Source organism: Rhodopirellula europaea 6C (assembly GCF_000338295.1).
In the GTDB taxonomy this organism is placed as follows: Bacteria; Planctomycetota; Planctomycetia; order Pirellulales; family Pirellulaceae; genus Rhodopirellula; species Rhodopirellula europaea.
Window position 1 is genome coordinate 32,501 of sequence record NZ_ANMO01000269.1, and the last position, 57,671, is coordinate 90,171.

General features: G+C 55.6%; 43 protein-coding genes (2 of these 43 running past the window's edge). 30 read left to right on the top strand and 13 right to left on the bottom strand.

Going from position 1 to position 57,671, the window contains the following annotated elements:
* From RE6C_RS28350 to RE6C_RS28380, 7 genes are all read left to right on the top strand, one after another.
* A protein-coding gene (locus RE6C_RS28350; RefSeq protein WP_236618590.1) for a DUF8689 domain-containing protein crosses the window boundary here: on the top strand, nt 1-141 show its 3' end. 1,524 nt of this gene lie to the left of the window's left edge; only the last 141 of its 1,665 coding nucleotides appear in the window; its start codon lies off the left edge, out of view; it ends in the stop codon at nt 139-141.
* A 558-nt stretch (nt 142-699) separates the two neighbouring features.
* Nucleotides 700-1,902, top strand: a complete 1,203-nt coding sequence (locus RE6C_RS28355; RefSeq protein WP_008662328.1) for a c-type cytochrome domain-containing protein — start codon at nt 700-702, stop codon at nt 1,900-1,902.
* A 2-nt stretch (nt 1,903-1,904) separates the two neighbouring features.
* A complete protein-coding gene (gene ppk1 / locus RE6C_RS28360) occupies nt 1,905-4,292 on the top strand; it encodes a polyphosphate kinase 1 (RefSeq protein ID WP_236618591.1) in 2,388 nt (795 codons plus the stop codon).
* 12 nt (nt 4,293-4,304) lie between these two features.
* Nucleotides 4,305-4,667 carry a hypothetical protein gene (locus RE6C_RS28365; protein WP_008662332.1) on the top strand — a complete coding sequence of 121 codons (363 nt, stop codon included), beginning with the start codon at nt 4,305-4,307 and terminating at the stop codon, nt 4,665-4,667.
* The gene (locus RE6C_RS28370; protein WP_008662334.1) at nt 4,664-6,997 is read left to right on the top strand and encodes a hypothetical protein; all 2,334 of its coding nucleotides are present in this window, start codon (nt 4,664-4,666) and stop codon (nt 6,995-6,997) included. The genes RE6C_RS28365 and RE6C_RS28370 overlap by 4 nt, the downstream gene beginning before the upstream one ends.
* Nucleotides 6,994-8,094: an ABC transporter ATP-binding protein gene (locus RE6C_RS28375; RefSeq protein WP_008662335.1), complete on the top strand. Its 1,101-nt coding sequence runs from the start codon at nt 6,994-6,996 to the stop codon at nt 8,092-8,094. Before RE6C_RS28370 ends, RE6C_RS28375 begins: the two co-directional genes overlap by 4 nt.
* Nucleotides 8,091-9,095: a class I SAM-dependent methyltransferase gene (locus tag RE6C_RS28380; RefSeq protein WP_008662337.1), complete on the top strand. Its 1,005-nt coding sequence runs from the start codon at nt 8,091-8,093 to the stop codon at nt 9,093-9,095. The genes RE6C_RS28375 and RE6C_RS28380 overlap by 4 nt, the downstream gene beginning before the upstream one ends.
* Nucleotides 9,096-9,104: 9 nt before the next feature.
* Here RE6C_RS28380 and RE6C_RS28385 read toward each other — a convergent pair whose 3' ends face one another.
* Nucleotides 9,105-9,905, bottom strand: coding sequence for a DUF1559 domain-containing protein (locus RE6C_RS28385; RefSeq protein WP_008662339.1), 801 nt, complete (start codon nt 9,903-9,905; stop codon nt 9,105-9,107).
* 175 nt (nt 9,906-10,080) lie between these two features.
* On the opposite strand from RE6C_RS28385, the gene RE6C_RS28390 reads away from it, so the two are divergent.
* The 3 genes from RE6C_RS28390 to RE6C_RS28400 all read left to right on the top strand — a co-directional run bounded on the left by RE6C_RS28390 (nt 10,081) and on the right by RE6C_RS28400 (nt 13,904).
* On the top strand, nt 10,081-11,670 hold the full coding sequence (locus RE6C_RS28390) for an ABC transporter permease (protein WP_008662341.1): 1,590 nt from the start codon (nt 10,081-10,083) through the stop codon (nt 11,668-11,670).
* 333 nt (nt 11,671-12,003) lie between these two features.
* On the top strand, nt 12,004-13,653 hold the full coding sequence (locus RE6C_RS28395; RefSeq protein ID WP_008662343.1) for a YeiH family protein: 1,650 nt from the start codon (nt 12,004-12,006) through the stop codon (nt 13,651-13,653).
* A gap of 65 nt (nt 13,654-13,718) precedes the next feature.
* Nucleotides 13,719-13,904 carry a hypothetical protein gene (locus RE6C_RS28400; protein WP_008662345.1) on the top strand — a complete coding sequence of 62 codons (186 nt, stop codon included), beginning with the start codon at nt 13,719-13,721 and terminating at the stop codon, nt 13,902-13,904.
* A gap of 133 nt (nt 13,905-14,037) precedes the next feature.
* Here RE6C_RS28400 and RE6C_RS28405 read toward each other — a convergent pair whose 3' ends face one another.
* Complete coding sequence (locus RE6C_RS28405) at nt 14,038-14,895, bottom strand: pirin family protein (protein ID WP_008662348.1); 858 nt, start codon at nt 14,893-14,895, stop codon at nt 14,038-14,040.
* 79 nt (nt 14,896-14,974) lie between these two features.
* Nucleotides 14,975-15,166 carry a hypothetical protein gene (locus RE6C_RS28410; protein ID WP_039963739.1) on the bottom strand — a complete coding sequence of 64 codons (192 nt, stop codon included), beginning with the start codon at nt 15,164-15,166 and terminating at the stop codon, nt 14,975-14,977.
* 691 nt (nt 15,167-15,857) lie between these two features.
* On the opposite strand from RE6C_RS28410, the gene RE6C_RS28425 reads away from it, so the two are divergent.
* The 8 genes from RE6C_RS28425 to RE6C_RS28460 all read left to right on the top strand — a co-directional run bounded on the left by RE6C_RS28425 (nt 15,858) and on the right by RE6C_RS28460 (nt 23,953).
* Nucleotides 15,858-17,393, top strand: coding sequence for an arylsulfatase (locus RE6C_RS28425; protein WP_008662358.1), 1,536 nt, complete (start codon nt 15,858-15,860; stop codon nt 17,391-17,393).
* Between the two features lie 180 nt (nt 17,394-17,573).
* Nucleotides 17,574-18,533, top strand: coding sequence for an AAA family ATPase (locus tag RE6C_RS28430; protein ID WP_008662362.1), 960 nt, complete (start codon nt 17,574-17,576; stop codon nt 18,531-18,533).
* Between the two features lie 43 nt (nt 18,534-18,576).
* A complete protein-coding gene (locus RE6C_RS28435) occupies nt 18,577-19,506 on the top strand; it encodes a DUF58 domain-containing protein (RefSeq protein ID WP_008662364.1) in 930 nt (309 codons plus the stop codon).
* Nucleotides 19,506-20,015: a DUF4381 domain-containing protein gene (locus RE6C_RS28440; protein ID WP_008662366.1), complete on the top strand. Its 510-nt coding sequence runs from the start codon at nt 19,506-19,508 to the stop codon at nt 20,013-20,015. The genes RE6C_RS28435 and RE6C_RS28440 overlap by 1 nt, the downstream gene beginning before the upstream one ends.
* A complete protein-coding gene (locus tag RE6C_RS28445) occupies nt 20,009-21,046 on the top strand; it encodes a vWA domain-containing protein (RefSeq protein WP_008662368.1) in 1,038 nt (345 codons plus the stop codon). The genes RE6C_RS28440 and RE6C_RS28445 overlap by 7 nt, the downstream gene beginning before the upstream one ends.
* Entirely contained in the window at nt 21,043-21,999 is a 957-nt protein-coding gene (locus RE6C_RS28450; protein ID WP_008662369.1) for a vWA domain-containing protein, read from the top strand. Before RE6C_RS28445 ends, RE6C_RS28450 begins: the two co-directional genes overlap by 4 nt.
* On the top strand, nt 21,996-22,625 hold the full coding sequence (locus RE6C_RS28455) for a tetratricopeptide repeat protein (RefSeq protein ID WP_008662370.1): 630 nt from the start codon (nt 21,996-21,998) through the stop codon (nt 22,623-22,625). The genes RE6C_RS28450 and RE6C_RS28455 overlap by 4 nt, the downstream gene beginning before the upstream one ends.
* Nucleotides 22,622-23,953 carry a BatD family protein gene (locus RE6C_RS28460; RefSeq protein WP_039963743.1) on the top strand — a complete coding sequence of 444 codons (1,332 nt, stop codon included), beginning with the start codon at nt 22,622-22,624 and terminating at the stop codon, nt 23,951-23,953. Before RE6C_RS28455 ends, RE6C_RS28460 begins: the two co-directional genes overlap by 4 nt.
* A gap of 24 nt (nt 23,954-23,977) precedes the next feature.
* Here RE6C_RS28460 and RE6C_RS28465 read toward each other — a convergent pair whose 3' ends face one another.
* Nucleotides 23,978-25,414 carry a carbohydrate porin gene (locus tag RE6C_RS28465; protein WP_039963745.1) on the bottom strand — a complete coding sequence of 479 codons (1,437 nt, stop codon included), beginning with the start codon at nt 25,412-25,414 and terminating at the stop codon, nt 23,978-23,980.
* 178 nt (nt 25,415-25,592) lie between these two features.
* Here RE6C_RS28465 and RE6C_RS28470 point away from each other — a divergent pair, with 178 nt between their 5' ends.
* The 3 genes from RE6C_RS28470 to RE6C_RS28480 are packed head-to-tail and all read left to right on the top strand — an operon-like array spanning nt 25,593 to nt 29,453.
* A complete protein-coding gene (locus tag RE6C_RS28470; protein ID WP_008662373.1) occupies nt 25,593-26,564 on the top strand; it encodes a nuclear transport factor 2 family protein in 972 nt (323 codons plus the stop codon).
* Nucleotides 26,561-28,486: a mu-protocadherin-cell-suface protein gene (locus RE6C_RS28475; RefSeq protein ID WP_008662374.1), complete on the top strand. Its 1,926-nt coding sequence runs from the start codon at nt 26,561-26,563 to the stop codon at nt 28,484-28,486. The genes RE6C_RS28470 and RE6C_RS28475 overlap by 4 nt, the downstream gene beginning before the upstream one ends.
* A gap of 31 nt (nt 28,487-28,517) precedes the next feature.
* Nucleotides 28,518-29,453, top strand: coding sequence for an SHD1 domain-containing protein (locus tag RE6C_RS28480; protein WP_008662375.1), 936 nt, complete (start codon nt 28,518-28,520; stop codon nt 29,451-29,453).
* Between the two features lie 129 nt (nt 29,454-29,582).
* Here RE6C_RS28480 and RE6C_RS28485 read toward each other — a convergent pair whose 3' ends face one another.
* Entirely contained in the window at nt 29,583-30,902 is a 1,320-nt protein-coding gene (locus tag RE6C_RS28485; protein WP_008662376.1) for a DcaP family trimeric outer membrane transporter, read from the bottom strand.
* Nucleotides 30,903-31,207: 305 nt separating this feature from the next.
* Between RE6C_RS28485 and RE6C_RS32000 the strand changes: the two genes are divergently transcribed.
* Complete coding sequence (locus RE6C_RS32000; RefSeq protein WP_008662380.1) at nt 31,208-31,417, top strand: hypothetical protein; 210 nt, start codon at nt 31,208-31,210, stop codon at nt 31,415-31,417.
* A gap of 200 nt (nt 31,418-31,617) precedes the next feature.
* Nucleotides 31,618-33,036 carry a hypothetical protein gene (locus RE6C_RS28490; protein ID WP_008662381.1) on the top strand — a complete coding sequence of 473 codons (1,419 nt, stop codon included), beginning with the start codon at nt 31,618-31,620 and terminating at the stop codon, nt 33,034-33,036.
* 212 nt (nt 33,037-33,248) lie between these two features.
* On the opposite strand, the gene RE6C_RS28495 is transcribed toward RE6C_RS28490, so the two are convergent.
* The gene (locus tag RE6C_RS28495; RefSeq protein WP_008662384.1) at nt 33,249-34,841 is read right to left on the bottom strand and encodes an arylsulfatase; all 1,593 of its coding nucleotides are present in this window, start codon (nt 34,839-34,841) and stop codon (nt 33,249-33,251) included.
* 278 nt (nt 34,842-35,119) lie between these two features.
* Between RE6C_RS28495 and cls the strand changes: the two genes are divergently transcribed.
* Both cls and RE6C_RS28505 read left to right on the top strand, forming a co-directional pair.
* The gene (gene cls, locus RE6C_RS28500; protein WP_008662388.1) at nt 35,120-36,595 is read left to right on the top strand and encodes a cardiolipin synthase; all 1,476 of its coding nucleotides are present in this window, start codon (nt 35,120-35,122) and stop codon (nt 36,593-36,595) included.
* Nucleotides 36,596-36,629: 34 nt separating this feature from the next.
* Nucleotides 36,630-38,084: an APC family permease gene (locus RE6C_RS28505; RefSeq protein WP_008662390.1), complete on the top strand. Its 1,455-nt coding sequence runs from the start codon at nt 36,630-36,632 to the stop codon at nt 38,082-38,084.
* Between the two features lie 54 nt (nt 38,085-38,138).
* Here RE6C_RS28505 and RE6C_RS28510 read toward each other — a convergent pair whose 3' ends face one another.
* Nucleotides 38,139-38,843, bottom strand: a complete 705-nt coding sequence (locus RE6C_RS28510) for a potassium channel family protein (protein WP_039963746.1) — start codon at nt 38,841-38,843, stop codon at nt 38,139-38,141.
* A gap of 322 nt (nt 38,844-39,165) precedes the next feature.
* Here RE6C_RS28510 and RE6C_RS28520 point away from each other — a divergent pair, with 322 nt between their 5' ends.
* A complete protein-coding gene (locus RE6C_RS28520) occupies nt 39,166-40,503 on the top strand; it encodes an efflux RND transporter periplasmic adaptor subunit (protein ID WP_008662394.1) in 1,338 nt (445 codons plus the stop codon).
* Nucleotides 40,504-40,506: 3 nt separating this feature from the next.
* Nucleotides 40,507-43,620: an efflux RND transporter permease subunit gene (locus tag RE6C_RS28525; RefSeq protein WP_008662395.1), complete on the top strand. Its 3,114-nt coding sequence runs from the start codon at nt 40,507-40,509 to the stop codon at nt 43,618-43,620.
* A gap of 142 nt (nt 43,621-43,762) precedes the next feature.
* Here RE6C_RS28525 and RE6C_RS28530 read toward each other — a convergent pair whose 3' ends face one another.
* Together RE6C_RS28530 and RE6C_RS28540 are read right to left on the bottom strand one after the other, a co-directional pair.
* Nucleotides 43,763-44,917 (bottom strand): AI-2E family transporter, encoded by a 1,155-nt coding sequence (locus tag RE6C_RS28530; RefSeq protein ID WP_081605786.1) that lies wholly within the window; start codon nt 44,915-44,917, stop codon nt 43,763-43,765.
* Nucleotides 44,918-45,127: 210 nt separating this feature from the next.
* The gene (locus RE6C_RS28540) at nt 45,128-45,958 is read right to left on the bottom strand and encodes a carboxylesterase family protein (protein ID WP_008662399.1); all 831 of its coding nucleotides are present in this window, start codon (nt 45,956-45,958) and stop codon (nt 45,128-45,130) included.
* Between the two features lie 314 nt (nt 45,959-46,272).
* On the opposite strand from RE6C_RS28540, the gene RE6C_RS28550 reads away from it, so the two are divergent.
* A complete protein-coding gene (locus tag RE6C_RS28550; RefSeq protein WP_081605787.1) occupies nt 46,273-49,410 on the top strand; it encodes a sulfatase-like hydrolase/transferase in 3,138 nt (1,045 codons plus the stop codon).
* Between the two features lie 177 nt (nt 49,411-49,587).
* On the opposite strand, the gene RE6C_RS28555 is transcribed toward RE6C_RS28550, so the two are convergent.
* The 4 genes from RE6C_RS28555 to RE6C_RS28575 form a co-directional block, all read right to left on the bottom strand.
* Nucleotides 49,588-50,319 carry a phytanoyl-CoA dioxygenase family protein gene (locus tag RE6C_RS28555; RefSeq protein WP_008662403.1) on the bottom strand — a complete coding sequence of 244 codons (732 nt, stop codon included), beginning with the start codon at nt 50,317-50,319 and terminating at the stop codon, nt 49,588-49,590.
* A 59-nt stretch (nt 50,320-50,378) separates the two neighbouring features.
* Nucleotides 50,379-52,160, bottom strand: a complete 1,782-nt coding sequence (gene arsA / locus RE6C_RS28560) for an arsenical pump-driving ATPase (protein WP_008662404.1) — start codon at nt 52,158-52,160, stop codon at nt 50,379-50,381.
* A gap of 62 nt (nt 52,161-52,222) precedes the next feature.
* Nucleotides 52,223-52,591 (bottom strand): arsenite efflux transporter metallochaperone ArsD, encoded by a 369-nt coding sequence (gene arsD, locus RE6C_RS28565; RefSeq protein WP_039963752.1) that lies wholly within the window; start codon nt 52,589-52,591, stop codon nt 52,223-52,225.
* A 212-nt stretch (nt 52,592-52,803) separates the two neighbouring features.
* Entirely contained in the window at nt 52,804-55,644 is a 2,841-nt protein-coding gene (locus tag RE6C_RS28575) for a hypothetical protein (RefSeq protein ID WP_039963764.1), read from the bottom strand.
* Between the two features lie 194 nt (nt 55,645-55,838).
* Here RE6C_RS28575 and RE6C_RS28580 point away from each other — a divergent pair, with 194 nt between their 5' ends.
* Nucleotides 55,839-56,450, top strand: a complete 612-nt coding sequence (locus RE6C_RS28580; RefSeq protein ID WP_008662407.1) for a sigma-70 family RNA polymerase sigma factor — start codon at nt 55,839-55,841, stop codon at nt 56,448-56,450.
* Nucleotides 56,447-57,671, top strand: the 5' portion of a protein-coding gene (locus tag RE6C_RS28585; protein ID WP_008662408.1) for a FecR domain-containing protein. Its footprint extends 152 nt past the window's final position; 1,225 of the gene's 1,377 nt are visible here — the first part of the coding sequence; it begins with the start codon at nt 56,447-56,449; its stop codon lies beyond the right edge, outside the window. The genes RE6C_RS28580 and RE6C_RS28585 overlap by 4 nt, the downstream gene beginning before the upstream one ends.

Below are 57,671 nucleotides of genomic sequence, written 5' to 3' on the forward strand. Positions count from 1 at the left end.
GTCGATCGTCCCTTCCGCAACTGCCAACCACGAGATTTGCTGCTCCAGGTTCGCAACTACTGCCTCTACAACAACCTCGAAGTGGAGCTCAAAAAGGAGTACTTTGACTTCGCCTGCGACAACTACTTCTCGGTGATGTAACCACCGAATCGGCGGCAAGCTTAACGACGATGCAAGCGGCCTGAACGCCGCGAAGGGACAGGGAAAGCAGCGATACGGTTCTCCGACGGGCCACGCCAGACCGGGGTGCGGGACAAATCGCGATCGAGCCTCCGGCAGCTCGCCCCCAAACCGTTGACCGGCACGATGACTCGCTGGACTCGACCTTGTTGGGCGAAAGCTCGCTGGGCCCCGAAAAGGAGGCATCGCACTGAAACACGGCACCACACAGTGAACTCAACTCCCGGGTGCTCAACCACCGCCTCGATCTACCATGGCGTTTCTCTATACGCTTGTCTGTCCACGTCACCCGAGGGCGAGAAACCGGGCCCAGGACAGCAATCCACCGCCGATCAGCTCGTTCGTGCGAACCGGCGCATTTCCCGAAGGAGACTGCTCGCACCCGATAAATGGGTTTCGATCCTGGTTTGGCGGGCACTCGTTCGCCGGTACAATGGGCATCCCTCCTTCGCTCATTTCAAATGAGTCCCGCCCCTCAGTCTGCTTCCGATCATGCCTATCTATTCTCCCTTGCCGCCGATGCCCGAATCTCATTCTCGCTGGAACACAGCCCAAACCAGACGGCAGTTTGCCTTTTGCGGCGTGTTTCTACTGACCTTGCTGTGCTCGCTGCTGCACCCCGGCAGCTCCAACGCCGCAGATGATGCTGAAACAAACGTGATTCGGATGCCGGTCGACGAAGAAGGCTTGGTCGTCGATTTTGAACGGGACATTGCCCCGATCTTCCGAGAACACTGCTTGGAATGCCACGGAGCCGAAGAGGCGAAGGCTGATTTTCGCGTCGACGATCGCGACACCGTGTTCAGCTACGTTTACGGAGAGGATCTCGAATCGAGCTCGATGTACATCGACTACTTGATCAGCGAAGACGACGACATGTTGATGCCACCTCGCAGTCATGGCGGACCACTTGCGCCGGCGGAACTGGCATTGATTCGAATCTGGATCGAAGAAGGTGCCAATTGGCCGGATGAAGCGAACGTCGTTCAGCCCGATCTGGATGGCTCGGGCCAACCGATTGAGTTGGCCGATGGCATCCGCAAAGGTATCGACCCAACCGACGCGGGACTGCTGGCTCGGGTCTGGTCGTTCCAAGGATTCCTTCACCCGGCAACCGTCCACTTCCCCATCGCCCTGTTCTTGGTCGGCGGGTTGTTCGTCGTGCTGGGTTGGAAGTGGCCCGCACTCGGTACACAAGTCCCATTGGTTTGTCTGCTGCTCGGTGCAGCCACGGCGATCGTTGCAACGATGATGGGTTGGTCCTTCTCAGTCGAAAAAGGCTACGGCTCTTGGACAAAGGTCAACTTCGATTCCGAACTGTTTTGGCATCGCTGGTCGGCCATCATCGTGACGGTCCTATCAACCATCTTCGCAATCATTGCTTTGAAATCGCTTCAAAGTGACGATGAAGCGGGACGCCAACGTCTGACAAACGTCTGGAAAATCGGATTGCTGGTTGTCGCCGGCATGGTCGGTGCAGTGGGTCACCAAGGCGGTGAGTTGACCTACGGAAAAGACTTTTACCCCAAGGCGATCAATATTCTTCTGGGCAAGCCTTGGCCACCGGAGTCAGCTCCCGAGACCGCTCTTGAAAGCGTTACCGAAGAAGAACAGTCGCCCGAGCTGACTTCTGACGCGGTCCCGACCGACTCGACAGTCCGCTTGAACACGTTCGCTATCCCCATCGCCATTCAGTCTCCTCCAGTTCCTTCGCGAGTTTGACGTTGTCCCACGATCCTGCCCCCTCTCAGTCCGTCGGCAAACGCCCTCAGAAAAGCACCAAAACCGTGTCGCGACGCCAAGTGGAATCCGCGGCTGCTGACGCACCTCGGTTCATCAACCGCGAGTTGGCATGGCTGGAATTCAACGCTCGCGTATTGGATCAGGGGGATGATCCGTCGGTAAGACTTCTGGAACGAGCCAAATTCCTGGCGATCACCAGTTCGAATCTCGACGAGTTCATGATGGTCCGCGTTGGCAGTTTAAAACTGCAGGCGGTGAGCGGAGGTGGACGACGCGACCCGTCCGGTCGAACCGCGACAGAGCAATTGCAGGCGATTTCGAAACGCTGCCAAGGACACGTCGACCGGCAATACCAATTGCTGCGAAACGAGTTGCTACCGTTGCTGGGCGAACACAAAATCAATCAAATCGATCCGGCCGAATGCAGCGATCGATTGCTCGCCGCCGCCGAACGCCATTTTCGCGGCGACGTGCTGGCGGTGCTTTCACCACAAGCACTTCACGACCGACGCTTCCCCATGCTGCCTGGTTTGGGAATCCACTTATGCGTGCAATTGCGTCCGGGCGATGAGATCGGTCCGCAACAGACCCCACCACCGACCGACTCATTGGACGATCGAGTCCCGTCGAATCTCAAGCGGCCCACCAACTCGGCCAACCACCAGTCCAATTCTGAAACCTCTTCGGCTTTGGAAGACGGTGCAGATCAAACCGAACCCGATACCCAATTCGCGGTGATCCCACTCGGCCGCACGCTTGGGCGTGTGATTCCGCTTCCGATCGAAAAGCCGCCGATTGAGAAGGGCGCGGCTCCCAAAGAAAGCGATGATGCGTCGCCCATCGAGTCGGGCTACTCCTACGCGTTGCTGGAAGACCTGGTCTCACACTTCGTTGACGAGTTCTTCCCCGGTCGCGAAGTGATTCAGTGCAAACCGTTCCGCATCACTCGCAATGCCGACATTGAACTTCGCGAAGACGGCGCGGGCGACTTGCTCGGCGGCATGGAAGAAGTCCTCGAGAGCCGACGTCTGTCCGATGTTGTTCGGTTGGAGATCGACGCGAACGCGAATTCAGAGATTCGCGACTACCTGATCAACAGCTTCAACGTCGATCCTCAATTCGTTTTTGACATCGACGGTCCTCTGGACCTGACGTACTTGTTTGCGCTTCACGGCCTGAAGGGAATGAACACCCTTCGCGACGATGAATGGCCTCCGCAACGCAGCCCAAGAATCGATCCCGCCGAATCCATGTTCACATCGATCTCGGACGGAGACATCATGCTGATGCATCCGTACGAGTCCTTTGATCCGGTGGTCCGATTGTTGGAAGAAGCCTCGGTGGACCCGGATGTTCTGGCCGTCAAGCAGATCCTGTATCGGACCAGCCGCAACAGCCCAATCGTTGCTGCACTGATGCGAGCTGCCGAGCGAGGAAAATATGTCACCGCGATTGTGGAGCTGAAAGCCCGATTCGACGAAGCCCGCAACATTGAATGGGCTCGCGAAATGGAACAGGCCGGCGTGCAGGTCATCTACGGCATTCGTGGATTAAAAACGCACGCGAAAGTTTGCATCATCGTTCGTCGCGAACCTCAGGGTTTGGTGCGATACGTCCACTTCGGAACCGGCAACTACAACGAGGTCACCGCCAACTTGTACGGTGACATCTCGGTGCTGACCTGCGATGAGATCCTTGGAACCGACGCGACGATGTTCTTCAACGCCGTCACGGGAGCCAGCCAACCGCAACCACTTCAACAACTCGGCATGGCGCCGCTGACGCTGCGTCGCCAAATCCTGGATTTGATCCAAGGTGAGACCGAACGTTGCCGGCAGGGCCAGAAGGGCGAGATCATCGCCAAGATGAACGCGTTGGTGGACACCGAGGTCATCGACGCGTTGTACTTGGCCAGCCAAGCGGGCGTGAAGATTCGCTTGAACGTCCGTGGCGTTTGCTGTTTGCGACCGGGCGTCCCGGGAATGAGCGAAACGATTGAGGTCGTTTCGATCGTCGACCGGTTCTTGGAACACGCACGAACGTTCTATTTCCGCCACGGTGGCGATCACGAGATGTTCATCAGCAGTGCGGACTGGATGCCTCGCAACTTGGACCGCCGAGTCGAATTGCTTGTGCCCGTGATCGATCCCGCTGCCCGCAAACGCCTTCGGGAAACACTGCAGCTGTATTTCCGCGACAATCAAAACGCGTGGCGGATGCAACCGGACGGGAGTTACCAGCGTTTGAAGCCACGAAAGAACGAAGCCCCCATGCGGGTTCAAGAGACACTGTATCATCAGGTGGTCGAGAATCGAAAAGCGGGCAAGCACGACCCGCAATCGACTTTCGAAACTCATCGTCCTGATTGATCTTGTCTCTGTTTGATCGAACGCATGCCTGCCCCTGAACCGATCATCACGCCCACGCCGTCCATTCAACCGGTCATTCGCAGCCGTGTGCTGCCTCGTGTCTCGTTCCGAATGATGATGGCAATCACGGCGTTGGCCGCCATCCTTGCCGCGATCACGCGAGCGGCGGGCAACGGGGCCGTCTTTGCAAAGGCCACTCTCGCCTTCGTAGGTGTCTTTGTTCTTTTTTTCGCGATGGCCGCCGGCGCTTTTCTGGTTTCGTGGTTGGTCGCTCGATTGACGATCGGGCGCGTCGACCAATCTCGCCAAGGCAGCCCGTTCGCCAAAGACGAATTGCCGCCGCAGTTGCTCAAGCCTCGGGAGAGAGAACTATGAACCGCTCGAAGCTTGCTTTCTGTTTCACAATCGCGGTGTTGCTGGTCGGAACTGCCTCAACACGCTCCTCTGCACAAAGCGACGCTGGTTCGCAAAGTTTTTGGCAGTTTGACGGATCCAACCTCGCAACTTTCCCCCGCGGTCGAGTCAATCGACTGGGGTACCAAATCATGGTTCGTGTTTCCGCCCCGGACATCCCGGAAACCCAGCGAGTTGAAATTGAGTTCGCATCGACAGGGGGGCCGACGACGGCAGATCACAACTTCACTTTGCTGCTGAGTCCCCGCGCAGACGGGCACAGCCCACCGCAATCTGCACTGGAAGTGGAGCTTCCATTCCAAATCCCCGAACAAACCACCCAACAAACAATCGTCCGGCACGTCCCCAAAACTTCTTACGGAGACGCCTACGAAGTTTGGATTCTGGAAAATGGACAATCCATCAGCCAAGTCCCCAACGAAATCGGCAGTCCGGTCCGGGATTACCGGGCGGTCGCCGACGGTCTCCGAGACGAACTTCGATGGCGGCTGATCTGGATCGACTCTGACAAAGACCCGAATGCACGCGAACCATCCCTGCAATCTCTCGTTGAATCAACCTTCGACATGCAGTGGGACGCCGACGTTTTTCAACCCGAACAGCTCCGGGTCAATGAAGACGGGCGAGTCAACGAACCGTTTGTTGCTGTCCAAGCACACACTCCTAATGAACTGCCTCTCGATTGGCGATCGTGGCTGCCGTTTGACGCAGTGGTGATTCACCGGCAGGACTACTTGAGATTCCAGTCTGAACAACCAGCGTGGTGGAAATCATTCACACGGTGGGTTCGTGGCGGCGGCGTGGTGCTGATCCGTGGAACTGAGCCTGGCGAAATGAACGACACTCAAGAGATTAGCGTTTCCACGTCGACCATGAATGCGGCCACCATCGACGCTTTCGCCAACTCCGCTTTGCAAATGCTTCGCACCAGTGCAGCAGAAATGTCGAACAACTGGAATCGGATGTATGCGGCCAACCGACAAGCCAACGCAGTCGACGAGTCGCCTATGCAAGGCATAGATGCCATCGAAAAATTTCGCCGCTCATTCGCCGATGCCTTTGGAGGCAATGCCAAAGCCACTCGGCTGGGCACAGAGAAAGGCATGAGGGTGTTCCCATTCGAGGCAGGACTTCTCGTCCAATTGCCCGCTCACGAAGACAATGCCCCCCTCAGCACCTTGGATTGGCGAACCACAAAAAACATCCTTGGTTTCCATGCCTACCGTACACTCCGCCGCGGCGTCGATCCCATGGTTGGTACCCAGCGGTTCTTCGAATGGATGATCCCGGGCGTCTCCCAACCTCCGGTTTACACCTTCATGGGATTCCTGGGACTATTTGTTGTCTTGGTCGGACCGGTGGCTTACCGCAAAACAACCAAGAGCGGACGCAGTTACCTGATGTTCTTGATCGCCCCCGTGCTCGCCGTCGCCACGACCGTCGCAATGATGGGATACGGAATCATCGCCGACGGTTTTGGCACTCGATTGCGAGCCCGACAAATCACTTGGGTCAACGCCGACGGCGACGCAATGTCCCGGACGCGCTCGACCTACTTCGCTGGCATCCGACCTTCCAACGGCTTGCGGTTCCCAGGCGACGCATCGGTAACGCTGCTTTTGGACAATGAGGAAACCAGCTGGGAAGACCGAATCCAGCAGCGATTCGATCCACGCGGGAAAGTCAACGTCACCGAGGACGAAATTCGTTTGTCGAGTCGCTTGCTTCCCAGTCGTCAACAACGCCAGTTCGTGGTCGAACAACCCCGCGACCAATTTGGCACGGTCCGCATCATGGAATCTGAACCAGAAGCCGTTAAGCGAGTCAGCGTGGAAGTGAAAAACGATTGCGAGCTGAACTTGCAGGGGGTCTTGGTCCGCGATCAAGACGGACTCTTTTTTGTGGCCGAAAACGTTGGTTCAGGCGAAACTGCGCGTGCCAAGTTGCTGACCAAACTCGAAGCTTCGAAGTTGATGGGGGACTGGTACAAACGCCAATGGTTGGTGAGCTCAAAAACGAACCGTCGATCCGAGACGGCGGATCGACAAATGCGACGTCGCATGATGGACGAAACCTTCGATGTCATCAACAAAGTTCGATCGACGCTCGCGATGACGTCCGCGCCTTCCGACGGCGTTTTTGAGCATGAGCTTCAACAACGCATGCAGCTAGGTAAGTCGTTGCCCAATCGCTCCTACATCGCCCTGGCTGATTTGTCCGACGACGTCCCCGCCATCGATGGCGTCTCCATTGAAAACAGCATCCACTTCGTGATGGGAGACCTGCCATGAGCACGACTTCGCAAGAATCCCAATCGGCGGCTCAACCGACCGGCACGGCGAGCAGCAACCAGGTCTCAGCCGGAGTCCACGCGGGCACAGCGGATTGCATCGAACTCCGCCGATTGCATCGCTATTTTGGCAAAACCCATGCGGTCCATGACATCTCGTTCTCGGTTCGCCGAGGACATGTGTTTGGCTACATCGGCCCCAACGGTGCCGGCAAAACAACATCGATGCGAATCCTCGCGACGTTGGATTTGCCCAGTTTTGGCGATGCGTTTGTCGACGGATTTTCGGTCGTCAATGATCCCGAATTGGTCCGCAGCCGGCTCGGTTTCATGCCCGACAGCTTTGGCACTTATCGCGACGTCAACTGTGAAGAGTACCTGGACTTCTTCGCTCGAGCCTACGGTTTGACCGGCCGTGATCGCACACGACGTTTGCGTGAAGTGCTGGAATTCACCGGCACGATGGGCATGAAAGACAAACCAATTCGTGGCTTGAGCAAAGGCATGAAGCAACGCCTGTGTCTCGGACGAGCCCTGGTCCACGACCCCGCCGTTTTGATTTTGGATGAGCCCGCGGCCGGATTGGATCCGCGAGCCCGGATTCAGCTGCGACAAATGATTCGCCAATTGGCCAATCGCGGCAAAACCGTTTTGATCAGCAGCCACATCCTGACGGAACTCGCAGAGATGTGTGACAGTGTCGGCATCATCGAACAAGGTCAACTGCTGGCGACGGGCAGCGTTGAAGACATCCAACGTCAACGAGCGCAACACCGCGAACTCACACTGCGAGTGCTCGAACGTGCAAACGACGCCGCCGATCTGATTCGCAACCACCTGGCCGAACACTCTTCCAAATCAAACGGCGTTCCCGTCGAAAATCAGTCTTCCGAAACCGACGAACAATCCTTGCCGCCCGCATCCCAAGTCGTCGTTGATGGCGAACTAGTACGCTTTGAATTCGAAGGCGACGTTCGCGATCAAGCCAATTTGGTCGCTTGGTTGATCGGACAAGGTTTCCTGATCGCCGAAGTTGCCGCTCACAAGAAAAGCCTCGAGGATGTCTTCCTGCAGGTCACCGAGGGATTGGTTCAATGAGCGACTTCTTTACCCCGCCCAAACCTGTCACTCCCCTGCCCTCGCCCGAGGTCACCGCTCGACAGAGCGAGGAGTTCGCCGCGAGACTTCGCAAACGTGCCAAACACCTTCGTCGTTGGCCCACGAAACAAGACATCACGTGCTTCCGGCTTTACGAACGCGATGTCCCCGAGGTGCCTTTGGTTGTCGATCGATACGAAGACCATTTGCACATTGGTGAATTCGAACGTCCCCACGATCGCAGCGACGATGAACACACCGTGTGGCTGGAACACATGGTCAAGGTCGCCGCAAAGACACTGGACGTGCCACGTTCCAAGGTCTTCTTCAAACAACGCAAACGCCAACGCGGAACGGCCCAGCACGAAACCGTGGCGAGCCGACACTACCAGATCGAAGCCAAAGAAGGCGGCTTGAAATTCCAGGTCAACTTGTCGGACTACATCGACACCGGTTTGTTTCTCGATCACCGCATCACCCGATCGATGGTTCGTGATGAAGTCGCCGGCAAACGATTCCTCAATCTGTTCGCCTACACGGGCTCGTTCACGGTTTATGCCGCTGATGGTGCGGCCGCATCCACGACCACGGTGGATTTGTCGAACACGTATTTGACTTGGGCGAAAGAAAACATGCGTCTGAACGGTTTCGAAAGCGACTCGCACGAATACATTGCTGAGGACGCGATGACGTTTATCAAAAACCTTCCCGCCACCGCAGTTTTCGATGTAGCCGTCGTCGATCCTCCCACCTTCAGTAACAGCAAACGCACCCAAAAAGATTGGGTCGTGCAAGACGATTACAAGGATCTGATTCAGCAAACTCTCAAACACATCGCTCGAGACGGTGTCGTTTACTTCTCAACCAATTTCCGACAATTCCAAATGGACGAATCCGCTTTCCCGGGTGCCAAAGTCCACGAAATCAGCCGGCAAACCGTGCCAGAAGACTTCCGCAATCGACGCATTCACCGGTGCTGGCGAATCACGCGAACCAACTGACGGAGACCGTCACCGGCCAACAATATCCTCGCCTCCGTCCTTGGTTACCAATGCTTCCAAGAGACCAACTTCGATGGAATTGGTGATGAACTTGACGGCACCGTCGCCAAAAACAATGTGTCCTCCGCCCTGGTGAGAATCGTCTTCAGAAAGTTCCAGCAAAGTTTGCATATCGATGTCTTCGGGGCTCATCCAATGAACCTCATTTTGATGTTCGGTTTCGACAAACAAGATGGTGCTGGCCAAACCATCGGTCGCCTGACCGAACTTGGTTGAGACCGCCCCCTCGAACATGCCCGAAGGTTCCACAACTGCAACGTAGGAGGTCATCAACGGATCGCCCACCTTGGAAGGACAGGCATAGGCAGACACCGCGGTCGATGCCACCACCGTGTTCTCAGGTGCGTCCCAAGGTTTGGACAAATCAATCTGCTGATACAAAGCGTTCTGCCCCATGAAAGGCAGAATCGCCACTCGCCAACTGTGCAGTTTGTTGCCATTTTCATCGACCGTGTACGCGGGCGGCAATTGATTGTAAGCGGCATGATAATTGTGCAACGCCAGCCCGATCTGCTTCATGTTATTGCTGCAACTCATTCGCCGAGCCGCCTCACGTGCTGCCTGCACCGCAGGAAGCGTGATTCCCACCACGATGCCGCCGCAGACAAGCAATCCCACAAACGCGAGCCCTAAGAGAGGAGCGATCACGCACCCAGAATTGAAACCGCTCTGTCCCACCACTTGCGCCTCAACTGGCGCCGTTTCGGCGTAGGGATTTTCAGAAACGAGTGGATCAGGCGAATCGGACATGGTGATCTCGTTGCGGAAGGACGGGGAAGCAACCCAAATTGACGACCACCTTCATCTTACCCTTCTCGCGAGCGGTGTGCTGAACGAGGGAGCATCGGCGTGAACCACCTCGCGACGGAGCAAAACCCGGTATCATTCAGGACGCAAACTGTCCTTTTCTTCGATTGAACATCGCATGAGCACCGCATCAATATCGGAACCGAGTGCATCCCTCCGCGAGAACTCCGCGTCGTGGTTGCTGCGTTTGGATGAGTGGGCCGCTCGGACGGGCGACAAACTCAATCCGATTCTGATCAAAGAAACTCGCCAAGCACTCAAGAGCCGGCAGTTCGTTGTCACGTTCTCGGTGCTGTTGGTCGCCGCGTTTGCTTGGACTGTGATCGGCAGTCTGATGCTGATGCCCCAGATCTACACGTCGCCGTCGGCACCTCGGTTGTTGATCGGCTACTACTTCGTGCTTGCCGTGCCGATGCTGTTGATTGTCCCGCTAGCAGCCTACCGATCTCTCGAAGCAGAAATCGATGACGGGACGCTAGAACTGCTTTCAATCACCTCGCTGAGTGCCTGGCAAATCGTGATGGGCAAACTAGCCAGCGCTTCGCTGCAAATGATGCTGTACCTGATCACGCTGTTTCCTTGCGTGGCTTACGCTTACACCCTGCGCGGCATCGACTTGCCGACGGTGGGATTGATCATGGCGATGCTGATCGCCAGCGGTTTGCTGCTAACCGTCGTCGCCTTGTCGTTTGCACCGCTCGCTCGCGGTCGCACCGGACGCATCTCAACACTGCTCGTAGTGTTGATGGTGCTAATGCTTTGCGAGTACTTGGTTGGTGCCGGTGCGGTGGCACTGATTCTCTATGGCAATCCTTTGGACGCGGGCTGGACGTCATTCCTTTTGGTCGGCAGCCTGCTCACCGCGATTTGCTTCAGCCATCTGCTGCTGACAACCACCGCCGCGCAGCTCACTCCCGAAAGCGAAAATCGATCCAGTGGAATTCGCTGGTCGATCTTAGTTCTCACCGCGACCTTGATCGGGTTGGCAACCTTCACGATGGAGTGGAACCCAGGCGATTCCCAAGAAGGAATGATTCTGTGGTTTCCGGTTGCGATGATTCTGGCAGGAGTCTGGACCGGAGCCGGGGCCATGATGGCGGCAGAATCCAGCAGCCTGACGCCGCGAATCCAACGGGAACTACCCGGCAACTTCCTCAGCCGGTTGACGCTCACGTTTCTGACGCCCGGGCCCGCAACAGGTTTGGTATTCGCCAGCTTGGGCTCGATCCTTGTTGCAACCTTGTTGCTGGCCGCTGCCTACCGAGCCGAATCAGTTGTGGGACCGATGCCGGGCGGTGCGATGACATCCCTTTATCACTTGGTAATTGCCTACACGTCGTACCTTGTCATCTTTCTGTTCTGTGTTCGATGGATCGTCGCATTGGTGCGAATCAACAACAACCCGCGAGTCGAAATTGGCTTGGCCGCCTTCATCGTTGTCGCCGTCCTTGCCGCACTGGTTCCCTACGCGATTGGACTGCACCTGAACGACTATCGCCAATACGACTATTCGGCGTGGCAAATCACCAACTGGGTTTGGACCATTGGCATGATCATCGATCGAAGCGTGTCCGATATTTTGATTGGCGCATTGGGTGTTTGCGGCCTGATCGCTTTGTTGCTGTCCATCGCCACCGTTGGTCGACGATCCTTGGCGATCAAGACCGCTACACCGGAGGCCGTCTTGGCTGCTCGTGAAAACCAGTGAAGCAGCAGTGACAATCAGTTGATTCGCGGCATGCACTCACGATGTTCTATGGAGCGTCCCACATCGAGTTCTTGTTCACGATCGACGGGTTCAGTTGGTAGGATTGTCGTAGAAGCCGGAAAATGCTGATGCTGTCCCGGAGCGGTGAAGATATCCACCGCAATAACATTCCAACCCGTGGTATCGAATCGAGCCCCGGTTGGAGCAAATTTTGGTACAGCTGCGACATGCGACCGCTCTCCCTGCACAAGCATGCCCTGATTGGCTTGCCGTCAGACTTCATTTCCCTCCTGCCTCGTTCATCCTAACCCGCCTGCTGTCTTGCACTCCCCCATGAACTCCACATCCCCCACCCCGGACCCGACCGACACTGCCCGCGGTGACGACAACTCGAACGTCGCGACTCCACCAAGCCGACCAAGTCTGTGGCGAGACATGAGCACCAGTGAGGACTGGTGGGCGATCTGGTGCGCCGGCCTGCTGCTCGCCATCTCATTCGCAGTAGTTTGGTTTGGCCAACCGGATAACCTCAGCGAACTCCTTGCCGCTTCCCGAGCAAACGACGACGTCACCGAGGCTGCCGCGGAAACGGTGAACAAACCAATCAGCGAGACGCCCAAATTGATGGAAGGAGCAGGCGTCTCAACGTCGGAAGGCACAGTATCCGACGACACAACGGAAACCTTATCAGCGTCAGATCTCGCATCCGAAACGGAAGCCGTTGCTGAGGATGCCGTGGAGACGAAAGAGGAGTCTTACGAATACACCAGTCCTCTCAAGCCGTTTCTCTCGAAACCGGGCAAATGGACCGACAACCCACTGGATGCCATCTCATCGACTTGGACGGGTACCCTCGGTGTCTTTCTGGTTATCGCGGCACTTTTCGCCTTCGCAAATCAAACAAGAGGAAAATCTGCATCGGCATTTCTGACGGCATTCCCGTTTGTGTTCTTGCTTGCCACGCTTGCTTACTGGATGTCCGGCCAAAGCGTGGTCAAGGCCTACAACCTCGAATATGCCCTTTGGGCGTTGCTAGTCGGATTGATCATCAGCAACACCGTCGGAACACCAGACTTTCTTCGTCCTGCAATCTCGACGGAGTTCTACATCAAAACTGGATTGGTCTTGCTTGGTGCCGAGGTGCTGATGAGCCGTTTGCTGGCACTCGGTCTGCCCGGTGTGTTCGTGGCCTGGCTGGTCACGCCAGTTGTTTTGATCACGACGTACTGGTTCGGCCAAAAGGTCCTGAAGATCCAATCGAAATCACTTAACATGGTGATCTCCGCCGACATGTCCGTCTGCGGTGTCTCTGCCGCGATCGCAACAGCGGCGGCCTGCAAAGCCAAGAAGGAAGAACTGTCGCTTTCGATTGGTTTGTCGCTCGGGTTCACCGTCATCATGATGGCGGTAATGCCTGCAGTGATCACCGCACTGGGCTTCGACCCCATCCTTGGAGGCGCGTGGTTAGGCGGGACAATTGACTCGACCGGCGCGGTCGCTGCCGCTGGCGCTGTGCTGGGCGACGAAGCCCTCGAAGTCGCCGCCACGGTGAAGATGATTCAGAATATTTTGATCGGCGTGACCGCATTTTGCGTCGCCATTTACTGGGTCACATTTGTCGAAAGAGATGCCTCGGGACCGAAGATCGGAATCTCTGAAATCTGGTACCGTTTTCCTAAGTTTGTACTCGGATTCGTCGCGATGTCGATCCTGTTTTCGTTTCTCTACTCCTCCCTGACCAACGGCCCGGAACTCATCAACGCAATGATCGGCGGCTCCACCAAAACGCTTCGTGGATGGTTCTTTTGCCTCGCGTTTGTCAGCATTGGTTTGGAAACCAACTTCCGGCAACTACTGCCGCAACTCAAAGGTGGCAAACCGCTTGTCCTTTACGTCTGTGGTCAATCACTCAACCTTATTTTGACATTGGTGATGGCGTACTTGATGTTCAAAGTTGTCTTCGCTGACACGGTAACGCCATGAGCGACCATGACCATAGCTTCCGAAAAAGCTCCTGCCGTGTTGGCGCGTTAGTCGGGATAGTTTCCTTGCTTTCGATCGTTTGGTTGGTGATTCTTCCCGCTTATGCTCGTCAGCCCAAGATGCGGCAGCACTTAAGATGGCTCGACGACCAGGGCATCGACCCCAGTGCGATGTACTACACCGAACTGGAAGTCATGGAAGACATTCTCGCCAAACAACGACTGGCAGAGATTCGGCGAAAATCCCCCTAGCAGCCTGTTGATTTAGTCGTATACCGAGTGACAACAATTAGCCGATGGGCGTTAGCCCCGGTTGGCGTCTGACTAACCGCCGCTAACGCGGTGCGGCTCATTAAATCAACAGCCCGCTAGCAAAGTAAGTCATTCAGTCCAAGCGGCCCATTTTCCCCGCTTGGTAGTCGGCGATGGCGGCGCGGATTTCTTCGCGAGTGTTCATCACGAATGGCCCCTGCCCCACAACGGGCTCGCCAAGTGGCTCGCCGGTCATCAACAAGACGCGGGATTCAGACTTCGCTTCCAAAACCACTGAGTCGCCAGAGCGTTCCAACAACGCTAGCTCAACCGCTTGGATTGAACTTTCGTTGACTTGGACCTTTCCTCTTTGAACGATCACAACGCACGTGTGTCCAGAGGGAACCGTCAGCGTTGTCGCTGCTTTGCCGGTGAGCTGAACATCCCACAAGTTGATGGGCGAGAACGTACTGGCCGGCCCCTTTGCATCACCAAGTTCGCCCGCAATCACACGAACCGTTCCCGCATCGTCTGGCAACACAACTCGAGGGAACTGGTCGTCACGCAGATCTTGATACTTCGGCGGTGCGGTCTTGTCGGTCGATCGCAGGTTCACCCATAGCTGAACCATCTCCAAAGTCCCGCCTTCGTTCGCGAATCGACGACTGTGGAATTCTTCGTGTACGACGCCAGAGGCCGCCGTCATCCACTGCACATCGCCGGGGCCAATTGCACCTCGGCTGCCACTGGAATCTCGGTGCTCGAGTTCACCCTGGTAGAGAATCGTCACGGTCTCGAAACCACGATGTGGATGTTCACCCACACCGCGTTTCGCTTCGTCGGGTGCAAAGTCATGCGGCCCGGCATAGTCCAGTAACAAAAACGGATCGAACTCGTTCCTACCGACGTACGAGAACAAACTTCGAACCGGGAAACCGTCGCCCACCCAGTGTTGCGGTACGTCCCGAATGACTCGCTGAACCGTTTTCATTGCACTTATCCCGCGTGAGAGTTCCGAACTCCTCTCCTTCTACGCGAGATCCAACGCGGCAACAAGCGTCCGAATTTACTCAGGTGAAGTCACCTCGCTCGTTGCCTTCATCGTCGTATCGAATGAACGCAAAGTACACGAACGACACCGGCAGGCACGGCAGCAGTAGCAGGTAGTACCAGGAAATAAAGAACGCAAACGCGAAAATGATCGATACAAAAATCATCCAGACGATTTTCGTGTCACGCCATAAACCTCGAAACTGTTCCATCGATTCACTTCGTTTGCTTGGCGTTGGTGGGGAGCTTCCGCCAGCCAATCCGGCTGGTCTGCAATTCCGATGATCAATTTGCCAAGGGTGACATCGGGTAGAGCATCTCTTTTTCTACATTCAAATCGATCGCGATACGACTGCGATGCGAGCAACACGTCCGATAAACCAATCCATTGCGCCGCCGCAAAAACGATTCGCGTCAAAACATTATGCCTTCCAAAGACGTGAATGGGCATGCGTGGTCATTCGGATGCGACGTTCTGTCCCGAACCTCAAAGCAAATGCATTGACTTTGGACCGGACACTTCAAACGTATCGCCAAATCGAGCCAGCAACCGCCAACCTCTTTTCAAAGATGACGTCGCACCACAAACGTTGGCGTTCCGGCGACGAATGCGAAACAAAACCTGCTGGGTGGAGATCCTACGTAGACCGACAAAAGGATTCCCAATTCCATATCGTTTAACAGTATTTTCCCACAGCGTCAGGACTTCGCATCACCGACTCGAGGACGAACGTGCGCGTTCAAATCGATCGACTTGGAAAAAACAACTCACCTCGCATGAAATCTCAGTGAACCCAGTTGAACGAGCTGGGTGATTCGCGAAGAATGACGCGGGTTGCCAAATGCACCCTTCTCTGTCCCGACTTCTTTCGGAGCCAACCGATGTCCGTTGTTTCAAGACTCGTGCTCATAGCGGCAGCTGTCCTGCCCGCACTGTCGCTGCAAGCCCAAGACAAGCCCAACATCGTCGTCATCTGGGGTGACGACATCGGCGTGCACAACATCAGCGCCTACAACCATGGTGTGATGGGTTACAAGACGCCCAGCATCGATAGCCTCGCTAAAGAAGGCGCGATGTTCACCGATGCTTATGCTCAACAAAGCTGCACCGCTGGACGAGCCTCCTTCATCCTTGGCCAGCACCCATTCCGCACTGGATTGCTGACCATCGGAATGCCAGGGAGTGAACACGGGATTCCCGATTGGACCCCAACCATCGCCGATGTGTTGAAAGAGCAAGGTTACACCACCGGCCAATTTGGAAAGAACCACCTGGGCGACCGAGACAAGCACTTGCCCACCAATCACGGATTCGATGAATTCTTCGGCAACCTCTATCACCTCAATGCCGAAGAGGAACCCGAAACTTACTACTATCCAAAAGATCCTGAGTTCCGGAAAAAGTATGGACCTCGCGGGGTCATCCATTCCTTCGCCGATGGTCGCTTGGAAGACACCGGTCCGCTCACCAAGAAACGCATGGAAACGATCGACGAAGAAGTCCACACCAAAGCCATGGACTTCCTCGAACGAGCAACAAAGTCAGAGAAGCCAGCTTTCCTTTGGTACAACTCGACACGCATGCACGTGTGGACTCACCTGAAGAAAGAATCGCAAGGCCGAACCGGCATTGGGCTGTATCCCGACGGAATGGTCGAGCATGACGACTATGTCGGCAAAGTGCTCCAGAAGATCAAAGACCTCGGCATCGAAGACAACACGATTGTGGTCTACAGCACCGACAACGGAGCTGAAACATTCAGTTGGCCCGATGGAGGCATCACGCCTTTCCATGGCGAAAAAGGCACAACCTGGGAAGGCGGTTTCCGCGTCCCATTGTTGGTCAAATGGCCCGGCGTGATCGAGCCTGGCACGGTCTACAACGACATCATTTCGCAAGAAGATTGGATGCCCACTTTCGCAGCCGCGACGGGTGAGCCTGAATTGGTCGAAAAGATGAAGAAGGGCTACAAAGCCAACGGCAAAGAATTCAAAGTTCACCCGGACGGCTACAACTTTTTGCCGTACTTCCAAGGTGACGCCGAAGAGGGTCCCCGCAAAGAGATATACTACTTTGGACAGGGCGGTGACCTGAACGCGGTTCGCGTCCAGAACTGGAAGATCCACTTCGCGACCGTCAACGGAAACATCGCCACCGGCACGCGAGAAATCCCGGGCTGGCCATTGATCATCAACCTTCGCGCCGACCCTTATGAAAAAATGTGGAAAGAAGGCACGCTGGGGTACTTCCGTTGGTACGCCGACAACATGTGGACCTTCGTCCCCGTGCAAAACTACATCCAACAATTCATGGCGACCATTCCGAAATACCCCTGGCAATCGGGATCCAGCCTGAACGCGGCCGGCATCAACTATCAAACGTTGAAAGCCCAAGAGTGGATCAAGAAACTCGAACAAGTTTCTCCGCCACGCAATTAGGTCGGCTCTCGTTGATCAGGCTCGGCTGAAACTCATCCGCTGAGCCGCGAAACTCTGCATCAACGGCCTCAACCCAATCCTGGGTCGAGGCCGTTTTCCATGGCGTCCACCCCACGACGTTGCGATGTGCAAGCGAGGCCATTACAACCAATCCTTCCTCTTCTCCACTGGAACAATTGCATGACGCCGCGGGAAACAATCGAGCAGATCTCCAACGCGATGAACGCGGCCGTCATTGGTCAGCAACCTGTGGTGGAACGAATTTTGGTCGCCTTGCTGGCCAAAGGTCATGTCCTGATGGAAGGCTTGCCCGGCACCGCAAAAACTCGCTCCGTCAAAACGCTGTCCAAACTGGTCGACAGCCAATTCGGACGCATTCAGTTCACGCCCGACTTGCTGCCATCCGACGTCACCGGATCAGAAATCTATCGCGAACAAAATGGCACATTTGAATTTCAAGAAGGACCGATCTTCGGCAACTTGATTTTGGCCGACGAAATCAACCGGGCCCCCGCCAAAGTGCAATCGGCTCTGTTGGAGGCAATGGAAGAACGGCAGGTCACGGTTGCATCGCAAACGCACACGCTGCCGGAACTGTTCATGGTGCTGGCGACCCAGAACCCGATCGAGCAGGAAGGGACTTACCCACTGCCCGAGGCGCAAATGGATCGCTTTATGCTGTACGTGCGAGTGGACTATCCCGAGGACGCGGACGAAGCATCGATTTTGAAACTCGTCCGCGGCGAAAAGACCGGTGCAATCTCCGCGGCAACCGAGGCGATCTCGCAGCAATTGATCTTTGACGCACAGAAGGAAGTTGGCACCATCCATGTCGCCGAATCGGCTGAAAAGTACATCGTCGATTTGGTCATGGCGACACGTCACCCGGATCGCTACGAAGGCGATCTTCCCAAGTGGATTCGGCTCGGTGCCAGCCCTCGAGGAACGCTGGCACTGGATGCTGCGGCACGAGCCCATGCTTGGTTGGCCGGACAAGACTTCGTTTCTCCCGACAACATCCGTGCGATGGCTCCGGCCTGTTTGGCTCACCGAGTCCACCTGACCTACGAAGCCGAAGCCGCCGGTGTGACTCGCACCGACGTGATCGATGCTTTGTTGGAGAACGTGGTTCCAGTCTGAATCGAGTTTGCTTTCGAATGCCCGCTTTGAACGAAGGCTGCCCATGTCCGCCCGAGTCACTGTCACATTTCAAGATCTGCTTCAATGCAAAGCGGATGCGCGCGGGTTCTCACTCCAACCGCGCCAACCCGTTGGTTCCCTGCTAGCTGGACGCCACGCATCGCGTCTTCGCGGTCGCGGATTGTCTTTTGAAGAGCTTCGCCAATACCGACAGGGCGACGACATTCGTCAAATGGATTGGAAAGCGACCGCTCGCCTGCGATCGCCACACATCCGTGTTTACAGCGAAGAACGCGAACGCCCGGTTTTGCTGCTGATCGACCAACGCACGCCGATGTTCTTTGGAAGCCAACGAGCAATGAAATCCGTCGCCGCGGCGGAGTTGGCCGCGATCGGTGCATGGCGTTCACTTGCCAGCGGTGATCGAGTCGGTGGGCTGATCTTCAATGACACCGAAATCGCCGAAGTTCGGCCTCACCGCAGCCAGACTCGCGTGCTCAACCTGCTGCATCAAATCGTCCGACTGAATCAAGAACTGGCTGTGCCGACAGCATCGTCCGCATCACCGCCATCCAGTTCGGCGGTGACCTTGAATCACGTTCTCGAAAATGCATCCCGAATCGCTCGCCACGACCACTTGGTGATCTTGATCAGTGACCTCGACGGCGCAGACGAAGAAACCACTCGCCTTGTGACTCGGATTGCGGCACACAACGACATTTTAGTGACCGCCGTCTACGATCCGCTCGGCATTCGCCTGACTGGTGCCCCTGGAATGCTGGCCAGTCACCGCGGACGCACTTGGGAACTTCCCGATCGAGCTTCCTTCCCCGATGACTTCCAAGAAGCGTTCGGGAAAGTCCTCAAGCATTGGCGAAGTGTCTTTCGATCGTTGCAAATTCCGCTGATGCCGCTTTCCACCGCGCGGCCCGTTGCCGAACAAGTCCGTGCTCTCTTTGGCAATACAGCGTGATGAACACCAGCGACCCAACCAGCCTTGATCGCCTGAACGACATCGTCGTTCCTGCTCCCGTTTCGTGGTGGCCACTCGCGCCGGGATGGTATGTCCTGCTAGCCGGGTTGCTAGCCGCCATCACCTGGCTGGTTTGGAAAAACTGGCGAACTTGGAAATCGAACGCCTACCGCCGTGAAGCGATTCACGAACTGGAATCCGCGAACACAGCCGGTGCCATCTCGGGACTACTCCGTCGCACCGCATTGAAAACCCATTCCCGATCCGAACTCGCACAAATGACAGGCGACCGCTGGCCCGAATGGTTGTTCCAGCAACTTCCACACGAGTCCACGTCAACGATTTCGCCGATCGTTCGTGAGCAATTGGCGACCGCAGCCTACCGCGACACGGACACACCATCGTTGGATGAGCTGCGAGCGTTCGCCGCCGTCTGGATCACCCAGCATTCATCCGCCTCGCCAAATTCTGCTGACGCCAACGCCACCAGCCAGGAACGATCATGCTGACGCTTGCCTACGCGTGGTGCTTCTTGCTTCTGCCTCTGCCTTGGTTGGTGCGACTCTTCTTGCCGCCCAAGCAACGCGATCAAGTATCCGTCCAAGTTCCCTTCGGCGATCGTTTGCAACAAGTCTTGGGTGGCAAACATTCCGACAGCACCCAACCGCAAAGCTGGACTCGACGCGTGCTGGCTGTTGCCATCTGGAGTTGTGCGTTGACCGCGGTCGCACGACCTCAATGGCTGGAACCTCCCATCACGAAAGAGATCCCGACACGCGACCTTTTGCTGCTCGTTGATTTGTCGGGCTCGATGGCACAGGAAGACTTCAAGAACGATGCCGGCCAAAAGGTCTCGCGTCTGGATGCGGTCAAAGAAGTACTTGATGGCTTCCTGGCAAAACGCAAAGGTGATCGCGTCGGCTTGGTCGTCTTTGGCGATGCCGCTTACCTGCAGGCCCCATTCACGACTGACCTGCAGCTATCGCAGGAACTTCTTAGCGAATGCGAAGTCGGAATGGCTGGGCCACGAACCGCGTTTGGTGATGCCATCGGCTTGGGCGTCAATTTGTTCGACGAAGACACAGAACGAGCCAAGACGATCATCGCATTGACCGACGGCAACGACACCAAAAGCAAAGTCCCTCCGGTCGAAGCCGCCCGCGTCGCAACTCAACGAGACATCAAAATCTACACGGTTGCCATCGGCGATCCGACGACCGTCGGCGAAGACAAGCTGGACGAACAAAGCCTTCGTGAAGTCGCTTCCGAAACCGGCGGCAAGTACTTTTTCGCCGCGGATCGAGAACATTTGGCGGGCATTTATGACGAGCTCGACAAGATCGAAACGCAGATCATACAAACCATCAGCCACCGACCGCGCACCGATATCTACTACTGGCCACTCGTGGTCGCACTGCTGCTTTCTATGTCGGAAAAAGCCATCGCAACTTTGAGGGCCCGAAGACAAACGGCGCCACCGGAGCAAGACCGTCGCATCCAGGTCAATCCAGTCACTGGCGAGATGGAGGTGGCAGCATGATCGATGCATGGAACTCGTTTCACATCATTCGTCCGGCGTATCTGCTGCTGATTCCGGTGTCCTTTGGTCTGGCGTGGATTTGGCATCGCAGCCGTGATCCGCTTCGAGGTTGGAAGAACCAAATCGACTCCGATCTGCTTGATGCTTTGACTCATCACGATGGGCCACAATCCCAACACTGGTGGCAACGAATCCCAACGGTCGCCTGGTTATTGATTGGGTGGACGGTCGGCATCGTTGCAATCGCGGGGCCCACTTGGCGAGTGGAAGCCAATCCGTTTGCCCAGGACGCTCAACCGTTGATCATCTTGTTGAAAGCGGACGAGACGATGGAGTCAGCCGCACTCACGACCACACCGCTTGAACGAGCCACTTTGAAGATCGCTGACTTGGCCAAAACACGCCAAGGCGACCCGCTGGGGTTGATCGCCTACTCCGGATCCGCTCACACCGTGTTGCCCCCGACCGAAGACACCTCGGTCGTGGCCGACATGGCCTCAGAGATCAGTCCCGCGATCATGCCCGTTGCGGGCGATGCACTCGACCAAGCGATCACCGAAGCAGGTCGTTTGATCAACCGCAATGAAGGCGGTGCGACATTGTTGATCATCGCGAACCAAGCCAGCGTCGATCCCAAGCAAGTCGCCGCGGCTCATCAGGCGATCGGCTCTCCACCAATCCAAGTATTGAGTCTGCTGCCAGAGGAATCCCAAGAAACCGCATCACTGCAAGCCATCGCGAAATCGTTGGGCGGCACACGGGTTCCACTGACCGTCGATGATCAAGACATTCAATCGATCGTGCAGTACGCGGAACGACGTTCGTCATCAGGCATCGCGGGACAAAGCGACCGCTGGCAAGAGTCCGGCTACTGGTTCTCACCGTTGCTGGCCGCCATGGTGGCGTTGTCATTTCGCCGCGAACGCACCTCCACCGAGGACGTCTCCCAATGAAAACTTGGCTCATTCTTGGCGTGATCGGTTGGTCGAGCTGGTGGTGGACACCAGACCAACTCGGGCAACGACAAATGGAAAAGGAGCAATACGCCGATGCGGCCAACGCATTCGACGATCCGATGTGGCAGGGAGTCGCTTGGTACCGCGCCGGTGAATTCAAATCCGCCGCACAATCCTTCTCACGAGCATCCGGTCCCGACGCGAAATTCAATCTTGGCAACTGCTGGCTGATGCAGGGAAAATACGACGAAGCGATTGCCAGCTATGACGACGCTTTGAAGCAACGCCCGGACTGGACGGAGGCCCAGCAGAACCTGGACCTCGCGAAGGCTCGAAAGAAGGCGACCGAGTCCAAAGGTGGCGACGCCGGGGACCAACGCGTTGGAGCTGACGAGATCGTGTTCGACAAAGACAAAAAAAAGCAAAACGAAGGCCAGGACACGGACATCACCGCAGAGCAAGCCGTCAACGATGCATCGGTGCAAGCGGTCTGGCTGAGGCAGGTACAAACCAAGCCTGCCGATTTCCTGAAGTCGAAGTTTCGCTACCAAATGGCCAACCGCGACAAGGACACTCAAGACCAACCGACCGAAGCGAAACCCAGCGAAGGAGAATCCCCGTGACACTCCAATCGCAACATGCTTTTCCTGCATCCTCTGTGCACGTTTTGTTAATCGCCCTAGCATTGACACTTGCACCGACTGCTTGCCATGCCGTTGCCGCAGACGATCCGCCAGAACCGGTTACGCTCGAAATTCCCAACCCCAAGGCCTGGGTGGGTCAACGACTACCGTTCTTCGTCAAAGTCCGTGCGCCCGGTTCGTTTGTGGGTGCGACTTCGTTTTCCCTGCCACAGATTTCTCGAGCGGTGATCCTTCAAGTCGGAACGCCCGTGGTTTCCTCCGAAGAAGTCGGCGACGATTCTTGGTTTGTTCAAACTCACGAATTCGCGTTGTACTCGCAAGCCTTCGGGACAGTCGAAATCCCCGCGTTCGAAGTTCGCTACGCCAACCGAGATGGTTTCACTGGACCGGCCACGGACCACAAACAACAAACCTCCGACGTGTCCGTCGAGATTCAACAACCACCTGATTACGACCCCAACGTTTTCCTGGTAACCGCTGAAGAAATCGACGTCCAAGAGACTTGGGATCCGCCACCGGGCGAGGCAAAGCAGGGCGACGTCATTCACCGAACCATCACGCAGAAGGCCAACCAAGTCTCGGGGATGGTTCTCGCACCGCCGCCGACAAAGGTCCCTGACGGCATCCAGGCTTACGTTAAATCACCGCAAGTCACTGACAACACCGAACGCGGTGAATTTTCGGGCGAACGACATGATACGGTGACTTATCAATTCAAAGGTTCCGGAACACTCACACTGCCCGCGATCCGGTATGTGTGGTGGACCCCCGACGACGAATCCTATGGATCGAAAACCTTGCCGGAGGCCACTTATCAAGTCGCGGCGGCTCCCCAACCGCAACTCGCAACGGTGCAGGATCCCAGTTGGCCGCCCGTCGCATGGGCAGCTTTCATCATCGGAGCCGTGGCCATCCTCATCGTAACGCAGTCCCACCGAATCGCGGTTGGCTTTCGATCGATCAAACATCGACTCAACCCGCCCGACCGTTTCGCGGCCAGGAAGCTGATTCAAGCTTGCCGAACAAACGATGCTCGCGTCGCTGAAACCGCATGGAACCAGTGGCTTAACACGCAACCCGAGACCGTTGATCTCTCAAACGAACTGAGTGCGTCCGTCTTGGATCTACATCGTCGACTCTACGGTCAAACTTCCGGGACCGAGCCGACATCCGAGACCAAAGCACAAGCCGTATTAAACTGGAATGGCGAAACACTGCGTCGCGCATTTGAACAAAGCCTGCAACAGCATGGACGTCGGAACCACGCTCCTCAGAACTGCCTGCCGCCTCTGAATCCCATCGCCTGATGGAAGCAAAACGGATGCTCGTTCTCAGAACGCAATGTTCATCCGAAGTCCTAACAGGTACGCGTCAGCGACTTGTTCACGGGCTTGGTCAACCCACTGAAAATCTGGTGTCACCGAAATCGACTCGGTCAACTGACTGCGATAAAAGACTTCCACACCCTGCGAGTCGCCAATGGGGCCCAAGGCTCCGACCAACAAAGGTCCGATCTCGTCGCTGGTTCCGCTGTAGTAATACCCGACACCAAACGAGTCCCCATCACGAAGCGGACTCGCACCGCCCAAACCTGCGCTGAGCAGATAGCTGATTGGGTTGGTGTCGCTGTCGGCGATTCCCGCGCGAGCGAAGTAGCCCCAGTGCCGCGACGAATCGCATGGGTCGACCCACAACGCTTGGTCCGTATTCCAGTACACCGACCACGAATCCGATGCTCGGTTGATCGCCACGTTGGGCAGAATGATCCGAGGGTCTTGTCCCAACGAAACATAGTCACGACTGCTCCACGAGGCACCGATCAATTGGTGACCTGGTGTGCCCAACCAATCGGTCGCAACTCGCATTTCCCCGGACACGACCACGCCATCAGCGAACAACTCATCAAAGCCATCGGAATCGGCCGTGTCGGTTGGATTCATCACGAGGAAGTTGAAGGCTGGTTCACCTTCGTCGCCCAAAACGATGAAACCGCAACCCAGCGAAGAATAGGGAACCGATCGCAACACAATCGGATTGGCAATGAATGCCACGTTGGAAAACTGCGTGATGCCACGTCCGCTCGCATAGGCATTCGCGTCGCCGTCAAGGGTATCCAGTTTGCCTGCGTAAACCGCGAAACGTTCTGACAGGAACTGCGTGAACAGCACATTGGTCAGATACAAACCTTCGCTATCCGCGACTGGCAAATCAGCAGCCAAGGTTGGCGGCAAAATCACGCCCGCGGACTCACCGATGGTTTGCCCAAAACGATGTTCAGCCCGCAGCTTTAGGAACAACCCTTCGTGAACGCCAAGTTTTCCAAGATCCATGTTGGCCACGTAATCGCCGTGACCTCCGTAGCGAGCGGTTTCTTCGAGTCCGCCGCTGACCGTGCCAAAGTAATACTGGGTCAAATTGTTTGAAAACGTGATCCCGCTGTCCGCCAAACTTTTGCGGATCGATTTGCACAGGCAGTCCTCGCCCGAACAGTTTTCGCCGCAGCATAATGCGGAGTCACAGGACAACGAATCGCACCCGACAGAATCACACGCGAACAACGGAGAACAATCGTCCACCTGAGCTTGCGCGGTTTGTATTCCAAAACTCGCCAGGATGAACCCGGCGCAAAGAACGACCCTCGCGATGTGAAGGTTCTGTGCAGATTGGTTTTGGTCCATCGAGGTGCCTCGAAATCGCTCAAAAAAGGCTTCATCGTCCAAACAATTCACACCCTCCATTTCGGTTGTTTGAGCACCTGAACCGTTCATTTCCTGAATGCACAAAAACAATGCTTCGGAAATTACACTGGAAGTTCAAGTTCTGCGGATTATCTGGTCTTCGGCAGGAGAAATTCGCGACTCGACTCTCTAAGATTAGAGGACGATCATCGGCAGCAATTGCCTCGATTGAACCTCTCTTCTCTACTGCCGGCTGGAACACTCACAAATGAATTCAGGCCCCACACTGCTGCTCGGTGCATGCCTCACGGCGGCGATTTTCGGATCCACCGCCCCCGGCCTCGTGGCACAAGACAGCCAACCGACCGTTGCCGAATTACCCTTGGCATCGCCAGTCCGCGAACGGCTGAAACAGTACGCCGATGCGTTCAATGACCGCAAATTGGATTCACTCGGCCAGTTCCTCGCGTCAGACGTTCACTATCAAGACGAAACGTCAGGGCGAACGGCACAGTCGGCCAACGAATTGATTGATTTGATTCGAACCGCTGTCGAGGCCGAACCAACACTCAAACTCAGTGCGAGCGTCGAGGACATCAAGCAGACCGCTCCCGATCAAGCGACCGTTCGCGGCACGACAACGCTGACATCCGAAGATGCCCCCGACGAAGTCTCCTCGTTTGAAATCGCATTGGCAAAAGCATCCGACGAATGGACGATCCAATCGATTACCGAACGAGCGATAGATTCGGCTGAATCTGCCAGCCCGATCGAGTCACTCAGCTGGCTGGTGGGGACATGGAAAGAGGACGCCGAGGATGGACTGAACAGCCGCATTGAATTCCTTCCCGGGAATCGTTTCCTGCGACGCACGTTTCAAATGGGATCGAATGCTGAACCCATCGGCTACGAAATGATTGGCTATGACCCTCGATCCAATCTCGTGAAATCATGGACCTACTTTGCCGACGGCAGCTTTGGCAGTGGTCACTGGGTGGGCGAAGAGGATCACTGGCGAATGGAGATGACCCAAACTCTCGCCGACGGTGGACAGGCAACCGCGACGTGCATTGTTCGACCGATCGATCAAAATACGATGACCGTTCGAATCATCTCGCGTGTCGTCAATGGTCAACCACTTCCCAACGGCAAAGCTGTCACGCTGACTCGTCAAACAGACACCTCATCGACCTTCGAACCTTCGACCAACACCGCGACCCCATCGGGAGCCAACCAATGAATCTTTTGATCAATCAAACGCAGCCTCTGCGTTGGGTGTCGGTTTGCATCGCTTTGTCGATCATCACCATGGCCCAGCCATCACTCGATGCGGGTGGATTTGGCGGACGCGGTGGTGGACGAGGCGGCGGTGGAGGTGGCCGTTCGTTTAGCGGCGGCGGAGGGGCGCGCCCCAGCATGGGCGGAGCTCGTCCGAGCATGGGTGGAAGTGCGAACTTCAATCGCGGAAACATGGGCGGCAACCGCATGCCCGTCAACCGACCTCAGACCAGCATGCCACATGTCGGCGGCAACAACTTCAGCCGTCCGAACGTCAGCGCACCCAACTTCAATACAAATCGTCCGGGAACGAGCCGTCCCAGCACCGGATTGCCCAGCACCAGTCGGCCAAGCATCCCCAGCACTGGCACACGCCCGTCTCGTCCAGGCACGTCGCTTCCAGGCACCTCGCGTCCGGATATCTCTCGCCCCGGATTGAACCAACCCGGAGTCACGCGTCCGGGCGGCAACCAGTCCAATCGTCCCGATCGACCAAGCACCCTGCCCGGCAACCGTCCCGGATCCGATCGCCCTGGTTCCGATCGCCCAAGTATCGACCGACCGAACATCGACCGCCCAGGAAACAGTCGGCCCAACCTGCCCGGCGGAGATCGTCCCGGTGGTAGCAATCGCCCCGGGATGCCCGACTTTGGGAAACTTCCCGCGGGCCGTCCATCCGCCGGCGACGTTGGCAACTTCCTGGGAATCGATGGTCCACTGCGTCCCGGCGGTAACGAACGTCCGAACTTATCCGATCGCCCGGAACGACCGAATCGACCGGGCACACCCGATCGTCCCGGTGCGGGTGATCGGCCTGGCAATGGCAACCGACCTGGAATCGGAGATCGCCCAGGCGGTGGTGACCGTCCCTCCTTCGCCGATCGTCCTGGATCTGGAACACGTCCCGGTCTCGACCAGCGTCCCAACCCCGGTGATCGATTGCCACCGGACCGTCGCCCGAACATCAACATCGGCGATGTGAACATCGGCAACAACAACATCATCAACAACAAAGTTGGCTGGGCGAACCTCGATAACAATCGAGTCAACCAGATCAACAATCGTTGGCAAAACCGAATGGCCAACGTCAGCAATTGGCCCACCATTCCACCACATCGATTTGATCATTTCCATCGATGGGGCAATCAAGTTCGCCGAGGTTGGCACTACCATGGTTTTGGACCGAATTGGTGGGTACGACACCCATTCCGATTCTGTGGTTGGCACTACTTCTATTCGTATCGGTATTACCCATACACATATTGGTGGAGCACACCGACTTACCCCATGGTGACCAACTGGTTCACACCGACCGCATCTTCGACGACGCTCTCGCAACCGGTCTACTACGACTATGGCAGCGAAGGCAACGTGACCTATCAAGACAATCGCGTTTACATCGGTGGCGAAGAAGTGGCGACCACGGAAGAGTTCGCACAAACAGCCGCCACCCTCGCGACCGTCGAAGCACCCGCAGACGAAGAGTCCGCTGAACAATCCGAATGGCTGCCCTTGGGAACCTTCGCGTTGACAACGGACGCCGACGATGTTGATCCCGACCGAGTGATCCAACTCGCGGTCAACAAAGAAGGGATCATCTCCGGAACGCTCTACAACCAGAAAACGGATGAGACTCAGGCCATCCAAGGACGAGTCGACAAGGAGACCCAACGAGTCGCCATGCGAATCGGCGAGAGCGAAAATGTTGTCGCTGAAACAGGTCTCTACAATTTGACCCAGGATGAAGCGTCCGTTTTGGTTCACTTTGGAACCAAAACACAAGACACCTACATGCTCGTGCGATTGCCCAGCCCCGAGGATTCGGACGAGTCGGCCGACTCATCCGATGACGAATCTGGCGATGCATCGAACGACGAAAACTGATTCTTTTTCAACCAAACAATGAGACAACATCATGCTTCGACACTTTTTACTCATTGCCGCCATCCTCTCGACCGCCTCGTTCGCGACTGCCAAGCCTCGCACTTGGACCAGTGCGAACGGCGCATACAAATTGGAAGGTGAACTGATCGGATCCAATGACACCACGGCGATTTTGAAGCGTCGCGGTTCAGGTCGTTTGGCCGCGGTCGAATTGAAAGACCTCTCTGAGGAAGATCGCGAATTCGTCAAAAAACAGACCAAGGGCGATTCGGAACGAGAATCCGACGACCTCGAGATGCACACCTGGACCTCTCGCGATGGCCTGAAGATCCGTGCGAAGATTCTCGCCTACGGAAAGAAGGATTACACGCTGGATCGCAAACTGGGCGCTGTGACCATCAACGGCAAAGCCTTCTCAACCTTTGATCCGCTGCACCAGAAACTCATCCTGCGTGTCCTCAGCGTTCTTGAAAAAACGCCTTTGGAAAAAGAGTCCGACCTCAACAAATTTGTGTCGCTCTTCGCCGGCCAACCCAAGACGTACCCGTTGGAAGGTGTGTTGATGGAGTTACCATCGGGTGACCAAATCGCGGTTCCATTCTTCATGTTCAGCGAGAAGGATCTCGACGTTCTTCAAGCCGGCTGGGAGAACTGGCAAAAGTACCACTCCGACGAAGACGCTCGTGCCCGTGAAGATTTGATGATGCGTTCCGAAGCATCGCACTACCAGCAAACGATGGCGCAAGAGCAACAACGACAACAGTTGGAAGTCCTCAAGTTCAACATGGCCGCCGCGCGCACCGGACTGACATCCATTTGGGAAGTCCAGATCGCCCCCAACGCAGGCGTCTATGGTCGGCCGACCAGCGTCATGGTGACCGCTCGTGATAGCTTGACCGCGTCTCAAATGGTTCTGCCAAACTACCCGGGCTACTACATGATCGGTGTCCGGAAAGTCAGCTACTGAATCAGGCACGACTTGGATCGCCCCGCCACTCTTTGAGTCGTCAGGGCAGATAGAAACCAAACGTCATTTGCAACCGAGTCGCATCGGCTTGGTCGCTATTTTGGTTCTCTCGTTTTCCGTTACAGATACTCAATCCCGATGAACACGCGGTCGATCGGATTGTGAATCAGGTTCACGCCAAATAGTTGGTTGAACGCAGGTTGGTGCCGCCTGACCTGCAATCGGATCGAGGGTCAGTTCGCTATACGTCAGGTTGGAAGTTAGGCGATCGTTCCAGACGTGCTTCAGCCCGATCATCCATCCAAACATTGGCAAGATCTCTGCGGTGTTCGGGCCGGTGGATACCACATCGGGTGATCCTCGATAGCTGCCGATCCCTTCTCCAAATGTGATTTGAGAATACACCCGCGTGTCTTCCAAGAACTTGGCCGATCCGGTGAAGTTCAATCCCCAAGCGGTATCCGTCAGCACTGGATCCCCGACCGGCTGAAAGCCTAATTCGCGAATCACAAACGCCGCCTGAAAATCGCTGCGGTCTCGTTCCAATTTCACATGCGTGATCACATCGGGCGTTTCGGTGCGTCCCTCACCCGTGATACCGATCGGGATATCAATTTCAATCCGTGGGTCTTCCAGTGAAACCGCCCAAGACCATCCTGAATCTCCCAGCGGCAGATCCAATCGCACAAGCCCTTGCCGTCGGTTCACGTTCGAGACCGCACCTTCGAAATCCAACGTTTGTGGAACGGCCGATGGATGCGTGAACGTGGTCCACGTTTGCCCGGCGGTAAAGTAGCCCATCGTTCCGTAGGCGTGACGCAATCTCAGCGAACCATTGCTCCCATCTTCGCCGCCAAAAAAGTCCGCTTCCACAAAGGCTCGAACAACCTCTTGCTGGACTTTCCATCGAGTATCGAAACTCAATCGCGATGAGCGTGCGTGGAAGCGAGCATTCTTTCGGTCCGCGGCACCGACGGGGATCTCACTGGTGTCAAACGAATCCACCGAGTCGATCGGATCAAAGTCTGAAATAAAATCCGCTTTAACAAATCCGCCGATCTTCAAAGCGGCCTCTTCACCAAACACAACAATCCCGCGGTCGAAATCAGGGAACGCGGTGAAGTTGTTTTGTTGTTGCTCGCCACGCGATCGGTCAAACGACTCCGACGTAAAGGACTGGCGAACCGAACGCTGCAGCGATCCTTCGTCCAATTCCTGCAGAACTTCTGTGACAGGTGATTCGATCGCGTCCAAGCTTTCGCTGAATTCGGTGAACTGCGTCAACAATACCGGATCTTCGATTGGATCCTGCTCCGCCAACCGCAACAGCGACGCGAGGCTATCCTCCGCGTTGAGCGGTGACACGAGCAGTCCCGCACCGATCAAAAGAAAGAGCCATCGCCCGCAGGCAAGCTCAATGGTTGTTCGTGCAATGCAATTGAAACTCATGCGTCTTCGATTGGTATGAGTTCCTCACACTGACCAGCCATCAACCGGCACTCAATGGCGATGATCCGTTTTCCCGAGTCACGACTGGACGCACCTATCGCCGCAGAATCACTGCGCAGCCGATCTCGACTCATTGTCTTTCTCGGCATCGACGATGCGAAACTTAAACGATTCTTCCGAATCTGACGCCTGGCAATCAGCGTCATTCTTCATCGATAGCTATTTGTGCCACTCGACCAAAAATCGCGATCCCCTTCAGATTCTTTGCGCATGGCTATGTAACTACCCGGTTAGTCCACCCCGGAATGTCAGTCGTCCCAAACGCAGGTCCCGTGATCCAAACACCGCCCTGTAACGCCGTTCATTTAGAACCAGACACAGACGCTCACCCTGACAAGATTTTCGCCGGGCGAGTGCTCAATTCGATCCATGTCTCCAACATGGGGCAATTGGTCGCCGGTGGCATGGTCCCAACGGATCGGACGGATGAAAAACCGACGCATTTCGCGGTCTGAATCTAGCTGAGCGACATTGATTGGCACCCGCTGCCCGGCGGTGCACGCGAGCAAGCCGCTGTCTATACTGGCGACGTCCAAATTGCCGGAATTCCTATCATGTTTCTTATCCGTGCGAACAGTTGGATGAACTATCTCTTCTAATCGCTCCGCGGATCGACACTTTTGATCCACATCCTTGAACGTACCGAGCCGAAACCATGCGAACGCTGTTGAAGTCGGGCCCTGCGGTGGCCCTTGCTCTTCTTTTCTCGATTTCTTCATCAGTTATTCAGGCTGAAGAAAAAGCCAAGATCGAACTGCTGCTTGATCGATCGCCTGCTCCCGGCAACGCAATCGGTTACGTCAACGTTCCTGCACTGAACAAACTGATGAAGGACGCTGGCTTCTCACCAGCCGCCGCTTCAGCAGTGAGCGAAGTCTGGTTTTTGGCCGACCTCGACATTGGATCCTTGCGTCCCAAATGGGAAGCCGGTTACGCCGTTCTCAATCAACCGGTCGATGCGAAGAAATTGGCCGATCGCTTGGGTGGCTATGTCGACAATGTCGTCAACCACGATGTCGTTCATGCTCCCAATCAAACCTACTTCGTTCCCGGTGAAGACCACCCGGAACGTTTGGGCATCCTCCGTCCAACCGACCGATCGTTGTTGGCAGGATGGTTGACTCCTGTCATCGACGTGAAATACACGCCGTTCTTGAGCGCCCATGCAAAGCAACCGGAGTCGTATCTGTCGTTCATGTTGGCGATCGACTTGAACAATGTCCTATCGCCTATCCCACTGAAGACGCGCCTCGAAGGACTCAAGTCACTGAAATCCAACTCGCCTGAATCCGTTGCCGGCACTTTGGCATCGATCGAAGGTTGCAGCATCATCGTTGGCCGACGCAGCCTCAACGAATGCATTGCGAAATTTGAATTTTCAAAATCGCCTTCGTCGCTGAAGTTGATCGCTCCCGAATTGCTGGCCGAAATCCTTCAGCGCAACGGAACCGACGCTCCGGAAGTCAAACAATGGGAAGTATCGGTCGACGGGAATTCTCTTTCGCTCAAAGGTCCCGTCACTCAATCCAGTCTCAGTGGTTTGATGGGAATTTTCAGCCTGCAAAGCCAAGCTCAACAGGCCGCCGCACGAGCCAGCTTGTCAGAACAAAGCGAAGAGCAACGCGTTGCCTACGAATCCAAACACTACTTCGATGAAGTCAACTCGATCATCGAGCACACACGTGACCACAAATCACAGACTGCCGGAGCGATGGCAAAGTGGAGCGATCAACGTGCTCGACAAATCGATGAACTTGGAACGCTCAATGTCGATCCCGACATGATTCAGTACGGAACCAACGTGGCCGAACTTCTTCGCGGAAACGCATTGACGGTTCGTCAAACCAACATCGACGCCGGAAAAGTCAAAGCCAGCCAGAGCCTCGACACCGGCTACTACAATGATGGCTACGGGTACTACAACACCAATAGCACCACCGACTATCAACGTGTCACCAGCGCCATCGCCCAGGGAAACGCCTACGGGAATTACCGCGAGGCACTCAATCAGATCGACAAACTGACCGCCGCCATGCGTCGCGACATGACTCAGAAATACAAAATGCAGTTCTAAGCAACAAACAAAACTCTTCAGACGTCACCAAAGCCGATCGACTCCAGACTCAAACTGGTTAGTCGGTCGGCTTTTTCGTTGCAGTTGCCCTGCAAAGTTGGACGCGAATTTCCGAGCGTGGTTTGCCCAGCATCGGCGTATCGACGTGAGACTCGTCAGCCACCTTCAATGAAACTGGCAAACTCTTGCCGCTGAGCGTTTTCAGGTGCTTCTCAAAGTCCAACTTCTTTGGCGGGATACTTTTTGAAAGTTGCCCCGTGAGCCTTCAGCTTTCCGAGAACCGTTGCGAGCCACGCATTGCGTCGGTGTCCCACAGGCGACTGCTCCTTGGGATCAATGTAGAGATTGAACAGCCAAGGCGCCAAACCGACGTCGACCAACGTTGAATAGTCGATGTGCATGTGAGTCGATTCTGGCAGCACCGCTTTGACATGCACTTTGTATTCACGCATGCGACAAGACATCAGCTCTTTCCCCCACCAGAAATACACTGTTTCACGTTTGGATTGCCCATCGTCTTGCAGCAGAAAAGATGTTTGATCGATGTAGTCGTAGTAACGATCCGTCGGAAGATCGCTGGTCGGGATGTCTGCCAGCTTCAGCGATACGCCAAACAAATCCAGCAGATCAAACAAACCGTCACTTTGTCGCCCACCGGAAATGACACCTTTCCAATACGCGATCCCGGGGACACGAACGCCTCCTTCAAAAGTCGTTCCTTTGGCGCCACGAAACGGCGTGTACCCTGCATCAGGCCACCCGTCCATTTGTGGCCCGTTGTCACTGGTAAAGAACACGAACGTATTTTCCAGGACACCGGCTTCTTTCAACGCGGCCATGATGTCGCCAACGTGCAGGTCCACCTCCGCAACTGCTTCTTTGTAGTAGTATTTCGCCGCGCTCAATGATCCCAAGTCTGGGTTCGGAAAGTTATCGCAGTGAACCTTCAAGAAGCAGTGCTCCAAGAAGAACGGCTTGTCCTCTTTTGCTAATTCCTTGATCCGTTGGATAGTGAAATCGGCCAGCACTTTCTCGGCACGCCCCATGTCTTCAATCGACTGAATCTGTTTCAGTTCCTCGGTTCGTCCGTCTTTGAAACCATGTGTTAAATGGTTGTCGGGCGCAATCGCCTCAAAGGCTCGCGATCGTTCGGGGTTGTTGACCAAATCAGGAAAGCGTCGCTCGTCGAACCGCTGAGAGATCTCTTTCTGAGCAGGATAGTACCCGTAGTACTCATCGAAACCGATATCGTGTGGACGCATGCCAACCGGCTCACCAACATGCCACTTCCCGGTCAACAATGTGTAGTAACCGGCGTCACTCAACAGTTTCGGAAGACTAATCTCGTCTTCCCAAGGATTTCGAGTCAATTTGTCTCCGGCCAAAATCGGTCGAGTCAGCCCCGTCCGGACTGGCAAACGGCCGGTCAGGATCGCCGAACGAGTTGGAGTGCAGGTCTGCTGGGAATAACAACTCGTCAGCCTCAATCCCTCGCCAGCCAACCGGTCGATGTTTGGTGTCGCCGCACCAATCGCGGCACCTCCGCCATAGCATCCTGGATCCCCGTATCCCATGTCGTCGACCACCAACCACAGGATGTTCGGCCGCTTCCCGTGCTTCGCTTTGATCTCAGCCAGTTTGTCTCCAGCGGCCCTATCCTGCGTTGCAAGCGGGATTGCCGCTTCGTGATTCTCAAGCGAAACAACCGTTCGATCCAACGTGGGTGTCTCTGCGTTGCAAATCGACACGCTCCACAAAGCTGGAATGCACAGAATGCCGGCACCACGCAATAACTTTCCAATCATCCGCTGTCCCCTATTTGAGTTCATGTCGATTGAGCAGCCCTGAGCATTCGCGAGCCGATCTGTTTCCGCCGCCTTCTGTTTCCGCCACATACACTGATGCCGGCACAAGATTGCTCCAACCAGAAACTTCAACGCTCGCACGCATTGCTACATCTTGAATGCAACCATAATATCCCAAACTGCCGGAGCCAAACCGAAGTCCTGATGCACGAAATAGCTCACGCGTGAACAGGCACCGTCCGACCACAACGCTCTTTCGCGAAACAAGAACTGACTGAATGATCGATCTCGGACAATACTTTCAAATTCATATCGATGCGGTTTCGATCGGGTTGGTCGCGCACGTCACCATCGAAGCGATCACGATCATTCGCGTGATGACGCGACCGCACCGCGAACCGGCGTCGCGTGTTGCTTGGGTCACCATCATCGCTGCCGTGCCGTTTCTGGGCGTGCTGCTGTATGTGTTGTTCGGCGAAACCAACATCGGTCGACGCCGGATGGAACGCATGAAGCAAGTGATCAAACGCTTGCCTGCGATGCCAGAGATCAATCCGGAGGAATCTCGGAACGCATTGGCCAACGTTCCAATTCGATATCAACATTTGTTCCGAATGGGTGAATCGATCAATGGATTCGAAGCGATCGGCGGCAACTCCGGAACGTTGATGCAAGATTCCAACTCCGCGGTCGACTCCATGGTCGCAGATATCGATCGAGCAACCGATCATGTGCATCTGCTCTTCTACATCTGGTTGCCCGACAACAACGGATTGAAGATGGTCGAAGCGCTCAAACGAGCGGCGAAGCGAGGCGTCACTTGCCGAGCAATGGCGGATGACTTGGGTTCGCGGACGATCATTCGATCGGCTCATTGGAAAGAGATGCAAGAAGCTGGCGTTCACCTTTCACGAGCTCTGCCGATTGGCAACCTGATGCTACGTGCACTTCGCGGACGCATCGATCTTCGCAATCACCGAAAGATCCTGGTGATCGATGGAACGGTCACATACTGCGGAAGCCAAAACTGTGCCGATCCCGAATTCCGCGTCAAACCCAAGTACGCTCCTTGGGTCGACGCCGTGATTCGTTTCGAAGGACCGGTGGTCCGTCAGAACCAAGAACTCTTTGTCGCTGATTGGATGGCCGGTACCGATGACGATCTGACCGATTTGCTGGACCGACCGCTTCCAAATACCGGGCCTGGTTTTGCGGCTCAGGTCATTGGAACGGGACCGACTGTTCGCGATTCTGCGATGCCCGAGGTCTTCGAAACCTTGTTCCACACGGCGAGACGCAAACTGACCATTTCCACGCCGTACTACGTGCCCAACGAATCCATGCAACAAGCTCTCTGCGCAGCGGCGTGGCGAGGTGTTGAAACAACAATCATTCTGCCCGCCAACAATGATTCACGAATTGTTGGGGGAGCCAGCCGAAGCTACTACGCAGGATTGCTCGAAGCCGGGGTTCGAATACACGAATACACCGGCGGGCTGTTGCACACCAAGTCTGTCACGCTGGACGACGAAGTCACCTTGATCGGTTCCGCCAACATGGACCGCCGCAGCTTTGACCTGAACTATGAAAACAACATTTTGTTCCATGATTCGCAACTGACCGCCGACGTCTTCGCCAGACAATGCGTCTACATCGATCACTCCAACGAGATCACGGCCCAGCAGGTTTCGGAGTGGTCGCTTCCCCGTCGCCTGTGGAACAACGTGCTGGCGACGCTGGGCCCGATTCTTTAGGTCCTCGATTTTTGGGTCACTGCCGGAATCAAACGTGATTGCGACGTGTGGCGGTGAAGACGTCCGGCGATTGGACTACATTAGCGACCACCGGCCCCGGACGATCTGTTTCCCTGCTTCTGCCGGCACCGAATCAAGCTCGGAATATTTTCTCGAAAGCAGTCGTTTGAGCGGCAAATACGGATTCTGGACCCTCGCGTTTCTAGTCATCGCCAACATGATCGGCGCTGGCGTTTTCACGACTTCTGGGTATTCGCTGGCCGATCTGGGTTCTCCCCAACTAGTCCTGTGGGCGTGGCTGGCCGGCGGTGTGATCGCCGTCGCGGGTGCGATCAGCTACGCCATGCTGATCCGAGTCATGCCACAGTCGGGTGGCGAATACCTATTTCTTTCGCGCGCCGCGCACCCCTTGCTCGGATACGTCGCTGGATGGGTTTCGCTGATCGCAGGTTTTTCGGGCGCGATCGCTTTCGCGGCCACGGCACTGGAAGGTTATCTATTGCCAGAACACTTGCGTCCCGAATGGATGCCCGCCGGTATCGTGACCATCATGGCAATCGTCCTGGCGGGCTTCTTCCATGGTTTGCACCCTCGCGTCGGTGCCACCACACAAAACATCGCCGTCAGCGTCAAACTGATTCTGCTGGCCACGATCCTTCTCTTCGCGGTCTACCAGTGGTTCGGCGGCGATTTGATCGTCCGCGATTCTGAAGCGCAAATGACTGCTGAAACCACCTCATGGTCGCGGTGGGTTGCCTTCGCTGGAAGTCTGGTTTGGATCTCATTGAGCTATTCAGGTTTCAACGCAGCGGTTTACGTCGCCGATGAGGTCATTGACGCGACACGTGTGGTGCCTCGAGCGCTGGTCTTCGGCACGATCGCAACGACGTTGCTGTATTTATGCCTCAACGCCGTCTTTGTGTTTGCACCCTCCGCTGCAAGCATCATTGGCAAACCGGATGTGGCGGCAATCGCGGCCGCCAGTCTGGGTGGCAATGGTTTCGCTCACTTTGTTCGCTGGACGATCGCGTTGTGTTTGCTGACATCGGTCCTCAGCATGATGATGGCAGCACCACGTGTGTACGCAAAAATGGCCGACGATGGCATGCTGCCGGCTTGGATGCGGTTCCGAGGCGAAGCTCCCTTTGCCGCGACGGTGGTCCAAATGATGGTGGCCATCACGCTTGTGTTGATTTCCGACTTGCAAGGATTGTTGTCCTATCTCGGACTCACGTTGTCGCTGTCTGCGGCTTGCTCGGTGTGTTGCCTCTTCTTGCCATCTATCCGCAATCATCCGAAAGCCGCACCCAAACACTGGCTGGTCGCCCCGGCTTTCTATGTCGCCGCAACGATCCTTTCCGCCGCCATCATGACGATCAACGATCCGAAGCAATTGATTGCGACCGGAATCACATTCATGGTTGGCGGGACAATGTATGTGCTGACGACTCAGTTCAAATCAGACAACACGCTCGACCAATCAAGCTGAATCTCAAACTCGCCGCGCAGCGCAACAAAAGCTCGATCAGTTGCCAAAGACCGATCACTCTTCCGCGTTTTCGCGGCGCTGAGACACCTGCATTCCGATCATGCGTGCGATCACGATCGCCACGTACAGTTGCCCAATCATCGCTTGCATGACAGCCATCATTTTGGCAGGCCGAGACAGCGGCACAACGTCGCCATAGCCAAGCGTTGTTAGCGTCACGTTGCTGAAGTAGATGAATTCACTAATCAAGCGAGTGTTCTGCGGCGAATCCGATTCGACCACCGGAAACGAAAATGCCCCCGGTTCGATGAGTTCGACCAACGTATAGAGAAACGCCCACAGCAACCCCAGCAGAAAGTAGATCGACACGGCACCGATGATTCGGTTGGCGTCGATCGGACCTTCGCAAAAGACGTTTACGCCGACCGCGTGGATGAGAGTTAAAAAGACCAGTGCAAAACAGACATCGCTAGCGATTGCCAAACCCATCAATCCGGTGATTTCGTTGGCCCAAGAAGTCGCATAGGCCAAAACTCCCACCAACAAAGTCGCCCACATCCGCTTGGTGGAACCGGAAAACGAACGAATCGCCGAAAGCACGACCACAAAGAAGAATCCATTGATGACTACTCGATGGACCACATTCTCCGCGGACAAGCATGATTGAATAAAGATCAAGGCAACCAGAGCCAACAACAGTTCGCCATGCCGAGGTTCTCTCAACCATCGATGCGATTCAAGTTTGAGTGGGAGGGTCATGCCAGCGAATCAATGGATCAAGGAAAGCGAGCCACGGATTGGAAGAAGTAGGAATTCCTGGTTCAGATTGTCCCGCTTCGGAATTGCTGCGTAGGACGTTCAATCCGCTTGGTGTAGGATGCTACGCGGATCCCGTCACTGAGTCGATCACTTCGATTCGCAAGGTTTCTATTTTCATCCGGAAGTTCATGACTCACGTCAGGACTTTCCATTGCCAATGGTTCATCACGCTGTCCCCTTTTGACGCATGAACAAACTCCTACTTGCCCGCCTTTGTCCAACGCTTGCGAAACCGAGGCGGCATACCTGCATCGCTAACGCGTTGAACGCATTGGCCCTGTGCTTGCTCGCGACGTTCGGTTGCACACCTGCCTCCAACGAATACCAAGCTCCTCCGCCTCCGGAGGTGACAACGGCAAGTCCCGTTCAACAAAGTCTCACCATTTTCATCGAAGAAAACGGCGAAACCGAAGCGGTGGAACAGGCGGACATTCGTGCCCGTGTTGGAGGCTTCGTCGAGAAGCTTTCCTTTGAACCAGGGCAACTCGTAAGCGTCGACCAAGAACTCTATCGGATCGAACCGGATACCTATGAAGCCAACCGCAATGCCGCCGCAGCATCGGTGGAGGCTTCCAAAGCAAGCATCCAGGTGAGCGAAGCTGCATTGGCCGCGGCATTGGCCGAAGTACAAAAGGCCGAGAACGACTTGAAGCGTGAACGACGCCTGGAAGCATCCAATGCGGGATCCCAAGCGACTCTGGATGCGGCATTGGCAAGTCGTGATTCAGCGTTGGCCCAGCAAAAGGCGGCCGAAGCCAATATCGAAGCCGACAAAGCCAAGCTGCTTCAAGCTCAAGCTCAACTGGCGCAAGCGGAATTGGACCTGAAGTACACCGTGGTTCGTGCCCCGATCGAAGGCCGCGTTTCCAAAACTGAAATCAAACTCGGCAACCTCGTTCAAGTCGGCAGCACGCTGGCGACGGTGGTCGACCAAAGAAAAATCTTCGCCAACTTCAGCATCAGTGATCGAAAATTGCTGGAACTCGTCGAAGCCCGTCCGGAAACCGACGAACCGGCAGACTCACCCGAGGACTGGTCCAAGATCCCTGTCTATCTCCAACGCGACGGTGACACCGACCAATGGTTGTCAGGAAAACTGGACTACGTCGATCAACGAGGCATCGATCAAAAGACCGGTACGTTCGGCTTGCGAGCCGACTTCGACAACCAAGACGGCAAACTGCTGCCAGGCATGTTTGTGATCATCCGTTTGCCCGTTCGCGAAATTCCGAATGCCATTTTGATTCCTGAACGAGCCATCGTCCGCAATCAAACGGGATCGTATGTGATGTTGGTCGGTCCCGAAAACCAAATCGAACAACGCAAGGTCTCCATCGGTCAAACACTCGATGGCTGGGCACTGATCAAAGAAGGCCTCACCGCCACAGACACGTTTGTTTTGGACGGGCTGCAACGTGCTCGACCAGGCAGCACCGTCACACCCAAGCCAACGGAATTGTCCACGAAAGACAGCCCTATGTTGCGAGCAGCGGTTGGGCCCAACGATGAATCCGCCGAACCAGAATCCAATTCTGAAACAGCACCGACGGTCAATCCGACCAACGATGAACCCGCCTCCGATTCATCCACCGCGGACTGAACCATGTCAAAGTTTTTCATCTACCGCCCGATCTTTGCCACGGTGATTTCCATCGTGATCGTGATCGCCGGAGCGGTCTCGTTCTTTGGACTTCCGGTCGAGAAGTTCCCACCGATCACGCCGCCGACGGTCCAAGTGACCGCGGTCTATCCCGGTGCCAACGCTCGAACGGTCGCCGAAACCGTTGCCGCTCCCATCGAGCAATCGGTCAATGGTGTCGAAGGCATGATCTACATGTCATCGACCAGCACCAACGAAGGCCTGTACACCCTGACGGTCACTTTCGAATTGGGAATGGACCTGGACATCGCTTCGGTGCTGGTCCAGAACTTGGTTGGCAGTGCGGAAGCCAGCCTACCTCAAGAAGTTCGGCAACAAGGCATCACGACCAAAAAGCGTTCCACACAAACGCTTCAGTTCATCGCGTTGACATCGCCCGGTGGAACTCACGACGGATTGTTTCTGAGCAACTTCTCGCTGGATGTTCGAGACGAAATCAGTCGCATCAAAGGCGTCGGTGACGTTCAGTCATTTGGCGATGGCGATTACAGCATGCGAGTCTGGTTGGACCCCCGTTTGTTGAAGCAGCGTGGGTTGACAACCGAGGACGTGGTTTCGGCAATCTCCGAACAAAACGTCCAAGTCGCGGCGGGACAAATTGGTGCTCCGCCCGCTGATTCTGGCACCGCGTTCCAATTTTCAGTCAACACGCAAGGTCGCTTCTCGAGCGTCGAACAATTCGAAAACATCATCGTTCGCACAGGCGACAACGGCGAAGTGCTGCGTCTGGGCGATCTCGCTCGAATTGAACTTGGTGCCGAGGCCTACACCTACTCCAGTTCGTTCACCGGCGATGCCGCCGCGACACTCGCGATTTACCAGTTGCCCGGCGCCAACGCTCTGGAAACCGCAGAAGCGATCCGGATCAAAATGGAAGAATTGTCTTCGGCGGCCAACTGGCCGGATGATGTGGAATACCAAGTCGCTTACGACGCGACCGAATTCGTCACCGCCTCCATCACCGAAGTCTACAAGACGCTCGCGATGGCAATCGCGTTGGTCGTGCTCGTCATCTTCATCTTCTTGCAAGACTGGCGAGCGACGGTCGTTCCAGTCGCTGCGATTCCGGTGTCTTTGATCGGCACGTTCGCCATCATGGCTGGCATCGGGTTTTCCCTGAACATGTTGTCCTTGTTCGGCATCGTGCTCGCCATTGGAATCGTGGTCGATGATGCCATCGTGGTCGTCGAAAACGTCTCGCGACACATCGCCGATGGATTGTCCAGCCGCGATGCCGCCGTCAAAGCCATGTCCGAGATCACCGGTCCCGTGATCGCCACGACCCTCGTGTTGCTGGCCGTCTTTGTGCCGTGTGCATTCATGCCGGGCATCACCGGTGAATTGTTTCGTCAGTTTGCATTGACGATCTCAGCCTCGGTGATCATCAGCACGATCAACGCGTTGACGCTCAGCCCCGCCCTATGTGCGATCTTCCTTCGGCCACCGACCGAAACGAAGTTCATCGGATTCCGACTGTTCAACCAAGCCTTTGATCGAACCACAGCCGTCTACGGTGCCACTGTCGCGAGACTGGTCCGTTTGACGTTGATTGTTTCGATTGCTTCCATTGCCTTGGTCATGGCGACGGGCTGGATCCTCACCCAGTTGCCAACCGGATTTGTTCCAGACGAAGACCAAGGCGTGTTGTTCGTCAACATTCAATTGCCTGACGCAGCCAGCAAAGAACGCACCGATGAAGTGGTCAAAAACTTGGACCAGGTCTTCGAACAAACCCCTGGAGTCAGAGGTTGGCTGTCCGTCACCGGCTACTCGTTGCTCGGAGGAAGTGGTGGCCCCAACGTCGGGTTCTCGGTTCTGGTCCTGAAACCATGGGAAGACCGCGATGCAAAAACCGAAAGCGTCACCGCGATCCAGCAATACCTGCAAAAACAATTCGCGTCGGAACAACGTGCCATCCTGTTCACGTTTGCTCCACCACCAATCGATGGATTGGGAACGGCCGGCGGATTTCAAATGGAAGTTCAGGACCGCGGCAGCAATGGCTACCTTCCGTTGCAAAATGCGACGGAGGAACTCGTCGCCAACGCCTCCACTCAATCCAGCTTGGCAGCTCTGAACAGTTCCTTCCGAGCCACCGTTCCTCAGCTCTATGTGGATGTCGACCGAGAAAAAGCGAAGACGATGAACATTCCGCTGAGCAGTGTGTTCGCTACCTTGCAAGCATCGCTGGGTTCGTCCTACATCAACGACTTCACGCTCAACAACCGTTCGTATCAAGTCCGCGCGCAAGCCGAAGCACCGTTTCGACGATCCGCCTCGGACATCACGCAACTCGATGTGCGCGACAGCAACGGCAACATGGTCCCACTCGGATCAATCGTGACGGTGCGAGATCACTTTGGACCAGACGTTGTACGACGATACAACATGTACCCCAGCGCCGCGGTCAACGGTTCCGCAGCACCGGGCGTCAGCTCCGGTACCGCGCTCGAGTTAATGGAACAAACCGCCGATCAAACCTTGCCCGCTTCATTCTCCTATGAATGGACGGGGATGTCCTTCCAAGAGAAACAAGCCTCCGGTGGTCAGTACATGATCTTCGGTCTGGCAATCTTGTTCGTGTTCCTGGTTCTCGCGGCACAGTACGAAAGTTGGACCAGCCCCGCTGCGGTCATCGCGGTCGTGCCTCTGGCCGCTCTCGGTGTTGCCTTGTCGCTGACGCTGCGTGGAAGCGACAACAACACCTACACTCAGATCGGGATTGTGCTGCTGGTTGCTTTGGCCAGTAAGAATGCGATTCTGATTGTGGAGTTCGCCAGCGAACAACGCGCCGAGGGAAAATCAACTCGTGATGCAGCAACCACGGCGGCCAAGCTTCGATTCCGAGCCATCCTGATGACGGCGTTTTCGTCGATCCTCGGTTTCTTGCCGCTCCTGGTCGCGACCGGTGCCGGTGCCGCCAGTCGCCAAGCCGTTGGAACCGCGGTTGTTGGTGGCATGATTGCCGCCACCATCTTCGCTCTGCTGCTCGTCCCAACGTTCTTTGTCGTCTTCCGAACGCTGTCCGAACGGATGGCTCGCAAATCTGACACCTAACGGGCGGTTGATTTAGTCGTATACCGAATGACAACAATTGGCCATTCGGCGTTTGCCCCGGTTGGCGTTCGACTAACCGCCGCCAACGTCACGACGGCGAAAAACGTCTATCGAAGATCGATCGCGGTAAAGCTTCCTAGTGTCAGCTTGCCGGGATCGATTCGTTGGCACTTGGTCCCAACCGCCCTGCCATGACGCGTGCCACCGGACGAGTCACATCCATTCGGTCCAGTGCGATCTTGATTGCTGCCGTGATCGGCGTCGCCAAGAACATGCCGGTGATTCCCCACAATGTTCCCCAAAACATCAGTGCCAACAGAATCACCACGGGATGCAAGTCGGCCGAATTGCCCATCAGCTTTGGTTCCAACAAATTGCCGCTGGCGACCTGAATCGAACATGTCACCGCGATCGCACTGATCATCCAAAGCAAACTGCCATCGGGATGCAACAAGATGAAAGGCAGCGGCAAAATGCTTGCCAAAATTGGGCCGATGTTGGGAATGTAGTTCAGCAAGAATGCCAACAACCCAAACGTGAGCGCCATCGGCACACCAAACAACCAAAGTGCCATCCCGAATACGATGCCGGTTGCCAGCGAGATCATCGTTTTGACAAACAAGTACGATCGAACCTGCCGATCGACTTGATACGCCAATGTGTTCTCGCCGTATCCGCTCAGGTTGCCAAGCAACAGGAAGAAGACGTAGATCAAAATCACAATGCTGGTCGACCCAAGCTGAAACAGTTCGCTCGACAGGCTCGCCACCGCGTTTCGCAGAAACGCTTCCAACTGGTCTCGTAAATCCGCGGCCGCATTGGCCAGCAACTCATCGGATTCCTGCCGCTCCACGGGAACGACCGTGGCTTCTGGTTCCCCCACCAAGTCCGCGACCGCAGCTTCGGATCGTTCTCCCACCTCGCTCGCTTCAAAACGCTCGGCAACGTTTTCATGCAGCCAGTCTTCCGCGTTCGAAACAATCTCTGACACCCGCATTCGGTACAGCTTGCCTTCTTCGGACATCTGAGCCATCGACAACCAAATGCTCATCCCAACCAGAAACGTTCCGCCGATCGCCAGTGCGAACGTGACGCCCGCCGCAACGATGCGATTCACATTCAGACGTGCCTGCAAAAAATCTAGAATCGGCGTGATTCCGCTGACGATGAACAATGCCACCACAAACGGAATCAAAACGGACCTCAACCAATACACCGCCGCCGTCAACGCGATTGCCGTGAGGATCAACAAACAGGCATCCTGCACCGGGTTGCTTCGTAGAGGCCGGTTCGTCATGGGTGACTTCGTCCTGGTTGCGTTGGAAACGATGATTGCGGCTTGGCAGGGTTCGCTCGTGTTGCTCGGCGGAACTATACCAAAACACCGTTTTCGTCATCAGCCACCGCCCGTGACCAGATGACTTTCTCAATCAAGCACGTACCTGCGTCGCGGGCATCTCTGCATCAGCGATTGAAGGAACATGCCGAATCATTTACCTGCAGCAGTTCACTTCTCGTTTTGGTGCCGCAACAACCAAGCGTAGACCTCAGGGTTTGCATACGTCTCTGTCCAGCTGTCATGGCCTGCTTCTGGGTAGATCGTCAGCTTGACGTCCCCGCCGGCTCGCTGGATCGCGACGACCATCTCTTCGCTTTCTTTGAGCTCGACGACGGAGTCCTTCCCACCATGAAACGCCCAAATTGGAAGCGTCGCGAGTTCGTCCGCCCACTCCGTCTTGCCACCACCACAAATCGGAATGGCCGCCGCAAAACGTTCAGGGTGAGTCGCTGCCAGACGCCATGTCCCAAAGCCGCCCATACTCAACCCGGACAGATAAACGCGAGAAGTATCGATCGAAAGATGTTCTTCCACGTGATTGAGCAACGCCATCAGCTCATCAACCTTCCAAGACTCGACCACGTCCGCGCGTTCCTTGCCCGGCTTCGGACTTTGAGGTGACACAATCACGAACGGAAACTCCTTTCCTTCTTTCGCGACTCGTTTGGGTGGCCCGTGCACGGCAAGTTGTTTGAAGTTCCCATCGCCGCTTTCGCCCAACCCGTGCAAGAACAACAGCATCGGAACCTCCTGCCCTGCTTGGTAGTTGCTGGGGGTGTAAAGCAAAAACGGAAGCTTGTCCGGCCGACCTTCGGCAGGCTCCGGAATGGCGAAAAAGTTCTCAGTCTGCTGGCCCGGTTCCACCTGAATCTGTGACGCAGACTCAACACTCGATGTCGCAGAATCCTGTGCCGACAGATTGCTACTGGAGGAACAATTCATGACAAAGGTCGTCGCAACGAAGGTCATCAAAGAGAAAGCGGGGACACTGCGTTTCATGGTCTGTCTATCAAAAGAAAGTGGTGCAGATGGGAATACTCTGAGGCACGAGACGACTCAAAGCGGTCGCCCCTCGCGGCCTGCGATGGAACGTCACCGCATCGCAGCATAATCCCTGGAAAGCGGCAGTTTGTCCGCTGTCACGAATCGAAACAAAACAGCGATGACAGCGGCATTGTATCATCGACACTTCCAACCGGATTCCCCCAGATCCCCTTCGCTGATCACCAACGTTCATTCTGTCGTGATGAACGACTTACGACCGGTTCTCAGCATTCACGCACGCCCGTTTTCTCGCGCCCGAAAGATTCGCGATGATGCATCGCCCTTTGCTCGCTTCGATGATTTGGATTTTGCTGGCCGCGCCGTCCACTTTCGCGGACACACCGCCGGCACCATCCAAGCCGAACGTCCTGTTCATCGCGATGGACGACCTGAATGACTGGATCGGTTGCCTGGGCGGCCATCCGCAAACCATCACACCTAATCTGGACCGATTGGCCGCCAGCGGTGTTCTCTTCACCAACGCTCATTGCCCCGCACCCGCCTGCAACCCGTGCCGGTCGGCTGTCTTCACCGGAAGAGCCCCCAATCGATCGGGCCTGTATGACAATCGGCAACAAATGCGTGAAGTCATGCCGGACGAGGTCATCTTGCCTCAATACATGAGGAACCATGGCTACCACGCTTCGGGGTCAGGCAAACTGCTGCACTACTTCATCGACGCCGCGTCCTGGGATGAGTACTTCCCAAAAGCGGAATCCGAGAATCCTTTTCCGCAAACATTCTATCCATCGCAGCGTCCCGTCAGTTTAGAACGCGGCGGACCGTGGCAATACGTCGAAACGGACTGGGCCGCACTCGACGTGACGGATGAAGAGTTCGGTGGCGACTGGGCGGTCAGCCAGTGGATCGGCGAACAACTTCAACAAAAGCATGAGCAACCATTCTTTCTCGGTTGCGGAATCTATCGCCCGCATGAACCTTGGTTCGTCCCCAAGAAGTACTTCGAGCCATTTCCTCTCGATTCGATTCAACTCCCGCCGGGATACCTCGAGAATGACTTGGACGATGTGCCTTCGATTGGACAGCGAGCGGCACGCAACCGTTACTTCGCCCACATCCAAAAGCAGGACCAGTGGAAACAAGGCATCCAAGGCTATCTCGCTTCCATCCATTTTGCCGATGCGATGCTCGGTCGCGTGTTGGATGCGTTGGAGTCAGGACCGAATGCAGACAACACCATCGTTGTGCTTTGGTCAGATCACGGTTGGCAATTGGGTGAAAAAGAGCATTGGCAAAAGTACACACCGTGGCGAGGTGTCACCCGCATCCCCTTGATGATTCGCGTTCCGAAAACTCCCAGTCCATCGCTCCCAAACGGCACTCCAATTGGAGTCCGATGTGATGCCCCGGTGAATCTGCTCAGTCTCTTTCCGACTTTGCTCGACCTTTGCCAATTGCCACCCAATCCCGTCAACGATGGGCCGAGTCTCCTGCCGCTGCTAAAGGAACCAAACACGGTCACTTGGAAACACAACTCGGTCACCTACTTGTCTCAACCCGGTGCCTATGCCGTTAGCGGTCGAACTCATCGTTACATTCACTACCAAGACGGAAGCGAAGAGCTCTACAACATCCAAGCCGATCCATACGAGTGGAACAACTTGGCGACAACACCGGATGCGGCTGAACATCTCGCTCAGTTCCGTTCGGCATCACCGACTAATTTCGCCAAGCGTATCGAACCGTCGGTGAAGTCACTCGCGAAACTGACCTTTCGCACGATCCCTGAGGAAGGCGTTCCCGCGTCCAAGCCCGATGGCAACCAGTTCCCGGTGCACTTCATCAACCAACAACGCGATCAAGTGGAATTGTGCTGGATCGATGCCAAAGCAAAACCAAGGTCTTATGGATTGATCCAGCCCGGCCAAACCAAAACCCAATCGACTCGCCCGGGTGCCGTTTGGATGGTGAAAGAAGCCGATGGAGACAAACAACTCGGTTACTTCCGAATTGGTGACCGGACGGCTCAAGCGGTCATTCCCGCCAGCAAACCCAATGTCGTCATCATCCTCACCGACGATCAAGGCTGGGCTGACCTGAGTTGTCAAAACGAAGTCGATGACATTCGAACACCACACATTGATGGTTTGGCAGCACGTGGCGTTCGCTGCACCAACGCTTACGTGACTTCTCCCCAGTGCAGCCCTTCCCGAGCCGGATTGATCACGGGCCGATACCAACAACGTTTTGGCATCGACACCATCCCGGATATGCCGTTGCCGACCGATGCGGCGACCATCGCCGAACACTTGCAACCTCAAGGCTACAAAACCGGCTTCGTCGGCAAATGGCACTTGGAACCCAACGTCACTTGCATCGATTGGATGCACCGTGAATTACCGGCGATGGCGGGTAAACCCAGACGCCAAGTCCGGATTCCATGGATCAAGATCCAGCCCTATTCTCCGGCACAGCAAGGTTTCGACGAATACTACTGGGGAGCGATGACGAACTATCGCACCAACTTCGATCTCGCCTCAGGTGATCTGCTTCCACAGATGAAACAAATTCACGACAAACGTTTTCGCATTGACATCCAAACCAACGCGGCAGTCAACTTCATTCAACGCAATCATGACCAGCCGTTCTACTTGCAACTGAACTACTACGGTCCGCACACGCCGCTGGAAGCAACGCAGAAATACCTCGATCGTTTTCCTGGACCGATGCCTGAGCGAAGACGCTACGCGTTGGCAATGCTGTCAGCGATTGACGATGGAGTGGGACAAATTGTCGACCAGTTGAAAGCCGATGGATTGCTCGACAACACATTGATCGTCATGACCAGCGACAACGGTGCCCCGCTGAAGATGACCAAGCCAGACTCGTCCATCAATGGTGACGCCGGTGGCTGGGACGGATCACTCAACGATCCTTGGGTCGGCGAGAAAGGAATGCTTTCCGAAGGCGGTATCCGCGTGCCGATGATTTGGAGCCTTCCCACTCAATTGCCCAGCGGGATCACCTACGACTGGCCAGTCAGTACGTTGGATATCGCACCAAGTGTTTTGAAACTTGCCGGCGGAGAACTTCCTTCCGGTGAGGCAGCGTTGGACGGCATCGACTTGATCCCACGATTGAACGACATCCAAAATCCGTCCACGCGAACGCTTTACTTCCGATTCTGGGATCAAGCCGCCATTCGCCGTGGCAAATGGAAGTACATCTTCGTCGGCGATGGTCGTCGATTCCTGTTTGACCTCGAAAGCGATCAACACGAAAATCGCAACCTAGCGGAGGACTATCCAGAACTCGCTGACAAACTCCACGCCAACTTGGCGGCCTGGACATCGGAACTAACGCCCAAAGGCATGCCGCAAGGAAAGAAGATGCGAGAGCAAGCGTGGTACGACTTCTACTTTGAAGAAGCCGATCCCGTGAACTAAGAAGGCGTGTCGGGTCCATTCGTTTCTCGCTGCTTCGCACCCTCTCCGCTGAAACGAGATCGTGCAGTTTGCAACGCCAGTTTTGGCATTGTTCTCGTATGCAGCACCTCTCCAAAAACGAATTTTTGGGGGAGGTCGAACCAGGCCGTACAGGACGAGGCGATGGAGGGGGTTCTCTCAACCGCTTGCAAACGTCGGAACAACAAAGTCGTGCCACGTCACTCCGTCCGGTAGGACCATGGATTCGGCAAATTCCAAGTGCAGAATTCGCCGGTGCCGCCAAGTGCCGGGATCAGACGAACCGCTGCAATGGCTGAGCAAAGGTCTCATCGCCAACACATCACCCGCCTCCGCGAAAATGGAAACGGCCGCGCCGACGTCTTCCCCGTCGCTGTCACTTGAATGATGCGAACCAGGAATCACTCGCAGTGGACCATTCTCATCGGTCACTTCGTCCAGATGAATTCGAAGCGTCAGCATCCGTCGCAACACGTCGTCGGCCGCGATGAAGTGAGGGACTCCCGCCTTGACCGTCGGCCGTGAGAAACAAGCAGAACTCACCGAGTTGTCTTCAACCGCGACGGATGTGTCCTTGTGCCAAGGCAACGCCCAAGTCCGATCGGGCGGCTTGTCAAAAAACAAAGCTCGCACCAATCCCAGCTCATCACCGAGTTGCTTTCTCAAGAAGCCAATCAACGGTTCACATTGCCAAACCGTTGTCACCTCAGGAATGCTGCCGATCAAATTGCGAGCCGCGTAAACATGACCGCGACTGGACCGAGCCCGAACGGAGTCAGACTCCTGCACCAAAGTCCGCGTGCAAACATCCAGCAGATGCTCGACCACCGACCTCGGCACCGCGTCGCGAAGAATCTGGAATCCGTTTTGATCCAGCTCGTCACTGCTCATACGATTTGCCGCCTGCCGGAATGCCTTGCCCGAATTGTCTCGTCAAACAATGCCCTGTCTTAGCAAGAAGCCTTGTCCGCGATCAACTCCCGCAAACCTTCGATTCCGATAGGCGGGTCTATTTGCCAAGGAATGACCACCACTTGTTTCGCGTGTTGATCAAAAACCTCACGCAAGTAGGGTCCTTCACTTTGTTGACGCCCAACCAGAATCGGATCTTTGACAACCAGCGGACTAAGCGATTGATTGACCACCCATGCAAACGGCTCGATCTCAGCTCGCCGCAGGTCTTGTTGCAACCGCTGAGCTTCATGAACCGGAGTCGACTCAGGCAACGTTACCACCAACACTCGCGTGAAGTCTGGATCTCGCAAACGCGGCAAAAGTTCCCGAACGCTTTCCGGCACCTCGTTGGTCTGCCGCGAAACTTCGCGGTGATAAGCGAGTGCCGAATCCAACAGAAGAATCGTGTGTCCGGTGGGCGCGGTGTCTAGAACGACAAAGCCATCTTCGCCTTCCGCCACCGCATCGGCAAAGGCTCGAAACACGGCGATTTCCTCGGTGCAGGGAGAACGAAGGTCCTCTTCCAACAAGGCTCGTCCTTGTTCATCCAAACCATCTCCCGCGGTCTGCAAGACCTCTTGTCGATAAGCCTCAGTCACTTCGGAAGGATCAATCCGACTGATCGTCAAACCGCTCAACTCATCGGCGGCCATGGTCGCACTCACGTGCGCGGCTGGGTCAGTGGTCGACAAATGAACCTTCAATCCTCGTTCAGCAAGCGCCACGGCAACGGCGGCGGCGATGGTTGTCTTGCCAACACCACCTTTGCCCATCGTCATGATCACACCGTGTTGCTGAGCCGCTAACTGGTCGATCAACGCGGGTGCGGGCAAAGCCTCCAAGATCGAAACGCGTTCCTCACTGGCAATCTCGTTCGTGGCCTTCTCCACGTTCGGTTCGTCACTCCCAAGCTGACGAATAGAATCGATGCCGACCAACCCATGAGGTGCCAAAGGAACAATCGTGCGTTGCAGTTGAGCGAGCCCGCTGGGTATTGCCGCTAAAGCCTCTTTACAGCGTTGCTCCATCGCATTGGCGATCGGATCCAACTCACCTTGCGCCTCGAAGTTTCCGTTGATGATTAAGGCTTGGTTCTCAACGCCGAGTTCCCTCAGTTCGCCGCTGGTTCGATCCGCCTCACGAAGCGTGGAAGCTTCCGGGCGCGTCACCAACACCAGCGTTGTACGAGACGCATCGCTAAGGGACTTCACTGTTGATTGGTAAATAGCTTGCTGTTTTTGCAAACCCGCCAGTGGCCCCAAACACGAGGTTCCTGATGTGTTGTCATCCATGAATCCCGACCAAGCCGATGGCAACGTCAACAACCGCAATGTGTGCCCGGTCGGCGCGGTGTCGAAGACGATGTGATCAAAGTCTGCGGTCGCGCTCTCATCGCCCAACAGTCTGGCGAATTCATCGAAAGCAGCAATCTCCACCGTGCACGATCCCGAGAACTGTTCTTCCATGCTTTGCACGGCAGCCTCCGGCAAAACGCCACGATACGGTCCCACCATTCGCTCGCGATATTCCGCTGCCGCCTGCTCCGGATCAATGTTCATCGCCGAAAGGTTGTCCACCGCCGGAACGGACGTCGGCTTGTTACTGAGTGTCACGCCCAGGACTTCGTCCAAGTTCGACGCGGGATCGGTTGATACGAGCAGAACGCGTCGGCCTCGATCCGCCAAACGCACCGCGGTGGCACAGGCCATGGACGTTTTGCCAACGCCACCTTTGCCCGTGAAGAACAAATTGCGAGTCGGTGATTCGAGGTAGTGCATAACAGTGGACACGTAAGAGAAAGATTCGATCGGCCATCGGTTCGATAAACCGCCAGTTGAGATCAGCAGCAGCCCGAACCGCCGCAGCATCCTCCATCTGCCGTCGGCAACATGGGTTTCACTTGCGTCTTCGTTTCCGTCCACAACGCCAGGTTTTCTCGCGAGGGATAGTCACTGCGACTAACGATTCGGCCATCGACCATAACCAACGGCAAGCACTCGACGCCGTCTTCGTTCAGCATCTGCTGGACGGTCGCGTTGCCAGCAAACTCGGCTGGTTCCTGAGCCAAATTGAATCGCTCAACGCGGTGACCTTGTTGTTTCAGCCAATCCAAATCGGCTGCGAACCGTGGCAACGTTTCATCCACCTGAGGCCCGCAAACACCGGTGCTGCAACACATTGCCCGGTCATAAATCTGAACGTGACTCATTGCTACTTCCTTTCCAGATCGCCAATCGCCGCTAGACGATACAAACAAGTAAAATAGAAGGGCGAATGAACAAACGTGAAGGCTCAAACCCCTTCAATATCGCCAATCTACGATTAACGATATCGGTCATTCCCATGGTCGTCAACACAAAAAGTGCAGCAAGTTCTCGCGTGATCGCTTTTGCCGGCGGTTTCACGCCCCAGAATCGCCGCTCATTGATAGTCGAACAGGGCCGTTGCGGTCGTGTCAGAATCGCTAACGACACGCGCCCAGCAAGCAGAAAAACCAAGCGGGAACTCGTGTCGGATCGTGCTGTCCGCGGGAACAATCAGCTTCTTGATCGGAATCCACCGCCCTTCGCCGTCCAAATCAACTTCCAAGGTCATCGCTACCGGATTCGAGTGCGTGTGCGACAGTGTCACCACTTTCTTGTCGTATCCCCGCATCAGATATGCGTCCGACGGTTTTCCCGCTCGAACGACGGAATCTTTCCAGAGTCCCCCGCGGCCGACTGGTTTACCAAACTTCCAAAGGTCATCCACTCCACCGAACCAAAGTCCCATTCCTGACGCCGAATCCCGAAACACATGCTCGCTCGCTGCCGCGTCTTGTTTGACACCAGCCAGCACCAACAATCCGTTCCACGAACAATAGTCCGAGATACGTTTCCCATGGCTCGACACCGGGCGAATCAAATTCCAAGCCGGTGGGGCACCGTTGATCACCAACGGGACCTCATAAAACGTCCCATGAATATTCGCGATCGTGCGTTCTGATTCGACTTCTCGCAACGCTCGAGGCCAACCCGACTCAAAGGGTTTGTCATAGATCGCATCACCCTTGGGCAGTCGATAACGTTTTCCCTGATACCGAATAATGACGGAGGCTTCATCCACCGTGAACTCCGGTTCCACTTGCAGCTTCTCCGCCAACCCCGAATCAAATTCGTCTGACACAAACTGGAAGTCGCTCTTTGTGAATTCAAATGCCTTTCCATCATCAGTCAGCAGCCGCAAGTCACGACTGCGTTTAGCCGGGTAGACCAATGCATTGGTGGCTTGTGAATCATCCACGTTCGCCAAGCTAGCGAACAGCTCGTCATGACGCTGCTGATTTGGATAAGCGGATGTTTGATGCAAGAACGCAGTCGCCACGCAATCGTGATCCGTTTTGAACCGCACCCAAACGGCGTCCATCTCTTCGGGAAGCATCTCGACAACCGAGTTTTCACCGGCCACCGAAACCTGACGAAAGTCAATCCACTCGTTCGTTCCATTGGGGTCAATTTGCATCGTGACCTGAACGGAAGCATCCTCAGGCACCGCGATGTTTTTGGATTGCTGCGAAGCCTTCGATTTGTTCAACGTCGCTCCCTCACCACGAATCATCTTCACGGCTGCGTTGCCATCAACGAACGCGGTGTGCGGCATGCCAAATGATCCAGGCGTGTGCTCGGTTTCATTAGCGGGAATCGAAATTTTCCCTGCCGGGAAGGAACGCATGTAAACCCGATCGTGGTGTCCATTGCCCCACCGAACTTCCATCTGAGTCAACTGCCAGTCCGGCGACATGGGCGGGTCACCTCGATGATCCACGGCCAAGTAAACCGTGACAGGCTGATCGACTTGGAAGGCATAGCCCGGTGCCGGCCGAGTCCAGTTGCCACGTCGTACCGTCACGGTCGGAAGCGCACTCAACTCCTCCGGCATCGATGTGATTTCTTGTTGGTCAGTCGCTCGCAGTGTGACCACTGGCTTCGATTTCAACCGGCCAACGGCCAAGTACAAGGTTCGCGATTGGAAACCATCGACGAGAAACGGATCGGACCATTCGTTGGCCTTCACTTCATCATCAATCCACGGCCCACCATAAGCGGATGCCGGTCCCCAAGTCTTCAAATCTTGGTAGTCACCAAACCACAGATTGCTCTGCGGTTGGCCCGCCAAAGGATTGCCTTGAACACTGGTCTCATCCGTTGCCAGCACCAACTGATCGTTCCAAGCACAGAAGTCCGGAACGTAGCGGAGGTGACTGCCAATTGGCCGAATTCCCTTGGACTGCTTCACCGAAAACGTCTTGGGAAAATCAAAGAACATGCCATGCATGTCCATCATCCATCGTCCGTCCGTGAACTCACGAATTCGCGGCCATTCGGTGTACCAACCGTGACTGGCGTCGTTGCAATAAGCTGCCTTGGGGAGCAAATACGTGTGCCACTTGCCGTCTTCCAACACCTTCAGCCGAACGGTTCGCCGATCCCATCCCATCGTCCAAATCGGATCGTCCCCATCGCTGCCTCCGGTGATCCCATTGGGGCCGGTGACTTCCGTGTACTGCCGACGCTCGACGATCTTCCAAGTCTCACCATCCCACTCCGCCAGCACGCCGCGTTCTTCCTCCGTCTTGGCTTCGCCACCCACCAAGACATCCTTGTAACTTCCCACATGCAATTCCCCGTTGTTGGAAATCACCAAACGTCCTTGCGAAGTGTAGCCACCCTTCCCATGCCACCCCGGAACGGGCTTCTTGAACAATCGATTGACCTCCAAGGAGTGCACGTTGGCTTCCCAAATCGCGCCTTCCATGTCGATGTAGTGCACCATGTTCTCCGGGTCATTCAGATGCCGCGTGATCGCCGTCACTCGCATCGGCATTTCAGTGGGCGAGATCGTCCGCACGTTACCTTTGGCATCGATCAGATGATGGCCAATCAGCAACTGCTGTGACTCTTCATGGATCATCCGTCCCGCAGGTGTCCCGCCGACGCTTTCGGGATGCACATTCAAAGGCTTCGTCAAATCGGGATCAATGGAGAACAGCTTGTGTTCGCTTCCGCGTGGCATGTGTGGTGCATAGTTGACCATCCATAACTTGCCAGCCCACGGCACGATCGCCCCGATCCCACATTCGTTGTGGCCCGTTTTCAAATGAGCCCCGTTCTGGCTGTAAATGCCATACGTCGTCAGGTGCGGGTAAACCCCGCTGATGAACAGATCGGTCCGCGCAGGTGGTTGCTGACCACAGACCCAACAGGCATTCGATACCATCATCAGAAGCAAAAAGCACGGGATGAGACGCCGCAAGGTTTCCATGATCAAGCTCAACAAGGTTCGGTGGGAGGACGGCTCGAAGATAACCGCACTGCCCTGAAATAGCGGCAAACGAATCAATTGGACATAAATTTTGAGCGACTTTGAATTTCCCCCCATGTTTTTGTCCAAATGGACCGTCAACAGGCTGTCTTCCTATGCATAACGAGAAACTGCCCGCACCGCGATTGACCAACGGCATGAATTCACATCACGAAACGCGCGACTCCGATCCTGCGATCACCGGCCCCGTTGATCGCACCGAAGAATTCGTTCGCCTGCTTGGGCACACCCGTCGGCATCGTTTTGCTTACCTGATGAGCTTGATGAATGACCGAAATGACGTCGAAGAAGTCCTGCAAGAAACCGATTTGGTACTGTGGCGAAAGTTTGATGACTTCGAACTGGGAACCAACTTCACGGCTTGGTCGTGCCGCGTTGCATTCAATCAGATGAGAGCGTGGCGGCAGAAACAGCACCGAAGTCGATTGCAGTTTTCAAATGAATTTCTTGATGCCGTTGCAACCCAACTGGACACACAAACAGAACGATACGACCAACGCTTGGAAACGCTGCGCGCCTGCGTCCGTTCCTTGCCCGATCGTCACCAGCAACTGATTCAGCAGCGGTACACCGACGGCGACAAAATCGAATCGATCGCCGCTCGAACCGGTCGATCCCTCGACGCGATCTATCGCATGCTCAGCCGCATTCGTGATTCACTGCGAGATTGCGTGTCTCGCAAAATGGAGGCAGGCCTGACGTCATGAACGACTCCAACCAAAATCGATTCCTGAAATTGCGAGACGTGGCTCTCGACGGTCGCGCCACCCAAGAAGAAATTCGCGAACTTGAATCCATCGCGAAGGCGTCCCCCGAACGACTCCGCGAATTTGCTGAGGCGGCTGCGATCCATGGCGAACTGTGTTTGCTGGGCATCGAGGCTCGCGAACAACAACGAACCGCGAATCCAGTGACTCGCGAAACAAAGGGTTCCCGAACCTGGCGAAGCATCACCTGGGCGATGGCTTTGGCGTCTTCCGTTCTGGTGGCGACCGCCCTTTGGAACCGCAACGCCAACCCAGCAGATCCCAACGAAACCTTTGCGGTGCTGGAAACAACTGTCGAATGTTTGTGGCAGACGTCGACCGTGCCGCTCGCGGAAGGACAACGACTCGGCGTCGGACACTTGCGATTGGCCAGCGGATTTGCGTCGCTGCGTTTTGACAACGAAACCCAATTGGACCTGGAAGGCCCCGCCGACCTGCAAATCCTCGATCCAATGCACTGCCGTCTCGCCAGTGGAACCGCAGTCGTCACCGTCCGCGATGGCTTGCGAGGATTCGTGGTCGACACTCCCACTGGCCGCCTGACCGATCAAGGAACCAGCTTCGGCGTGTCGGTCAAATCCGATGGAGCCTCCGTGGTCGAGGTGTTCGATGGACGCGTCGATCTCGAAGTTCGGGAAACAGGCGAAACGCGAAGCCTGACCCAACAAACATCGGCGTGGTTGTTGTCCCAGCAAATCTTGTCACCCAATGAATACCGTCTGCCTTCAACAAACGACGCTCGCCGGCTGACACAAATCTTCACCTCTCAAGGCGACGGCGGGGACGTCTGGATTCAACGCGACCCAGAAAACCGAAAGGGCCCCGAAGATCTGTTGCTCGTCAAAAAGTCCGATGAACTGATTGAATTCGATCGCCAGATCCTCCTGCGGTTTGACTTCCGCGGCCTGGCTGACCAGCCGATCGAGCGAGCCGCTTTGCAGCTAACCGCGGTTCCTTCGGGAATCGGATTCGCATCGCGAACTCCCGACTCAACGTTCTCGGTCTACGGACGCTCCCTCCCGAACGAAGCAACACCGCTCTCACCCGACACCGTTCGCTGGTTGGATCTGGAAACCGAAACCAGTGGCTGGTCTTTGGTGGATCGTTTTGTGATTCCCAAAGGCAGCCAATCGGAATCTCACACCATCGAGTCCGCGTCGC

What these genes read in the sequence shown, in the direction of transcription:
- RE6C_RS28355 (WP_008662328.1), top strand. Translation starts at nt 700, where the DNA reads ATGCCCGAATCTCATTCTCGCTGGAACACAGCCCAAACCAGACGGCAG.
- RE6C_RS28370 (WP_008662334.1), top strand. Translation starts at nt 4,664, where the DNA reads ATGAACCGCTCGAAGCTTGCTTTCTGTTTCACAATCGCGGTGTTGCTG.
- RE6C_RS28375 (WP_008662335.1), top strand. Translation starts at nt 6,994, where the DNA reads ATGAGCACGACTTCGCAAGAATCCCAATCGGCGGCTCAACCGACCGGC.
- RE6C_RS28380 (WP_008662337.1), top strand. Translation starts at nt 8,091, where the DNA reads ATGAGCGACTTCTTTACCCCGCCCAAACCTGTCACTCCCCTGCCCTCG.
- RE6C_RS28385 (WP_008662339.1), bottom strand. Translation starts at nt 9,905, where the DNA reads ATGTCCGATTCGCCTGATCCACTCGTTTCTGAAAATCCCTACGCCGAA.
- RE6C_RS28390 (WP_008662341.1), top strand. Translation starts at nt 10,081, where the DNA reads ATGAGCACCGCATCAATATCGGAACCGAGTGCATCCCTCCGCGAGAAC.
- RE6C_RS28395 (WP_008662343.1), top strand. Translation starts at nt 12,004, where the DNA reads ATGAACTCCACATCCCCCACCCCGGACCCGACCGACACTGCCCGCGGT.
- RE6C_RS28405 (WP_008662348.1), bottom strand. Translation starts at nt 14,895, where the DNA reads ATGAAAACGGTTCAGCGAGTCATTCGGGACGTACCGCAACACTGGGTG.
- RE6C_RS28410 (WP_039963739.1), bottom strand. Translation starts at nt 15,166, where the DNA reads ATGGAACAGTTTCGAGGTTTATGGCGTGACACGAAAATCGTCTGGATG.
- RE6C_RS28430 (WP_008662362.1), top strand. Translation starts at nt 17,574, where the DNA reads ATGACGCCGCGGGAAACAATCGAGCAGATCTCCAACGCGATGAACGCG.
- RE6C_RS28435 (WP_008662364.1), top strand. Translation starts at nt 18,577, where the DNA reads ATGTCCGCCCGAGTCACTGTCACATTTCAAGATCTGCTTCAATGCAAA.
- RE6C_RS28440 (WP_008662366.1), top strand. Translation starts at nt 19,506, where the DNA reads ATGAACACCAGCGACCCAACCAGCCTTGATCGCCTGAACGACATCGTC.
- RE6C_RS28445 (WP_008662368.1), top strand. Translation starts at nt 20,009, where the DNA reads ATGCTGACGCTTGCCTACGCGTGGTGCTTCTTGCTTCTGCCTCTGCCT.
- RE6C_RS28450 (WP_008662369.1), top strand. Translation starts at nt 21,043, where the DNA reads ATGATCGATGCATGGAACTCGTTTCACATCATTCGTCCGGCGTATCTG.
- RE6C_RS28455 (WP_008662370.1), top strand. Translation starts at nt 21,996, where the DNA reads ATGAAAACTTGGCTCATTCTTGGCGTGATCGGTTGGTCGAGCTGGTGG.
- RE6C_RS28465 (WP_039963745.1), bottom strand. Translation starts at nt 25,414, where the DNA reads ATGAACGGTTCAGGTGCTCAAACAACCGAAATGGAGGGTGTGAATTGT.
- RE6C_RS28470 (WP_008662373.1), top strand. Translation starts at nt 25,593, where the DNA reads ATGAATTCAGGCCCCACACTGCTGCTCGGTGCATGCCTCACGGCGGCG.
- RE6C_RS28475 (WP_008662374.1), top strand. Translation starts at nt 26,561, where the DNA reads ATGAATCTTTTGATCAATCAAACGCAGCCTCTGCGTTGGGTGTCGGTT.
- RE6C_RS28480 (WP_008662375.1), top strand. Translation starts at nt 28,518, where the DNA reads ATGCTTCGACACTTTTTACTCATTGCCGCCATCCTCTCGACCGCCTCG.
- RE6C_RS28485 (WP_008662376.1), bottom strand. Translation starts at nt 30,902, where the DNA reads ATGAGTTTCAATTGCATTGCACGAACAACCATTGAGCTTGCCTGCGGG.
- RE6C_RS32000 (WP_008662380.1), top strand. Translation starts at nt 31,208, where the DNA reads ATGTCAGTCGTCCCAAACGCAGGTCCCGTGATCCAAACACCGCCCTGT.
- RE6C_RS28490 (WP_008662381.1), top strand. Translation starts at nt 31,618, where the DNA reads ATGCGAACGCTGTTGAAGTCGGGCCCTGCGGTGGCCCTTGCTCTTCTT.
- RE6C_RS28495 (WP_008662384.1), bottom strand. Translation starts at nt 34,841, where the DNA reads ATGATTGGAAAGTTATTGCGTGGTGCCGGCATTCTGTGCATTCCAGCT.
- cls (WP_008662388.1), top strand. Translation starts at nt 35,120, where the DNA reads ATGATCGATCTCGGACAATACTTTCAAATTCATATCGATGCGGTTTCG.
- RE6C_RS28510 (WP_039963746.1), bottom strand. Translation starts at nt 38,843, where the DNA reads ATGACCCTCCCACTCAAACTTGAATCGCATCGATGGTTGAGAGAACCT.
- RE6C_RS28525 (WP_008662395.1), top strand. Translation starts at nt 40,507, where the DNA reads ATGTCAAAGTTTTTCATCTACCGCCCGATCTTTGCCACGGTGATTTCC.
- RE6C_RS28530 (WP_081605786.1), bottom strand. Translation starts at nt 44,917, where the DNA reads ATGACGAACCGGCCTCTACGAAGCAACCCGGTGCAGGATGCCTGTTTG.
- RE6C_RS28540 (WP_008662399.1), bottom strand. Translation starts at nt 45,958, where the DNA reads ATGAAACGCAGTGTCCCCGCTTTCTCTTTGATGACCTTCGTTGCGACG.
- RE6C_RS28550 (WP_081605787.1), top strand. Translation starts at nt 46,273, where the DNA reads ATGATGCATCGCCCTTTGCTCGCTTCGATGATTTGGATTTTGCTGGCC.
- RE6C_RS28555 (WP_008662403.1), bottom strand. Translation starts at nt 50,319, where the DNA reads ATGAGCAGTGACGAGCTGGATCAAAACGGATTCCAGATTCTTCGCGAC.
- arsA (WP_008662404.1), bottom strand. Translation starts at nt 52,160, where the DNA reads ATGCACTACCTCGAATCACCGACTCGCAATTTGTTCTTCACGGGCAAA.
- arsD (WP_039963752.1), bottom strand. Translation starts at nt 52,591, where the DNA reads ATGAGTCACGTTCAGATTTATGACCGGGCAATGTGTTGCAGCACCGGT.
- RE6C_RS28580 (WP_008662407.1), top strand. Translation starts at nt 55,839, where the DNA reads ATGCATAACGAGAAACTGCCCGCACCGCGATTGACCAACGGCATGAAT.